Below are 57671 nucleotides of genomic sequence, written 5' to 3'. Positions count from 1 at the left end.
CCGCGCTAGGCGCCACCAGCAACGCCACGCTGAGGACCGTCAGGATCGCGCCGAGCAGGCGGGCAGTGCGCATGAGGCCAATTTAGACCCGTCCTGGCGCGCCGTTCTGCGGCGTCAGGACAAGCCGAACCCCGCCGCGGTTCCCTGGCAGACTGTGCGTCGGTGAGTACGAATCCGCAGGACCCTTACGACGACTTCGACCGTGAACGACGAGTGGTCGAAGCGCCGAAGACTGCGGGCCTGCCCGGTACGGATGGTCAGCACCGCACGGACTTCGCGCGCGACCGTGCTCGCGTTCTGCACAGCGCGGCGCTGCGCCGGCTGGCCGACAAGACGCAGGTCGTCGGGCCACGGGAGGGTGACACCCCCCGCACCCGCTTGACGCACTCCCTGGAAGTGGCCCAGATCGGGCGCGGCATGGCGGGCGGGCTGGGCTGTGACCTCGACCTGGTCGAGTTGGCGGGCCTGGCTCACGACATCGGGCACCCGCCCTACGGGCACAACGGCGAACGCGCGCTCGACGAGGTCGCGGCCATGCACGGCGGCTTCGAGGGCAACGCGCAGAACTTCCGGATACTGACCAGCCTCGAGCCCAAAGTGCTTGATGCCCAGGGCAATAGCGTGGGGCTGAACCTGACGCGCGCGGCGTTGGACGCGGTCACCAAGTACCCGTGGACCCGCGGGCAGGCCCCGGACAACGGGAAAATCGGCGGGCGGGTCAAGTTCGGCTTCTACGATGAGGACCGCGAACCGGCGGACTGGGTCCGCCGCGCCGCGCCCGCGGAGCGGGTCTGCCTGGAGGCGCAGGTGATGGACTGGGCGGACGACGTGGCCTATTCGGTGCACGACGTCGAGGACGGCGTGGTCTCTCAGCGCATCGACCTGCGGGTGCTCGCCGACGACGACGAGGTCGCCGCGCTGGCCAAGCTGGGGGAGAGCGAATTCTCCCGGGTGAGCGCCGACGACTTCATGGCGGCGGCCCGGCGGCTGTCCGGATTGCCGGTGGTGGCCGCCGTCGGCAAGTACGATGCCACGCTGGCGGCCTCGGTGGCCCTCAAGCGGTTGACCAGCGAACTGGTGGGCAGGTTCGCCTCGGCCGCCATCGCGACGACGCGGGCGTCGGCCGGCCCCGGTCCGCTCGTCCGGTACCGCTCCGACCTACAGGTGCCGGATCTCGTGCGTGCCGAGGTCGCCCTGCTGAAGATCCTGGCGCTGCAGTTCATCATGAGCGATCCCCGGCACAAGGAAACCCAGGCCCGGCAGCGCGACCGCATCCACCGGGTGGCGGAGTCGCTGTACGCCGGCGCCCCCGGAACGCTCGACCCGGTCTTTGCCGCGGCGTTCACCGCCGCGGCCGACGATCGGGGCCGGCTGCGGGCCGTCGTCGACCAGATCGCCTCCTACACCGAGGGCCGACTGGAGCGCATCGACACCCGCGAGGCGGGTGCCTAGCGGGCGGCCGGCCGCGAAATCATCACATCGTGAATGCGCCGTCGGGGCCGCGGGATAGGCTGCCCGACATGATGAACTTCAGCGGCTTCGGAAGAATGGCCACCCTCGCGGCGGGGCTTCCCGTCGTTGCCATGACCGCCTGCAGCTCACCGCAGCACGCCAGCACCCAGCCGGGCACCACGCCCTCGGTGAAGAGCGCTACGCCGGCGTCGTCGGAAGCACCCTCGAGCCCGGCGCCCGCCGGCGGATCGCTGTCCGCGCAGCTGAAGGCGCCCGACGGCCGCGACGTCGCCACGGCGACCTTCGATTTCACCGGCGGGTACGTCACCGTCACGGTCAAGACGGTCGCCGCCGGGATCCTGGCACCCGGTTTCCACGGCCTGCACGTTCACCAGATCGGCAAGTGCGAGCCCAACTCGGTCGCGCCCAACGGTGGTCCGCCCGGCAACTTCCTGTCGGCCGGCGGTCACTACCAGGCGCCCGGTCACACCGGCATGCCGGAGAGCGGCGACCTGACCGCACTCGAGGTGCGCCAGGACGGGTCGGCTTACCTGGTCACCACCACCGACGCGTTCACCCGGGATGAGCTGCTGGCGGGCAGCAAGACGGCGTTGATGCTGCATGGCTCCGAAAACACCGAAGCCGCAATGGAACGGGTCGCGTGCGGCGTCATCGGCACCGGCTAGCCGCTCGACGCGATCTAGACTGAGCCGATGTCGAGTCCGGCGGGTGCACGGGATGCCGGCCGTTCTGGCGGCCGGGGCCGGATTCCCGATCGCGACATCGCCGCCATCCGCGAGCAGGTCCGCATCGAGGAAGTGGTCGGCGACTACGTCCAGCTGCGACGCGCCGGCGCAGACTCGCTCAAGGGCCTCTGCCCCTTCCACGACGAGAAGTCACCGTCGTTTCACGTCCGCCCGAACCACGGGCACTTCCATTGCTTCGGCTGCGGCGAAGGCGGCGACGTCTATGCGTTCCTGCAGAAGATCGAGCACGTCAGCTTTGTCGAGGCGGTCGAGCTGCTCGCCGACCGCGTCGGCCACACCATCAGCTACACCGGCCCGGGCACCAGCGTGCAGCGCGACCGCGGGAGCCGCAGCAGGCTCGTCGCTGCCAACGCGGCCGCGGCGGAGTTCTATGCCGCGGCACTGGAATCGGCCGAGGCGGCGCCGGCGCGCCACTACCTGACCGAGCGCAACTTCGACGCCGAGGCCGCCCGCCAGTTCGGCTGCGGGTTCGCGCCGTCGGGCTGGGACTCCCTGACAAAACATCTGCAGCGCAAGGGTTTCGAGTTCAAGGAGCTGGAGGCCGCCGGCCTGTCCCGCGAAGGCCGCCGCGGCCCCATGGACCGGTTCCACCGGCGGCTGCTGTGGCCGATCCGGTCGTCGGCCGGCGAGGTGATCGGTTTCGGGGCGCGGCGGCTGTTCGACGACGACCCGATGGAAGCCAAGTACATCAACACCCCCGAAACCCTGCTGTACAAGAAGTCGTCGGTGCTGTTCGGCATCGACCTGGCCAAGCGCGACATCGCCAAAGGCCACCAGGCCGTCGTCGTCGAGGGCTACACCGACGTGATGGCGATGCACCTGGCCGGGGTCACCACCGCGGTGGCGTCCTGCGGCACCGCCTTCGGTGATGAGCACCTGGCGATGCTGCGGCGGCTGATGATGGACGACAGCTTCTTCCGCGGCGAACTGATCTACGTGTTCGACGGCGACGCGGCCGGCCGCGCCGCCGCGCTCAAGGCGTTCGGCGGCGAACAGCACCTGGCCGGTCAGTCGTTCGTCGCGGTGGCTCCGGACGGCATGGACCCCTGTGACCTGCGGCTGAAGTCGGGCGACGGCGCGCTGCGCGACCTGGTGGCGCGGCGAACCCCGTTGTTCGAGTTCGCGATTCGCACCGCGCTGGCCGAGCTCGACCTGGACAGCGCCGAGGGCCGGGTCGCCGCGCTGCGCCGCTGCGTCCCGATGGTGGGGCAGATCAAGGACCCCACCCTGCGCGACGAGTACGCGCGCCAGCTCGCCGGCTGGGTCGGCTGGGACGACGTCGCGCAGGTCATCGACAGGGCGCGGGAGCATGCCAAGGCCCCCGCGAGGAACGGCGCGGGAGGCACCGCATCCCGCCGTCCCGCACCACAGCGCCGCGGCGGGTCCCCGGCGAATGCCGCCGCCACCCGCCCCGACCCGCGCGACCCGACCCTGTGGCCGCAGCGGGAGGCGCTCAAGTCGGCGCTGCAGTACCCGGCCTTCGCCGGCCCGGTGTTCGACACGCTCACCGTCGAGAGCTTCACGCACCCCGGCTACGCGGCGGTCCGGGTGGCCATCGAGGCGGCCGGCGGGACGTCGACCGGTGTCACCGGGGCGGAGTGGATCGATGCGGTCCGCCAGAGCGCCGGGTCGGACCTGACGGCGGGCCTGATCAGCGAGCTCGGGGTCGAGGCCGTCGCCGTCGAGGACGAGAAGCTGCCGCGCTACATCGGCGGCGTCCTGGCCCGGCTGCAGGAGGTCTGGATGGGTCGGCAGATCGCCGAGGTGAAGTCAAAGCTGCAGCGGATGTCGCCGATCGAGCAGGGCGACGAGTATCACGCGCTGTTCGGCGACCTGGTCGCCATGGAGGCCTACCGGCGCAGCCTGCTCGAGCAGGCTAGCGGCGACGATCTGACGGCGTGAGCGCCGGCTCGGCGGCCCGCTCCCCGTTGCGGTCCATGACCGCCGTCCGGTCGTCGATCTCGGCGACCGTCACGAACCCCGCGTCGGGCGAGATGCGGTTGGCGATCTTGCGGCGGCCCCCCTCGAGGATCGACTTGGCCACGGGACTGCTGGTCAGCGCCCGATAGGTGCCGGCGATCTGCTCGTAGCGGCGCCGCCCGGCCTTCGAGCCCAGCACGTACCCCAGTCCAAGCACCACGACATACCGGATCAAAGCGTTCCTCCCGACGTTCGATGGCTCCATCCTGCCTCACGCCGCGGGGTGTGCGCTCGCCCGCCGCCTCTAGCTGGGCGGAAGGTCCTGGTCCCTACTTGGGTTCGGATATGCCAGTACGCTAGAGTCGTCCCGCGATCGGGTTCATCCCCTGTAGCTCAATTGGCAGAGCGTTCGGCTGTTAACCGATAGGTTCCTGGTTCGAGTCCAGGCGGGGGAGCAAGTACTGTTCAGCGTCCGGCGCTCTGGCCGCCGTCGACGTGCAGCGTCTCCCCGGTGACGAACGTCGCCGCCTCCAGATACCGGATTCCCTCCACGATGCCGGCGATGGTGCCCCTCCCGCCCAGCGGATGCATGGCGGCCAGCGCGGCCGAGGTGTCGTCGGCGTGCATCGGGGTGGCGATTTTCCGGGTGCGATGGCGTTGACGCGGATGTCATCACCTGCGCATTCGATGGCCAGGGACCGTGTCACCGCCGCGAGCCCGCCGTTGGTGAGGGCGGCCAGTCCCGCGGGGATCTGGGAGCTGGCACGCTCGACGAGCGTGGTCGTCACGTTGACGACGTGGCCGCCGCCGCCCCGGGCCAGCATCCTGGCGATCGCGCGCTGCGTGATGTAGAAGAACCCGGCCGCGTTCACCGCGGTTGCGAACTCGAAATCCTGCGCGGTGTATTCGGTGAACGGCTTGGAGATGAAGACGCCGGCGTTGTTGATCAGCGTTGTTGATCGGCGAGTCCACCCGGCCGAACCGTTCGACCGCCGTCGACACGATGCGGTCCGCCCGGAACGCCCAAAAATTAGCCCGCAGCGATCAGTTGACGGTGCCGCGTGTCACTTGCGGGCCACGCATCCCGCGATGTCGCGACAGGAGGCGCGCGGCTTGGCCCGGCGCACCGAGCTGGAGCATCGCGGCCAACGCCGACTCGAGCACCACCTCTTGTTGCACACGACTCCCGCCGATGGACGGAAGCCCGGCAAGCGATTCGAGGAGATAGTCGAGCGCGTGTCGCGGCCGGCCCTCCGTCAGGGCAATGAGACCTTCACCGACGAGACGCAGCGTGGTTGCCTGCTCGTCGGTTGCGCCCGGGACGTTGATCGCGCGGATCGCGGCCGGGTCATTCGCAGCGGCCAGCACGAGTAGCGCGTGGAACGCGATGAACGGCGTTTGCGGCGCGTACGCCAGAGAGCCGACCTCGGCGATCACTTGCATCGGGTCGGGTGGGGTGATCCAGTCCGGATGCAGACGCGCCCGCCACGCGAGCGAACCGGCGTCGACAAGACAGCGCACGTCTTTCGAGTGGGGCGGTGCGAGACACGCGGCGTACCGACGCGCAGCGGAGGCCGCGTCTCCCAAGGCGAGTTCGTGCAGGGCGGCGTGCCACTGAAAGTGCGGGAGGTACCGCTGAGTGCTGCCGGCGCCGGCGATCCAGTCCACCAGCCATTTCAGCCCGGCCCCATGCGCGTCGGTCTCGTAGTGCACGTGTGACAGCGCATGCGCCGCGTTGCCGTTTCCCGGATCGAGCTCGAGCGCCGCGTCAGCCAGGTCGGCCGCGTCGTACCAGAGGCCCTGTTCCGTTCGGCCGTAGGCGCGCAAGCCGAGGTACCAGGGCGCCTCGCCGTGCACGCTGGTGAATTGCTCGACGTACCGCCAGGCGTCCGGCAACGCGTCCCCGGCCCCCGCGAACGCGATCGACGGCGCGAGCACAAGCAATGCGACCGCGTCGTCGGGTACGCGTTCCAAGTGGTCAATCAGCGCGTCGGTGCCTGCCGCGTTTCCCTTTTCGCACCACGTGGCGATGGCCTCGACGTGGCTTCTGTCTTCGTCGCTGCCATGCGCAAGCGCCGCGCGCGCCCGAGCAAGGTGGCCGGTGACCGCGTCGGGGCCGCCCGCACGGTCGGGTCGCTCCGTGGCGATCATCGCGAGCGCGACGTGCGCGCGCGCGTGGTGCGGATCTGTTGCGACCGCGGCAGCGAAGGCTAGGGACGCGCCGTCCTGGACGGCCAGCAGACGACGCACCCCCTCGGCGTATGACGCCGCCGCGCCACGCAGTTCCGGCGCGGCCACGATGAGGCTGGGCGCCGAGACGGGACGGCCCAGCGTGTCGTCGGCGACGAGCTCCGCGACGGCGGCCGCCTGGGCACGGATCTCGGGAATCGCGGTGGTTTCCCACAGCTCACCCTGGCGGATTGAGCCGATACACACGATGCCCGGGACCGTCGCCCCGGCCGCGTCGATCAAGTAGCCGTCCGCATCGAGTCGTACGCCTATGCCGGACGGGTGCATCGACGCGATATCCGTGGCCAGGAGGTTCGTCCAGAGCGGCGAGCGTTGTAAGGACCGCCGATCCCACGTAGTGCCGGTCGCGACGACAACCGCGTCACCGCGTCGACGGATCGATCGCTCGCCCGTTGTCACCACAAGCTCAACGGCGTTGCCGCGCAACGACACATCGGCGACCTCGCCCGCCTCGACGACCAGTTGGCCGTTGTCGATCGCGGCATAGACGGCGTCCGCGATCGTAGGCGGCATCCGGTGGCGGCGAACTTCCCACTGCCGTAGGTCCTCCCGCAGGAATCGGCGCTGGTCCTCCCATCCCAACGCGCGCCACAGCCGCGCCGTCCGCGGTCGCACCGCGTCGATCACTTGCCGCCAGTCACAACCCGATTGACGGGCGTACGCCAGGTCGGCGGCGAGCGCCGTCCGCAACTGCTCGAGTGAAGCCTCGGGACCGAGTGCATCGATGTTGGGTAACTGTGCGGGCGCACCGGTAGCGCGGAATCGACGCGGGAGTTCGCCGTGCCGGGACAGCAATGTGACGGTGGCGCCGCGCGCTATGAGATGCAGTGCGACATCAACCCCGGTGAGCCCCGAACCGACCACCAAGACGTTCGACGGTCGCCTCGCTCCGAGGGCGGCGAGTGCGCCGGGCGCCCATGGATCCACCACAACCTTGCCATGGGTGCCCGATGCCAACACCGGAGCGAAGGCACGTTCCAATGAGTCGGGCATGCCGCCTTCCGGGCGCCCGGTCGCGAGCACGACGGCGTCGGCCGACAACGAACGTCCATCGTTCAACACCGCGCGCACAGTCGGGCCCGGCACCAATTTCACGACCTCGGCCGTCTCGATCCGCACGTCGGCGCCCGCGAGCTGTTCCTGCAGGTAGCGGCCGTACGCGAGACGCGGTGCGAAGCTCTCCGCCGACGTGACCGCCCGTTCGTCGAGCCACCGGCAGAAATGGTCGGGATCGTCCGGCCACGCGGACATGCGCTGCGCGGGAACGTTCAACAGGTGGCTCGGGTCGCTGGTCCCGTACGCCGCACCGGTGCCGGGACGACCGGAAGCGTCGATCAGCGTGATCTGTGCGTCGGGCTTGCTGCGGCGGAGATGTACCGCGGCCAGCACGCCCGCCGCCCCACCACCCACGATCGCGACGCGCATGCGACGGGATTGTATCCCTCGCGGGTGACGGGGGGCAGACATTCAGACACATGGGCCCGCGACCTGCCACCCCGCGCGCCGGAAGCCTAGTCGTACACCGGCCGCCACATGGTGTCGAGCACTGCCTGCCGAACGTCGTCGTGGGTCTTGGTGGCCACCCCGTCGTCGACGGCGGCGTGATAGACGGCCTCGGCGACCGCTGTGGAGATGCCCTGCAGGTTCTGCACGTCGGGCAGCAAGGAGTCCCCGGGGTTCTTCGGGCTGGCCTGCAGCACAACGGCTTTGGCGGCGGCCTGCAGCATCCCCTTGGTCATCAGCCTGGCCCCGGCCACGATGATGCCCAGCCCGATCCCGGGGAACACCAGCACGTTGTTGGCCTGGCCGATGGTATAGGTGGTGCCGTCGTAGTCGATGGGCGCGACGGGGGTGCCGGTGGTGAGCAGCGCCGCCCCCTTCGACCACTCCAGCACGTCACCCGGCATGGCCTCCATGCGCGAGGTGGGATTGGACAGCGGGAAGATCATCGGCCGCTCGCACGACGCCGTCATCGCCTCGATCACCTTCTCGGTGAATGCCCCGAACACCGTGGAGCAGCCGAGCAGGATCGTGGGCGAGGCCAGCTTGATCGTGTCGACCAGGCCGACCCGCTGGTCGGCGGCGACGCCCAGTTTCTGGCGGTTCTTGGCATACGGCACCTGGAAGTCGCGCAGGTCGTCCATGTCGTCGAAGAGCAGACCCTGCTTGTCGATCGGCCAAATCTGCGACGTGGCCTGTTCGTAGCTGGCGCCGTCGGCGACCATCGCGTCACGGATCTGATCTGCCACCCCGATGCCGGCGGTCCCGGCCCCGAACACGACCGTCGTCTGCTCGCGCAGGGGGACTCCGGTCACGTGGCATCCGCCGTACACCGCCGCGACCACCACCGCGCCGGTGCCCTGGATGTCATCGTTGAACACGCAGTAGCGGTCGCCGTAGGTCTGCAGGATCTTCCGCGCGTTGAGCGGCCCGAAGTCCTCGAAATGCAGGATCGCGCGCGGGAACAGCCGGTGCGCCGTCTCGATGTAGCGGTCCACGAACTCGTCGTAGTCGGCGCCGCGGCGCCGGGCATGGCGGTTGCCCAGATAGAACGGGTCCTGCAGCAGCTGTTCGTTGTCGGTTCCGACATCGAGCGACACCGCGATGCAGCGGCGCGGGTCGATGCCGCCGCCCGCGGTGTAGAGCGCCAGCTTGCCCACGGCGATCTGGATTCCACCGACGCCCCAGTCGCCGATGCCCAGGATCGCCTCGGCGTCGGTGCACACGATCAGGTCCACGTCGTCGGGCGCCAGCCCGAACGTCGCGAACGCGTCCTCGATCTCGTCGGGCTCGTCGATGCTGAGGAACAGTCCCCGCTGGCCGCGGTATTCGTCGGAGAACCGCTGGATGGCCTCCCCGACGGTGGGGGTGTAGACGACCGGCATCAGCTCGGGGAGGTGGTCTTCCAGCACCTTGTAATACAGCAGCTCGTGGCGGTAGTGCAGCTGCTCCAGGAGTAGGTTGCGGCCCAGATCGGTTGCCAGGCTCTGCAATTGGCGCCACACGCGGTCGGCCTGTTCGTCGAGGGTGAGCACCGCCGACGGCAGCCGGCCGGTCAGCCCCAGCTGCCGCCGCTGCTCGTGCGTGAAGCCGACCCCACGGTTCAGACTCGGCGACGACAGCGCCGCCGGGATCTTCGGCGCGTGGGGATCGCTCATCGTGAACCTCCGTGTGGGGATGGCTTGTCCGGTCACTTCACGTTAGCGCGATCCACATGAACGCAGCTTGAAGAGAGTTTGACGTCGCAGGGTCCCTACCCGATGGCCGCGGCATCGCGGTGGCGTTCGTCCCACCCGGGCACGGGTGCCAGGCCCAGGTGCTCGCGCAGGGTGTGCCCGCGATATTCGGTGCGGAAGGCGCCGCGCTCCTGCAGCAGCGGCACCACCTTGCCGACGAACTCGTCGAGGCCGTGCGGTGTGAGGTGCGGCACCAGGATGAAGCCGTCGCAGGCGTCCGACTGCACGTAACGGTCGATCTCCTCGGCGACGTGCGCCGGGGTCCCCACGAACTGCTGACGGCTCGTCACCTCGATGATCAGCTCGCGGATCGACAGGTTCTCGGCTTGCGCGCGGGCCCGCCAAGTTTCGGCGACGGCCCTCGGGTCGCCGTGCCGGACACGCCCCCGCGTGATGTCCGGGTTCTCGACGGGATCGACGTCCGGCAGCGGCCCGTCGGGATCGTAGGCCGACAGGTCTGCGCCCCACACCTGTTCGAGGAATGCGATCGCCGTGGGCCCGCTGACCTGCTGTTCGCGGATGTGGCGGGCGTTGTCCAGCGCCTCCTCGGGCGTGTCGCCCAGCGCGAACGTCGCGCCGGGGAGCACCTTGAGTTGGTCGGGATCTCGCCCATACGCGGCGGCGCGGGCCTTCACGTCGGCGTAATAGCGCTGGCCCGCCTCGAGCGATCCGTGCAGCGTGAACAGGGCGTCCGCGTGCCTGGCGCCGAAGTCGCGGCCGTCGCTGGAGTCGCCGGCCTGCAGCAGCACAGGGTGGCCCTGCGGCCCGGCGGGCAGCGACGCGATGCCGCGGACGTCGAACTGGCCGCCGTGGTGCTCGACGACCTGGATCCGCGACGGGTCGACGTAATTGCCCGTCCTCACGTCGGCAACGACGGCGTCGGGCGCCCAGCTGTCCCAGAACCGCCGCGCGACGGTGAGGAATTCCTCCGCCCTCGTGTACCGGTCGGCGTGGTCGAGGAACCCGCCGCGGCGGAAGTTCTCCCCGGTGAACGCGTCGGAGGAGGTGACCATGTTCCAGGCCGCCCGTCCGTCGGAGAGGTGATCGAGGCTCGCGAATTGCCTTGCCACTTCGTAGGGTTCGTTGAACGTCGTGTTGATGGTGCCGGCCAGGCCCAGCCGCTCGGTGACCGCGGCGAGCGCGGCCAGCACCGTGAACGTGTCGGGCCTGCCGACCACGTCCAGGTCGTGGATCTTGCCGCGATGCTCGCGCAGCCGCAGGCCCTCGGCCAGGAAGAAGAAGTCGAACAGGCCGCGCTCGGCCGTCTGGGCAAGGTGCACAAACGATTCGAACTCGATCTGGCTGCCCGCGCTCGGATCCGACCACACCGTCGTGTTGTTCACCCCGGGGAAGTGGGCTCCGAGGATCACGTGCTTGCGCGGGTTTTCGCGTCGAAGGCTCATCTGGTCAGTCCCCATCGTTTCGCGAGCAATTCGTGAGAGCGCAGCCGGTCGGCGTGCCGATGCGTCACCGAGGTAATGACCAGTTCGTCGGCCTCGGTCACGCGGCGCAGCACGTCGAGGCGCTCGGCGACGTCGTCGGCGTCACCGACGAATTGCGTTGCGATCCGGTCGCTTACGAGCGCCAGCTGGTCCTCTGTCAGGGGCTCGCAGAGGTCGGGGTCCGGGTAGGGGACGGCGCCGTCGCCGCTGCGGATCGAATACACCCAGCGGCCGTAGCCGGAGGCGAGGTGGCGGGCGGTGGCGCTGTCCGCGGCGACGACGACGTCGGCCGAGACCACCACGTAAGGCCGTTGCAGGCGGGCCGACGGCCGAAACGCCTCGCGGTAGGCGGCGATCGCGTCGAGCGCGGTGCCCGGAGTGATGTGGTAGCTCGCGACGAACGGGAGCCCGCGGGCACCGGCCACCTCCGCGCTTTGTCCCCTGGTGCTGCCGAAGATCCACGGCGTCAGGCCGGCATGCTCGCCCGGGACGGCGTGCAGCTCGTGGCCGTCGACGGTGTACGTGCCGTCGAGCAGCGCCTCGATGTCGGCGACTTGCCGGGCGAAATCGTCGGGCACCGCCCCGGGTTGGGCGAGTGCGGCCGCCTGCGCGCGGATCCGGCCGCTTCGCATCAGCAGCGTCGGGTCGAAGGGGGGTGGGATGACGAGGCCGTCCACGTCGCGACAAGGCTGCGGCTTGACCGGCGGCTTGGGCTGTGACGTGGCGGCCTCGTTGCGGCGCTGCCCGGATCGGCCCAGGCCCATGTCGATGCGGCCCGGGTGCAGGGCGTCGAGGATGCCGAAGCTCTCCACCACCGCGATCGCGGTCGTGTGGCCGATCTGCACGGCGGCCGACCCGACGCGGATGTGGTCGGTGGCCGCGGCGATCTGACCGATGAGCACCGCGGGCTGCGAGCTGGCCACGGCGACGAAATGGTGTTCCGCCAGCCAGTAGCGCTTGTAGCCCCATCGCTCGGCGTGCTGGGCGAGGTCGATCGTGTCGCGCAGCGCGGTCGTGGCGTCACAACCGGCGCTGACGGGCGCGAGGTCGAGGATCGACAGGGGAGTGATGCTCACGACGACACCGCCAGGCGATTGTCCGCGGGAGCCAGTCCGAGCCGCGCGCGCAGCGTCTCGCCCCCGCGGTAGCCGGTGCGGAACCGGCCGGCGCGCTGCAGCAGCGGCACCAGGTCGTCCACGATTGCGGGCAGGTCGATCGCGTTGACCGCGGGCCGCAGCCGCACCCCGTCCGCCCCCGCGTCGTGCCAGGCCAGCGCGAGTTCGGCCAGCGCGCTCGCGCTGCCCACGAATACGTGCGCGTCGGAGGAGATCTCCGCCGCCGGTGCCAGTTGATCTTGGGCGAGCGAGACGACCACGTCCGCGTACACCTTCAGGTCGCGGCCGGTGGCGCGCCGCGCCTCGGCGACCTCTCCCAGGATCGCCCGCAGCGACGCCTCGTCGTGCGGGGTGACGAACACGACGTCGGCGCTGCCGGCGGCGAACTCGTATATGCGCGGCGCGTGCGCCAGCGCCGCGACCACCGGCTGCCCTTGGGGCGGCCGCGGGGTGATCGACGGGCCCTTGACCGAGAAGTACTTGCCGGCGAAGTCGATGTAGTGCAGCTTGTCGCGGTCGACGTAGCGCCCGGTGGACACATCGCGGATGATCGCGTCGTCCTCCCAGCTGTCCCAGAGCAGCCGAACCACCGCTACGGCGTCCGCGGCTTCGTCGAACAACTCGTCGACGCCCAGGACGGGGCGGCGCCCGAACAGGGCCGCCTCGTGCGCGGTGGCGCTCACACGCGCCTGCCAGCCGGCCCGGCCGTGCGAGACATAGTCAAGCGTTGCAATGGATTTCGAGACGTGAAATGGTTCGGTATGGGTGACCGTCGCGACCGGAATCAGGCCGATGTGCTCGGTGGCCGGCGCGATGCGCGCGGCCACCAGAACCGCGTCGGCGCGGCCCGCCAGCCGGCGCGGCGAGATCTCGGCCCGCCGGCCCGGCTGGGCGCCCATGCTGTCGTCGATGGTCAGGAAATCCAGCAAGCCGCGCTCGGCTTCCCTGGCCAGCGCCGCCCAGTATCGACCACCGAGCTGCCCGCCTTGGGTCGCGTTGCGCGCGAAGGCGTATCGCCACGCGTGAGGGTGCCAGCCGTAGCCGTCCAGTGCCACCGCAAGATGGAGGTCGGTCATCGGAGGACCCGGAAGGTCGACACGGTGGCGAGCCGACTTTCGAGCCGAAGACAAGCGCCCAGGGCGGTGGTGCGGCGCAACGCGCCGCCCACAGCCGCGGCCGGCGGCCCGGCGAGCGACCGGGCGAAGAATCGCGCCTGGTGCACGGCAATATCAGACATCGGCTCACCCAATTTCCGTCGGTAACTTGCGGTGCAACGCATAAGCGCGACAACGAATTCCGCAGAAGGGTTAAGTTCAGCCTGAGTATTACTTCACCGAGCTCACGCGGCCCGGGCCAAGAGCGCCGGGAGCAGTGACCGCGTCACAGCAAGTAAGACAGGCCCCATTCACGTTCGGCGGCCACCCGAGCGGCACTGTTGGCGGTCCGGGCACTGACGCCCCCGCCGGCCAGGGACACCAGGGCCGAGGCCATGGCGAAAACCCCCACGCCATGCCGCTCGGCGACGGTGATCAGTTCCTGGAAGGCGGCATCCGTGCTGCATCGGCGCCATCCGACCAGTATCCCCACCGCGGTGTCGAGAACTCGCGTGGTTTCCCGACGGCCATGGCCGAGCGGCGACCGGCTTGCGCGACCTTCAATCATTCGTCGTCGACCTCCTGATTCGAATCACTCGTTTGGTCACCCCTACTCACCGAGATGGATTAGGAGGGGGCCTCGTGTCACTGATCGCCCTGCGAGGCTGTTGTCCGGGGGACCGCCTGTGGGGTTGGCTAGCGCGCAACGCCGAGCAGAGGCGAATAACGACGGCGTCACAAACCGTCAGGTAATCAGCGGCAACAGTTCCCGGGAAGAAGGACCGGAAGCGCGAAGTCCGGCTGGATGGCCTGTTGCATGCGCCCACTATACGGCACGGCCATTCCGGTGCGTGTATTCAATTCGTTTGGCTCACAAGCAATTTAACCGTTGGCGCCCGAACGGACGTCGCGTAGGTGGCGTGGCCGATCAACGCGGCTCCGGTTCCCGAGCCATGGGCAGGGCGACTCAGATGGAGAAGTCCTCGCCGTACCACACCCCGGCCTTCGGCGGCCGGATGACGCGGTCGCTCTCTGAGCCGTTGGCCTGCGCCTCCAGTCTGGCCACCCTGGTCAGTAGCGATTGCAGGCTGACGCCGACGAGGTCGGGCATCATCGAGTCGTCCGGACCGCCGGGACCGGGGTGGCTGCGTCCGATGACCTGCCCGGGCACCCCGACGACCACCGCGTCGGACGGTACGTCTTTCACCACGACAGCGTTAGCGCCGATCCGGCTGTCGTCGCCGATCTTGATCGCGCCGAGGACCTTCGCCCCGGCGCCGACGATCACCCGGTCGCCGATGGTCGGGTGGCGCTTTCCGGTTTCCTTGCCGCTTCCGCCGAGCGTGACACCGTGGTAGATCGTGACATCCTCGCCGACCTCCGCCGTCTCTCCAATCACCACGCCGGTCGCGTGGTCGATGAAGAGGCCGGGGCCGAGCACCGCGCCGGGGTGGATGTCGACGCCGGTCAGGGCTCGGGTGAGCTCCCCCAGTGTTCGCGCGACCAACCTTGCACCTCGGTTCCACAACCAATGGGTGACCCGATGCCCCCAGATGGCGTGCACGCCCGGGTAGGCGAAGACCACCTGGAGCGTGCTGGGAACGGCCGGGTCCCGTTCCTTGGCTGCCCTGATGTCACGCCGGATGGCCGCGAGCATGACTATTCCGCCACGTCGGCGAACAGCGGAGTGCTCAGATAGCGTTCGCCAAAGTCCGGCAGGACAACGACGACGAGCTTGCCGGCGTTTTCGGGGCGCCGGGCCACCTGCAGGGCCGCGACCACAGCCGCGCCCGAAGAGATGCCGACGAGCAGCCCCTCCTCGCGGGCGAGCCGGCGGGCGAGGTTGACCGCGTCCTCGTTGCCGACGGTGACAACCTCGTCGACCAGATCCAGGTCAAGCACCGCCGGGACGAACCCTGCGCCGATGCCCTGGATCGGGTGAGGTCCCTTCTGACCGCCGGACAGCACCGGCGAGGCGGCCGGCTCCACGGCAATGAACTGGGCCGACGGCTTACGTTCCTTGATGACCTGGGCAACGCCGGTGATAGTGCCGCCGGTGCCGACACCGGCCACGAAGATGTCGACCTTCCCGTCGGTGTCGCGCCACACCTCCTCCGCGGTGGTCTTGCGGTGGATCGCCGGGTTGGCCGGATTCTCGAACTGCTGCGGCACCCAGTAGCGTTGATCGCTCTTGGCCAGTTCCTCGGCCTTGGCGATGGCACCCGGCATCCCCTCGGCACCCGGTGTCAGGACGAGCTCGGCCCCCAGCGCGAGCAACAGCTTTCGTCGCTCGGTGCTCATCGTCTCCGGCATGGTCAGGACGCAGCGATAGCCGCGTGCCGCGGCCACCACCGCCAGCGCGATGCCGGTGTTTCCGCTCGTCGGTTCGAGAATGATCGTGTCCGGCGTGATCAGGCCGGCCTCTTCCGCCGCGTCGATCATCGCAACCCCGATGCGGTCCTTCACGCTATTGGCCGGGTTGAAAAACTCCAGCTTGGCGACAACGTCGGCGACCGCTCCCTCGGTGACCCGGTTCAGCCGGACCAGCGGCGTGTTCCCAATCAGTTGTGTGACGTTCTCAGCGATGCTCATGAATTTCCCTTAGGCGATGTCGGAACAGGATTCGTCGGGCTGCCAAGTGATGTCGAATTCGATGGCCACGTCGGCGGGGACCGTAAGGGCGATCGGCGTCAGCCGCTGCGGCGCTCCATCTGATGCCACACCGGTCAGCACGCGCCCGGTGAGGCTGTGCGGCGAAGTCGCGATGATCGTTGCTGCCGATGTGCCCGACGCCGGACGGAGGTAGAAATCGGTGCCCGGTTCGACGATGTCGCGGACGGCCATACCGTCGGCGTCGACGAGTGTGTGTCCGGCAGAGACGCTGAGCGTCAATGGGATTGGCACCTGGAACGGTCCTACGAGTTCCGATTCGGCGGTTGCTTGATCATCGACTAGTCGCAGTTCCTCAGTGTTCTCCAAAGCGTTGCATGCGCCACTCAATAGATAATTGTAGAGGTGCACGACCCGATCGGCGTTGCGATAGTGGCGGGAACCGGTCAACCAGAAGTCGACATGCCCGACGCTCGCCGTGCTGGAGTGCGCGGTGGTGACTAGACGGTAGTACCGGTAGCCGCGCCCCGCGCGGCCGTGGCGGCTGGCCGAGACGGTGCTGCCCACTCCCAGCGCCCGTTGGTAGCGGCCCCGCCCGGCGTCCGCCATCAGCTGTGAGCCCGAAACATCCTGCCAGGAAACACCATTCGCCGACTTCTGCAGCTTGAAGCCCACGACCGTGTCGGAGTCCGTCCACACCGAGTAGCCGCCCAGCTGTGGTTCGCCGTCGAACTCGAAGGTGATCGCCCCCGCCCTGCGACGCGTCGAGACGGGGACGTTCAGCGGACGAGTGTGCAGGACCAGCCCGTTGGTGAAATGCCAGATCGCGGCCTGGGTCGCCGCGATGGCCTCGTGTTCGCTGATGTTCGCCTTTCCCAGCGGGTGACCGGCCGCCCGCAGCTGCTGGCTGAGCGCGGCGGTCGAGCGCATTGGGAACGAATGACGGAGGATCCAGTCCACCTGCGCTTCGTAACCGCGGGTACTCAGGTGGGGAAGTGCCGCCCAAGTACCCAGCGCGTAACGGGACGGGTGACTCGGTGCGACGCCGGTGAAGTCCAGAGAGTAGGCGTGCAGGTTGGGATTGAGGCGGATGAGGTCCGTGCGAGCGCGGCTGCCGTCAGCGAACACGACGGTGTCGACGGTGTGGGAGTAAGTGCCGCCGCGGTAGCGCGTCATCTGCGGGACTTGGGTCGCCGGCCGGACGAGTACGCGCCGGTGGGTCGCCACGCGCGACAAGCGACGGCCGGATATGGACAGTACGGTCATGGGTTGCTGTGCTTCCTGAAAGACTTGGGATTGGTGCGCGCTTCGGGTCGTCCGGCACGGACAAGTCGTCCTGCTCGTGGCGAAAGGCGCGGGGATTTCTTGGGCGTCAGAGGGCTCAGGAAATCAACAACAGCAACAACAACGGGCGTCGGCAGTGCAGCGCGAAGGAGCGAAGCGCAGCGGTGCGGCCTGATGCATGGGCCCAACTATAGGGCATCGGCGCATTTCTCCTTCGGATCACTCCCGGTGTAAACCCTTCGCGGGGGTCTTACACTTGCCTAGGCTCGGCGCGCGGATGCGATGAGAGTGGGGCCACCTTGGCCCCGCCGAACCCCGCTGCACTATTGGACCAAGCACGGAAGGACCTCCGATGACATCGGCTCAAAGCGAGTCTCAGGCACTTGGCGACCTTGCTGCCCGGCAACTCGCCAACGCGACGAAGACCGTCCCGCAGCTCTCCACCATCACGCCGCGCTGGTTGCTGCACCTGCTCAGCTGGGTCCCAGTGGAAGCCGGCATCTATCGGGTGAACCGCGTGGTCAACCCGGAGAACGTCGCGATCAAATCCGAGGCCGGCGCCGGCACCGAAGAGCCGCTCCCCGAGACCTATGTGGACTACGAGACCAGCCCGCGCGAATACACGCTGCGCAGCATTTCGACCCTGGTCGACATCCACACCCGGGTGTCGGACCTGTACTCCAGCCCGCACGACCAGGTCGCCCAGCAGCTGCGGCTGACCATCGAGACCATCAAGGAGCGCCAGGACTACGAGCTGGTCAACAACGCGGAGTACGGCCTGCTGGCGCAGGCTACGCCCGAGCAGACGATCCAGACGCTCGCCGGTGCGCCTACTCCCGACGACCTGGACGCCCTGATCACCAAGGTCTGGAAGACGCCGAGCTTCTTCCTCACCCACCCGCTCGGCATTGCCGCGTTCGGCCGCGAGGCCACCTACCGCGGCGTACCACCCGTGGTCGTGAGCCTGTTCGGCGCGCAGTTCATCACGTGGCGCGGCATCCCGCTCATTCCGTCGGACAAGGTCCCGGTCGAGGACGGCAAGACCAAATTCATCCTGGTGCGCACGGGCGAGGAACGGCAGGGTGTGGTGGGCCTGTTCCAGCCCGGGTTGGTCGGTGAGCAGGCGCCGGGTCTGTCGGTGCGCTTCACCGGCATCAACCAGTCGGCCATCGCCACCTACCTGGTCACCCTCTACACATCGCTAGCCGTGCTCACCGACGACGCGCTCGCCGTGCTCGACGGTGTCGCTGTGGACCAGTTCCATGAGTACAAGTGAGTACCGAGCGGTAGACGCCGAAAGCGAGCTGCCGATCAGCGCCGCGGAGATCGCGGCGCTGGCCACCCAGCTGTATGCGGCCAGCATCAGGCCGGGACCCGACACCCCGCCGCAGGCTGCGCCCGTCGCGCCGCGCGGCGGCGTGCCGGACGTCACCGCCGCCACATCCGCCGGGCAGGCCGCGACCGGATACGCCGACGTTTACCCGACCCCGGTCCCGGTGATCGGCGCCCGCGACATCTACCTTCCGGCGCCGACGTCGCCCGAGCCCGCCGAAGGGCCGCCGCAGACGGTGCCGGTGGCCCCGCGGGGCAGCGTCCCGGACACGACGGCCGCGACGTCGACCGGGCTGACGGCCGCCGGCCTGTCCGATTTCCATCCCGGGGTGGTGCCGGCCGTCGGGAGCACCGACATCTACCTCCCCGCGCCCCCGTCTCCCGAGCCCTCCGAGGGCCCGCCGAACGCGGTGCCCGTCGCCCCGCGCGGCACCGTGCCCGATACGACGGCGGTCCCGTCGGCCGCCGAGGCGACGGGCGGCGTCGCGGACCCCTATCTGTCACCCTTCGGCCTCGGCGCCTTGGCGGCACCCGGGCAGGACGCCGTCCCGGCCGTGCCGGTGGTGGGGACACCTTCGTGGCTGCCTCTGGCGCCGACGGTCGCCGACCTGGGCTGGTCAGACGCCCCCTTCGTCGCGCCGACCGCGGTGGTCGGGAACGAGTCCGACTACTCGTTTCTGACCGGTTCCGTTCCCCAGTTCCCGGACGGGCACGAGGTGTTCGACGTGAACGCGGTGCGGGCCGACTTCCCGATCCTGAAGGAGACCATCCACGGGAAGCCGCTGATCTGGTTCGACAACGCCGCCACCACGCAGAAGCCGCAGGTGGTGATCGACCGGCTGGCCTACTTCTACGCGCACGAGAACTCCAACATCCATCGCGCCGCGCACGAGCTGGCGGCCCGCGCGACCGATGCCTACGAGGAGGCCCGCGACACGGTGCGGCGCTTCATCGGCGCGTCGAAGGTGGAGGAGATCGTCTTCGCGCGCGGCACTACCGAGGCCATCAACCTGGTGGCCTACGCCTGGGGCGGTAAGCACTTGCTGCCCGGTGACGAGATCCTCATCACGCACCTGGAGCACCACGCCAATATCGTTCCGTGGCAATTGCTTTCGCAGCAGACCGGCGCGGTCCTCAAAGTCGCGCCGGTCGACGACGCCGGCAACCTGCTGATGTCGGAATTCGAGGACCTGCTCGGGCCGAAGACGAAGCTGGTGGCGGCCACCCAGGTGTCGAACGCGCTGGGCACGGTGACCCCGGTCGAGCAGATCGTGGAGCTGGGTCACCGCTACGGGGCGCGAGTACTGATCGACGGCGCCCAGTCAATCCAGCACATCCCGGTCAACGTAGCCGAGCTCGGCGTCGACTTCTTCGTGTTCTCCGGCCATAAGATCTACGGCCCCACGGGGATTGGTGTGCTGTACGGGCGCGAGGACGCGCTGGCGGAGACGCCGCCATGGCAGGGCGGCGGCAACATGATCGCCGACGTCACCCTGGAGCGGTCGCTGTATCAGGGGCCGCCGAGCAAGTTCGAGGCCGGCACCGGAAACATCGCCGACGCCGTCGGGCTGGGCGAGGCCCTGCGCTACGTGCAGCGACTCGGGGTCGACCGGATCGCCGCCTACGAGCACGAGCTGCTCGAGTACGCCACCCCGCGGCTGGCCGCCATCCCCGGCGTCCGCCTGGTGGGCACCGCCACCGAGAAGGCCAGCGTGCTGTCGTTCGTGCTGGCCGGGCACGACCCGCTGGACGTCGGCAAGGCGCTCAACGCCGAGGGCATCGCGGTGCGCGCCGGGCATCACTGCGCGCAGCCCATCCTGCGCCGCCTGGGGCTCGAGGCGACCGTTCGCCCGTCGTTCGCCTTCTACAACACGTTCGAGGAGATCGACGTCTTTCTCGACGCGGTGCGCCGGATCGCCGAGGGCGGCACCAACGCCGGCTGAGTTTCACTCTCGGCGGGCAATTGGGTGCGTGAATTGCGCTCATCCTGAACCCAAGGCTTGTATTTCACTCGAGCAATCCGAACTCTTGCTAGCGGCGGTGACAGCCGACTCAGGGTCCGGCGGCCCCGAATACTCGAGCAGGTTTCGGGATGGGTGACATATATCCGCGGCGCGGCGAATTGCGACGCGGCTTCGCTGCTGGCGAACTGCGCGTCCGCGCGATCCGTACCGGCCCCGGGAAGTCGCCCGTGCGCTGGCCGGCACTGCTGCGCGCACCGCCCTGATCGGCGTGCCCTTTGGTCCGGTCGGCATCCACTTTGCCCGGGTCAACGAGTGCCGATCGCACGTGGACACTGCCGACACAGCAAATTCTCGCCTGGGCAGATTTCTTCTGGGTGATTGCAACCCTGACGCCGGGCATCGTTTTGCCAATAAATTCCTCGCGTGGTCTATGCGCGCAACGAGACATCGCGGTCGTTTGTAAGCAGCGCTGCTCACCTCCGGACCAGCAAATTACAAACGGATTAATGGTGTTACGAAATTGGGGAACGCTTTGAGGCATGCGGTCGTGCGTCGGTTTGAGCGCGCGCTATGAACGGCGCGACCATCGCCAAGCCCATGAACGCGCTGGGCGAATTCTTCCTCTTCACCGCCGAATCGCTGACCGCCATGGTTCGGCGCCCGTGGGCCTGGCGCGAGATCCTCGAGCAGATCTGGTTCGTCGCCCGCGTGTCGATCTTCCCGACCATCATGTTGTCGATCCCGTACACGGTGCTCATCGTCTTCGTCCTGAACATCCTCCTCGTCGAGATCGGGGCCGGCGATCTCTCGGGTGCCGGCGCGGGGCTGGCATCGGTGACCCAGGTCGGGCCCGTCGTCACGGCGATGGTCGTCTCGGGCGCCGGGTCGACGGCGATGTGCGCGGACCTGGGAGCGCGGACCATTCGCGAGGAAATCGACGCGATGAAGGTGATCGGTGTCGATCCGATCCAGGCGCTGGTGGTGCCCCGCATCATCGCCGCGATCTTCGTTGCGGTGCTGTTGTATTCGGTGGTTGCCGTCACCGGCCTGGCCGGCAGCTACGTGTTCGTGGTCTTCGTCCAGCACGTCACGCCCGGCGCCTTCATCGCCGGGATGACGCTGGTCACCGGGTTGCCGCAGGTCGTGATCTCGCTGATCAAGGCGACCCTGTTCGGGCTGTCGGCCGGCCTGATCGCCTGCTACAAGGGCCTGTCGGTGGGCGGTGGTCCCACCGGCGTCGGCAACGCGGTGAACGAGACCGTGGTGTTCTCCTTCATGGCCTTGTTCTTCATCAACATCTTGAGCACCGCGCTCGGAGTGAAGGTGACGGCCAAATGAGCGATGCGGCGCGCGAGCCGTCGTGGTTCGCCCTGGTCGGCCCCAGGCTGGTGGCTTCCACCCGCAAGCTCGGTGAACAGACCGCGTTCTACGGGCAGTCCCTGGCCAACATCGGCGACGCGGTGCGGCGCTATCCAGGCGAACTGCTGCGGCTGATCGCCGAGATGGGCATGGGCACCGGTGCGCTGGCGGTGATCGGGGGCACCGTGGGCATCATCGGCTTCCTGACCCTGACCACGGGCGCGCTGGTCGCGGTACAGGGCTACGACACGTTGTCCAACATCGGTGTCGAGGCGCTCACCGGCTTTCTGTCGGCGTTCTTGAACGTCCGCATGATCGCGCCCTGCACGGCCGGCCTGGCCTTGTCGGCCACGATCGGCGCCGGTGCGACCGCTCAGCTGGGCGCGATGCGGATCAACGAGGAGATCGACGCGCTCGAGGTCATGGGCATCCGCGCGATCACCTACCTGGCGTCGACCCGGATCATCGCCGGCGTACTGGTCGTGATCCCGCTCTACGCCGTCGCGGTGCTGATGTCGTTCATCGCGGCAAAGTCGCTCACCATCTACGTTTACGGCCAGTCCCGCGGCGTCTACGAGCACTACTTCTCGACGTTCCTGCGTCCCAACGACCTGCTCTGGTCGTTCGTGGCGGCGCTGAGCATGGCGACCGGTGTGATGGTCGTGCACACCTATTACGGGTTCAACGCGACCGGTGGTCCTGCCGGGGTGGGGGAGGCCGTGGGCCGCTCGGTGCGGACGTCGATGATCATCACCGCGTTTGTCTGCCTGATGATTTCGCTGTCCGTCTACGGCCAGTCCGGCAACTTCAACCTGTCGGGATGATCGCATGAGCAACCACCGCAGCAGTGAACCCGGCAGGAGAAACAGGGTCCGCGCGAACAAGATAGATCCGATCTGGTTGGCGCCGACGTTGTTCATCCTGATCGGCGGCCTGGTCGCGCTGACCGCCGCGTCGTTCTCCGGCAAATTCCAAGATTTCGTCCCGCTCACGCTGGTGTCGAACCGGGCGGGCCTGGTTATGGAAACCGGTGCCAAGGTCAAGCTGCGCGGCGTGGAGGTGGGACAGGTCGCTGCCATCGGCACCGACGTGAAAGCGGCTGAGCTGCAATTGAAGTTGCAACCCAACGCATTCAAGTACCTGCCGAGCAACCTCGAGGCCGAGATCAAGTCGACCACCGCTTTCGGATCCAAATACGTCGACCTGATCCTTCCCGAGCACCCGAGTCCCACACCGTTGAAGCCCGGCGCGGTGCTGCATTCCCGCAACGTCACCGTCGAGGTGAACACGGTCTTCGAGAATCTGCAGGCCGTGGTCCAGGCCATCGACCCGGCCAAGCTGAACGCGATCCTCTCGGCGTTCGCGCAGTCGGTGCGGGGCAAGGGTGAACGGATCGGGCAGGCGATCACCGATGCGAACGACGTCCTGCTGACCGTCAACCCCCGGATGGACACGATCCACCGGGACTGGCGGATGTTCGGCAAGACGGCGGACATCTATTCCGGTGCGGCGCAGGACATTCTGTCGATCCTCGACTCGGCGGCGACCACCAGCTCCACGCTCACCGAAAACCAGCGGTCCCTCGACACGCTGTTGTTGTCTGCGGCGGGCCTCAGTCAGGCCGGAATCAACGTCATCGGCCGCAACGAAGCCAACATCGTGCAGTCGGTCAACCTGCTCGATCCGACCATGGCGCTGCTCGACAAGTACTCACCGACGTTCACGTGCTTGTTCCAGGGTGCGCAGTGGTACGTGGACCATGGTGGCCGGGACATGTTGGGCGGCAACGGTTATTCGTTCATCATGGATGCCGGCCTGCTGTTCGGCGACGACCCGTATCGGTACCCGAAACACCTGCCCAAGGTGAACGCGACCGGCGGTCCGGGCGGCCACCCCAGCTGCGGTTCGCTGCCGGACCCGAGCGCCAACTTCCCGGTGCGCGCGCTGGTCACCGACACGGGGTGGGGCGGCGCCCCGAACGAGATCCGCACCAACGTCGCGGCCGGCAACCCCTGGTGGTCGAACTACTTCCCGACCACCAAGAATCCGCCCGAGGCGCCGCGCTACTTCTTCCGCGGGGGGCAGCCACCCCCATGAGACGAAAGATGTCCGGCATCGTCGCACGCGTCGCGCTGTTCACGGCGATCTGCCTGGTCTTCACGTTCACGCTGATCGCGGTGTTCGGGCAGCTGCGCTTCGAGGACCGCACCGGCTATCAGGCGGTCTTCACCAACATCTCCGGTCTGAAGTCCGGCAACTTCGTCCGCATCGCCGGGGTGGAGGTCGGCAAGGTCGGCGACCTGACGCTGCACCGCGACGGCACGGTCACCGTCGGCTTCTCGGTTGACAAGGGCGTCCGCCTCACCGAGGGCACCAAAGCGGTTGTGCGCTATGAGAACCTGATCGGCGATCGTTATCTCGCGCTCGAGGAGGGGCCCGGGTCGCCGCACCGGCTGGCGCCCGGCGCGACGATTCCGCTGGCGCGGACGTCACCCGCGCTGGACATCGATGCGCTGATCGGGGGCTTCCGCCCGCTGTTCCGCGCGCTGGATCCCGACCAGGTCAACGCGTTGTCCGGGGAGCTGCTGCGGATCTTCCAGGGGCAGGGGGGGACGCTCGCCTCGGTGCTGGCGCAGACCTCGACGCTGACGTCCACCCTGGCGGGGCGCAGCGAGTTGATCGGCGAGCTGATCAAGAACCTGAACACCGTGCTGCACACCTTCGCCGCGCGCGACCACGAGTTCTCCGACGGACTGGACAAGCTGTCCGCGCTTGTCGACGGCCTGGCGCAGCGCAAGGAGGACATCTCGACCGGGCTGGCATACATCAACGCGGCCGCGGGCTCGGTGACCGACCTGCTGGTGCAGGCGCGGCAGCCGATCAAGGACGTCGTGCACGAGACCGACCGGATGTCGGGCCAGGTGCTGGCCGACCGGGAGTATGTGGACAACCTGCTCAAGCAGCTTCCCGATACCTACCAGGTACTCGCCCGGCAGGGGCTCAACGGCGACTACTTCGGCTTCTACTTCTGCGAGGTGTTGCTGAAGCTGAACGGCAAGGGGGGCAACCCGATTTACGTCAAGCTGCTCGGTCAGCCGAGCGGGCGGTGCACGCCGAAATGAGGTTACCGAAGCTATCGTTCGGCTCGCGAAGCCCCGTGACGATCGGCGTGATGGGCACCGCGATCCTGATCTGCGTGACCGTCGCCGCCTTCCAGTACGACAAGCTGCCGTTCGTCAAGAACACCAACGACTACGCCGCGTACTTCTCCGAGGCCGGTGGCATCAAGGCGGGCAACACGGTGCGGGTGTCCGGCCTGGGCGTCGGCCGGGTCTCGACGATCCGCCTGGAAGGCACCAAGGTTCGCATCGGCTTCACCGTCCGCAGGGGGATAGAGCTGGGCGACCGCACGGAGGCGGCGATCAAGACCGAGACGATCCTGGGCAGCAAGATGCTGGAGCTCACGTCCCGGGGCGGAGGCAAGCTGACGGGCGTCATCCCGCTGGAGCGCACCAGCTCGCCCTACGACCTCCCGGTTGCGCTGGGCGACCTCACCACCACCGTCAGCGGCCTCGACACCAACCAATTGTCCTCGGCGCTCACCACATTGGCCGAGACCTTCAAGGAGACGCCGGCCGATCTCAAGCCCGCGCTGCAGGGCGTGGCCCGGTTCTCGCAGACCCTTAACAACCGCGACGAACAACTCCGCAGCCTGTTGGGCAACGCCAACAAGGTCTCCGGTGTGCTGGGCCGGCGCAGTCAGCAGATCGCGAGCCTGGTGGCGAACTCCAACGCGTTGCTGGCGGCACTGCTCGACGAACGGGATTCGCTCGACGCGCTGATGAACAACCTGACCGCGGTGTCGCATCAAATCTCAGGGCTGGTCAACGACAACCGGACGCAGCTCAAGCCCGCCCTCGACAAGCTCAACGGCGTGCTCGAGATCCTCGACAACCGCAAGGAAGACCTGCAGCGGACGTTGCCGAAATTCAAGCGGTACGCGATGTCCTTCGGTGAAGTGCTGGGCTCCGGGCCGTTTTTCAAGGCGTACGTCGCCAACCTGATCCCGGGTCAGCTTGGCGGCCCGACCCTCGACGCCCGGATGTACGACCGGCCGCTGGACCCCGACCAGAAGCTGCCGTCCGAGGCAGTGGACCCGCCGACCGGTACGCCGCCCGTGCCGCCGGAGAGCGCGCCACACCCGATCTGGTCCCAGCCGCCCTCACCCACGCCGGCGCCGGGACCGCCGCCCGAGCCGAGCCCGGCGCCCGCCGGGCCCGGGGGGCAATGATGAGCCGACGCACCCTGCGCCGGGCGACCGCCGTCACCCTGGCCGTGACGCTGGCCGCGGCGTCCTTCCTGGTCGGCAAGAAATTCTGGAACGACGTCGAAAAGAACACCTACTCGGCGTACTTCACGGAGGCCAACGGATTGTTCGTCGGTGACGAGATCCGGATCCTCGGCGTCCCCGTCGGCGTGGTGGACAAGATCGAACCGCAGCCGGCGAGTTCCAAGGTGACGTTCTCCGTCGAGAAGCAATATTCGGTGCCGGCCGATGCGCGCGCCGCGATCCTGTCGCCGTCGTTGGTGACACCCCGCGCGATCCAGCTCGTCCCGGCCTACTCCAACGGCCCCAAGCTGAGCCCCGGGGCGTCGATCCCCCTGGGCCGCACCGCGGTTCCCGTCGAATGGGACGACTTCCGCAAGCAGCTGGAGAAGCTGACCGACGCCCTACAGCCGACGGCGCCCGGCGGCGTGAACTCGGCCGGCGAATTCATCAATTCGGCGGCGGACAACCTGCGCGGCCAGGGAGACACCGCGCGGGACACGGTGATCAAACTGTCCCAGGCCATTTCGGCGCTCGGCGACCACGCGGACGACATCTTCAGCACGGTGCGCAATCTCCAGTTGCTGGTGTCGGCGCTGTATTCGAGCAGCGACCTGCTGGCCTCCTTCAACCAGAACCTGGCCAGCGTGACGACGATCCTGTCGAACAGCCCCAACGAAGTCGCCAACGCGGTAAAGGGCCTCGACGGGGCCCTGGCAGATCTGCGCGACTTCCTCGCCGAAAACCGGGAATCCGTGGGCGTCACGTTCGACCGGCTGAGTTCCATCACGACCGCCCTCAACGACAGCCGCGCGGACATCAAGCAGATCCTGCACGTCGTCCCGACGGTGTTCCAGAACTTCATGAACATCTATCAACCCGCGCAGAGCGCGATGAGCGGCATCCTCGCGCTGAACAACTTCGCCGACATACCGCAGTGGATCTGCAGCTCGATCGAGGCGGCCGCCCGGGCCCGGTTGGACCGGGTGTCGAAGCTGTGCCTGCAGTACGTCAACCCGATCATCAAAAACCGCATCTACAACTACATCCCGGTGGGAATCAACCCGTTCGTCGGCACTCAGGCCCGGCCGAACGAGATCACCTACAGCGAGGATTCGCTGCGCCCCGGGTACACGCCGCCCCCGCCGCCCGAGGCGCCGCAGCCTTCACAGGCGCCCCCGCCGGCGGTCCTCGACAACCAGCCGCAACCCGGTCAGGCGCCGCCGGATACCAACGTGAGCTCGACCCAGGTCCTGCAGAACCTGATGCTGCCGACGGGGACGCCGTGAGACGCGCGTTAGCCGCCGCGCTCGGCGTCGTCTGCGTCGCCGCGCTGCCCGGATGCGAGTGGCGGGGCCTGAACTCGTTCAAGCTCCCGGGCACCGCGGGTGGGGGACCGGGCGCGTACACGATCCAGGCGCAGCTGCCCGACGTCGTCACGATCCAGCAGAACACCCGCGTTCGGGTCGACGACGTCAACGTCGGCAACGTCACCAGGATCGAGCTTCAGGACTGGCATGCGCTGGTGACCATGCGCATCGACGGCGATGTGCGCCTGCCGGCCAATTCCACGGCCAAGCTCGGGCAGACCAGCCTGCTCGGCTCGATGCACATCGAACTCGCGCCCCCCAAGGACGAGCCGCCGGTCGGGCGACTGCAGAACGGGTCGGTGATCCCGTTGTCGCGCGCGAGCATGTATCCGACCACCGAGCAGACCCTGGCATCGGTGTCAATCCTGTTGAACGGCGGTGGGATCGGGCAGCTGCAGGAGATCAACCAGGCGATCGCCAAAGCGTTCGGCGGCCGGGAGAACGACATGCGCAGCCTGCTCGGCCAGCTCGACGAGTTCATCAAAGGCACCAACGCGCAGACCGACGACATCATCGCCGCCGCCGAGAGCCTCGACTCGCTGGCCGGACAGTTCGCCGACAAGGACCCCGTGGTCGACAAGGCGCTCATGACGGTGCCCAAGGCGCTGGCGATCCTGGCCCAGGAGCGCACCAAGATCGCCGATGCGATCGACCAGCTGGGCAAGTTCAGCGCCATCGCGGCCGACACCATCCACCAGAGCAAGGAATCGCTGGTCAACAACCTGCGCAACATCGCACCGGTGCTGCGGTCACTCGCCGACTCCGGGCCGGCGCTCACCAAGGGGCTCGATGGCCTGGCCACCTATCCATGGCCGACGTCCACGGTGACCAATTGGTTCCGCGGCGACTACGCCAACCTCACGATGATCGTCGATTTGACCCTGAGCCGCATCGACACCTCACTGTTCACGGGTTCACGCTGGGAGGGGAACCTCACCGAACTCGAGCTGCAGTGGGGACGCACGATCGGCATGCAGCCGAGCCCGGTCACGGGGGGCAACCCGCTGACGTTCCCCTATCACAACGGGGGTTACTGAATGCTGCGCCTGAACCGCCGGACGTGGATCCAGCTGGCCGTTCTGTCCCTGGTCACCGTGGTGTCCTGTGGCGCAATGGCGTTCAACTTCATGAAGTTGCCCGAGACCTTGTTCGGCATCGGGGAGTACAACGTCACGGTGGACCTGCCCGCGTCGGGCGGGCTCTACAAGACCTCGGTCGTCACCTACCGCGGCACCGACATCGGCCAGGTCAAGTCGGTCGACGTCACCGCGACGGGGGTGCGTGCGGTGCTCGCCCTGCGGTCGGGCGTCAAGGTCCCCTCCGACGTGCAGGCGTCGGTGCACAGCCGCTCGGCGATCGGTGAGCAGTACATCGAGCTGACTCCCCAGCCGAGCAAGGACGGGGGACAGTCCCGGCCGCTGCGCGCCGGCGACGTCATCCCGGCCGGCCGGGTCGACGTTCCCGTCGACATCGGACACCTGCTCGACCTGACCAATAAGGCGCTGCAGGCGATTCCGCGCGACAACCTGCGCACGGTGATCGACGAGGCCGACCGCGCCGTCAGTGGACTCGGCCCCGAGCTGTCCCGCATCGTCGACGGGTCCACGGCGCTGGCCATCGCGGGGGGACGCACCGCCGACCCGCTCGCCGCCCTGATCGATCAGTCGCCCGCGGTCCTGAAGTCCCAGGTGCAGACGTCGGACGCAATCGGCACGTGGTCCAATCGCACCGCGGCCATCATGGCGCAGTTCAAGGCTCAGGACGCTGCGGTGCGAGACCTGTTGACCCAGGGCGGTTCCGGGCTCGAAGAGGGTCGCGCGCTGTTCGATCGGGTGGCGCCGGCCGTCCCGGTGTTGATGGCCAACCTGGTGAGCCTCGGCGACATCGCGGTGGTCTACCGCCACGACATCGAGCAGATCCTGGTGCTGCTCCCGCAGGGTATCGCGGTGATGTCTGCGGCGCTGGTGCCCAACCTGAACAGCAAGCAGGAATATCGCGGCTTCTACCTGGATTTCAACCTCAACCTGAACTCGCCCCCACCCTGCACCACCGGTTTCCTGCCGCCCCCGCAGCGTCGCTCCCCGGCCGACGTCGACGCCCCGGACCGGCCGGCGGCCGACTTGTATTGCCGTGTTCCGCAGGATTCCGAGCTCAATGTGCGGGGGGCGCGCAACATTCCCTGCGAGACGAAGCCGTGGAAGCGGGCCCCCACCGTCGAACTCTGCGAGAGTGACGAGGAGTACGTGCCACTCAACGACGGCTACAACTGGAAGGGCGACCCGAACGCCACCTACAGCGGCCAAGGCGTGCCCCAGTACCCGCCCGGCCAGGATCCGCGGCTGCCGCCGCCGCGCGGCACCGCGCCGCCACCCGCGCCGCTGGCGGTCGCGACCTATGACCCGGCCAATGGTGACTACATCGGGCCGGACGGGCACCGCTACACCGAGTCAGACCTGGCGCACCCGCGCGCCAAGGACTGGCAGTCACTTCTTGTCCCGCAACCGTGAGTCGTCCCGGCCCGCTACCGGGCCGGGCCAGTGAGGAGCAGCATGGCCGACGAACCCGAATACCCCGATATCGATGAAAAGGTCGGTGAGACAACGGAGATAACGGCGGACGACACCGACCCCGAGGGGGACGAATCCGCGGCGCCGCCGGCCCGGTGGCGGGATCGGCTGACCCGTCGGCGGCTTTCCGACGTCGGGCCGGCGTTGGTGGCCGGCGCGGTCGTCGTCGCGGCGCTGGCCGGACTGACCGGCTGGCTCGGCTACCACGCCTACCAGAAGCACGAGGCCCAGGCCCGGCGTGATTCGTTCGTCCGGACCGCCCGCCAGGCCGCGGTGAACCTGACGACGATCAATTACACCGAGGCCGACGCCGACGTGCAGCGCATCCTCGATGGAGCCACCGGGGCGTTCCGCGACGACTTCGAGCAGCGGTCCAAGCCGTTCGTCGAGGTAGTCAAGGCGGCCCAGTCCAAATCGGAGGGCACGGTCACCGATGCGGGGCTGGAATCCCAGCACGGCGACGCCGCGCAGGTGTTGGTCGCGGTCGCGGTGAAGTCGCGGACCGCCGGCGGGGAAGAGGCGCCGCGGGAGTGGCGGATGCGCATCGAGGTGCGCTCGGTCGGGGATGACACCAAGGTGTCGAACGTGGTGTTCGTGCCATGACGACTCTTACCGACAACACCGACGCCGCGCTCGACAGCGACGCGGACGATGTCGAACTGACGCCCGAAGACGAAGCAACCCAGACGGATTCGGAGGCAGGCGACGCGGGGGAGACCTCCCCCGAGGACACCCGCGCGCGACGCCGCATCAACTGGAAGCGGATCTTCGCCTTCGGGGTGTTGCCCGGACTAACCCTGGTGCTGGCGCTGGCGTCCGGGTACCTACGGTGGGTGGACGGCTCGGCCGACGACTTGGCGCAGGCGCGCGCCGACGCCGTCCGGATCGCCGGCGAAGACACCGTCGCCCTGTTGTCGTACAAACCGGACTCGGTGGACAAAGACCTCGGCGCGGCGCGGGACCGGCTGACGGGCGACTTCAAGGACGCCTACACCACCCTGACCCGCGAGGTCGTCATCCCGGGCGCGAAAGAGAAGCGCATCACGGCGGTGGCCAAAGTGATTGCGGCGGCGCCAGTCTCGGCGACCGCGAACCACGCGGTGGTGCTGCTGTTCGTCAACCAGACGGTGACCATCGGCGAAGGCAACCCCACCGACACCCAGCCCGTCATCCGGACGACGCTGGACAAGGTCAACGGCCACTGGCTCGTCTCGCGTTTCGACCCGGTGTGATGACGACCCGCATTTGCGCCGGCGCGTTGCCCGCCGGCGTGTTCCTGTGGGGCGCGGCCGCTGTGGCCGCGCCCGCGGCGCACGCCGACAACAAGCGGCTGAACAGCGCCGTCGTCTCCGCCGTCTACACCATGCAGCACCAGGTGGGCTGCACGAACGACGTCATCCGGAACAACGCGCTCACGCTGGCCGCCGAATGGCACGCGGAAGACATGATCAACAACCGAAACATCAACGACGACATCGGGTCGGACGGGTCGACGCCGCAGGACCGGGCCAACGCCGCCGGCTTTGCCGGGAAGGCCGCCGAGACGGTGGCAATCAACCCTGCCATCGCCATCAGCAGCCTCGAACTGGTCAACCAGTGGTATTACAACCCCGACGACATGGCGATCATCCGCGACTGCGCCAACACCAACATCGGGGTGTGGTCGGACAACAGCCTGGACCGAACCGTCGTCGTGGCCGTGTACGGGCAGCCCGCCGCACGTCCCCGCTGAGGCGCTTCACTGAGCGCCGAGTCGCGCCAGGGTCGACTCGGGATCCGGCGTCGCGCCCCGGTTGTACGGCAACTTGGCCAACGCCGTCGCCATCGCGCACGTGTTGGTCAGGGCCGCAAAGGTCAGCCCGCCGCCTATCGCAGCGGCCACCCATTTGAGCCGCGGCACGGCCACGCTGCCCAGAACCGAGGACAGCACAACCGATCCCGCGACGAGGCGCACCTGACGTTCGAGGTCCCAGCGCTGCACGCCGCGGTCGAGCACGAAACCCCGGCCCTCCCAATCGGTGACGCCGCCTTCAAGGATGCGTCCGCCGGTCACTCCCGCATTCCGCAACAGCGTTTGCGCCCGGGTCGAACGTTGTCCCGAGCGACACACCAGGACGACGTCGCGGTACTCGAGGCGCGCGGCGGTTTCGGCGGTGTGCTTGTCCAGCACGTCGAGTGGCACGTTGTGGGACCCGGGGATGTGTGCGGTCTCGAATTCCGCGGGGGTACGCACATCGACGATGCGCGGGGCGTCGCGGTGCGACTCGAGCAGCTCGCGAAGCTCGATCGACGTAATCACGTCGGCGGTGGGTGCATTCATGGTGTCCTCCGTTCCTTCTCTAGTGGTTTCCCGGGTCGGTCGGCAACCGGCCAGTTTTGCTCACGCTGAATCGGACGTGATGTCCAGCTTTTCGGCGTTGTCGTAGTTGTCGTCGATCAGGACGACACGGCGACGCTGCCGGTCCAGCAGCGCGGCCGCGATCGACGCGCGGTAACCGCTGGCGCAATGGATCCACAGCTCGCGGTCCTCGGGAAGCTCGTCGATGCGCTCGGGCAGTTCGTGCAGGGCGACGTTGACCGCGCCGCGCACGTGGCCGGCGTCGAATTCGCCCGGCTGGCGCACGTCGAGTACGACCGCCCCGTCTGCGAGGACCTCGTCGCCGAGCACGTCGACGAGGTCCTCGAACGCGGCGACCCGGTAAGCCCGCAGCTCCTCACCGCTGGCCAGCGCGCGGATGTCGCCGGTGGCGCTGCCGGTGAGCCGGTCGATGCCGATGCGGGCCAGTTCGCGCTGGGCCTCGGCGACCTGTCGGGCATCGTCTCCGATGAGGGTCAGCGGTGCGCCCCACGCGTACAGCCAGCCGAGGTAGTTGACGAAGGATCCGGACAGCTCGAATCCGTAAGTGCCGGCGAGGTGCCCGGCCGCGAACGCCGTTCGCCCGCGCAGGTCGACCACCCATTCGCCGCCGTCGATCCGCCCGCGGAGCTCATCGGGGTCGACGGGTTCGGGCGCGGACAAATCCGGTGCCTGCGGGCCGGCCCTGTTGATGACGCCCATGTGCGCGTAGTAGGCGGGGTAGGCCGACAGGTTGGCCAACAGCTCGTCGACGTACTCCTGCTCGCCCCGGGTCAGCGCCGGGTTCTTCCGGCGCTGATCACCGATGGTCGAGGCGTCACCGTCGGTGGGCGCGGCCGAACAGAAGCTGCCGAACCCGTGGGTGGGATACACCGCCGTCGCCGCGGGCAGCTCGTCGGCCAGGCGCCGGACCGAATGGTATTGCAGCCGGGTCAGTTCGCCGGTGTGCTCGTCGCCGACCAGGTCGGTTCTGCCCGTACTGCCGAACAACATCGATCCCCCGGTGAAGACACCGACGGTTTCCCCGGCATCGTCGCGGAGCACGTAGCTCACATGGTGGTGGGTGTGTCCCGGTGTCAGCAGCACGTCGAGGTGGATGCCGCCGCTGTCGATGCGGTCGCCGTCGCCGACCGCCCGGCGTGCGAACTCGACGTCTTCGCCCGCGGGAAGGACGTATTCGGCGCCGACCGCGAGGGCAAGCGCCAAGCCCCCGGTCACGTAGTCGTTGTGGATGTGCGTTTCCAGCACGTGGGTGATGCGGAGGTCGCCGGCCGACTCCAGCACTCGATCGATGTCGCGCTGCGGGTCGATGGCGACGGCCACCACGCCGTCGCTCACCAGGTAGCTGCGATCGCCCAGCCCCGAGGTCTCGATCACCGACACGTCAACGAGACGTTTGCCGCGGTCCGCCCCCCTCATAGGGGAAACCTACGCGCCGGCAAAGGGATCGGCGGGTTGCCTCGACGCACCGTGAGCGGTGGGCATTGACAAAAACGCCGACCCGGCGCTAGAGATGGTGGGCTAAAAGCCCCGGTCAGATGCCTCGGGCGAACATGGGCGACCCGATTCGTCGACGAACGGTCGGTTCACCGAAACTCCGCGGCAATTCCGACCGCCGTGATTTCTTTCCGCCTGGCGGCGCAGCCTAACGACTCGACACGGAATCGACGGCGTCGCGGACGGCTTGCCCGTCGGCGGCGAGTTCGCAGGCGCAGCGTTGGGTGCCGTTTGGCAGCCACCGCCACAGCTGGGTGCCGCGTCTGAGCCTCAGGTACTGGCCGTAAACCTTGTCGCGCTGCTGCTGGGAGAAGACCAGGTCCAGGTTGACGGGCAACCCCGCCCAGTCGACTTCGTCGGCCACCGACCCCTGAGAGGCAGTGTCGGCCCCGGCCGCTTGCCGCAACCGGCATTGCAGCGGGCAACCAGAGTGGACGGCGCCGCTATCCTGTGCACCACGCTCCCCAGCCACGCCCACGTCCCTCCTCGAATGCGGAACAGCTCTTCAGGCGAATGGTGCGCCGGGCATGTTTCGACCGAGGATGCGCGACGTTTCCGCCGCATTACGGGTTTGCCGGGCTGGGCTCAGTACACGTCGCGGTGGTAGCGCTTATCGGCGCTCAACGACTGGACGTAGGCTTTCGCGGCATCCGGGTCGAGCTTGCCGTGCTCGGCCGCGATGTCGCAGAGCGCGCGGTCGACGTCTTTGGCCATCGGGTCGGCGCTGCCGCAGACATACAGCTGGGCGCCGTCCTGCAGCCAGCTCCACAGCTGGGCTCCGCGCTTGCGCATCAGGTGCTGGACGTAGACCTTCTCGTGTTGGTCCCGGGAGAACGCGAGGTCCATCTCGGTGAGGAGTCCATCGGCGTGCATCGCCTGGATCTCTTCGCGGTAGTAGAAGTCGGTCGCGGCGTGCTGCTCGCCGAAGAACAGCCAGTTGGGACCGGTGTGGCCGAGCGCACGGCGTTCCTGCAGGAAGCCGCGGAACGGCGCGATACCTGTTCCCGGACCGATCATGATCATCGGCGTCTGCGAATCGCTGGGTATCCGAAAATTGCTCGACGGCTGCAGATAGACGGCGACTCGGTCGCCGGGGCGGCGGTCGGCGAGGTAGGTCGAACACACGCCGCGACGTGGGACGCCCTGGAAGTTGTAGCGCACCGGCGAAACTGTCAGGTGAACTTCCCCGGGGCACTCTTTGGGGCTCGACGAGATCGAGTACAGCCGCGGTTGAAGGCGTTTGAGGACCCTTAGCCACTCGTGGGCGGATGCGGAGACGGGCAGCTGAGCCAACAGGTCGATCGACTGGCGCCCCCATGACCAATCCGACAGTGCACGCTTGTTTTCCGGCTTCAACAACTCTGCGAGTTCCAGGTCGCCGGTGCGCTCCTGCACGAACCGCACCAGGTCCCGGCTGAGGTGCGCGATTTCGATTCGTTCGGTGAGCGCCGACCGCAACGACATCAGACCATGCTCACCGACCTCGACAGGGGTCTGCCCGTCCAGCCCGGTGACGGACAGCCATTCGTCGACCAGCTGATCGCTGTTGCGCGGCCACACCCCGAGCGCGTCACCGGCCTCGTAGCTGATCGTGTCTTCGGGCACCCGAAGCACCAACTGCCGCACGTCCTTCGCCGATTGCGGGCGGCCCAGCTTGATGTTCTGGGCCATGTCGGTGATCAGCGGATGCTTCTTGGTGTAGCCGGACGCTCCGGCGCCCTTGGTCGGCCGCGGCGGCTCGGAAACCGGAGCGGTGGCGGCGGGTGCCGCACCGTCCCGGCTTACCGGCGCGGGCGTGCGGGTCAGCGCCTCGATCACGCCGCTCAACCACGTGCCTACGGCCTCGTCGTAGTCGGGTTCGCAGTCGACCCGGTCGACGATGCGGGTCGCCCCGAGCTCGGCGAGGCGCGCGTCGAGCTTGCGCCCGTGACCGCAGAAGTCGTCGTAGCTCGAGTCACCCAGGGCCAGGACGGCGTAACGGGTGTCGGTGAGTCGCGGCGCGCCGTCGGCGGCCAGCGCCCGCCACAGGGCGACGCCGTTGTCCGGCGCGTCGCCGTCCCCGGTGGTGCTGGTGATCAGCAGCAACTCGCGGACCGCGGGCAGCTGCGCCGCGTCGAAGTCGTCCATGCTGTGCAACGCGATCGGCAGGCCGGCCTCGCCCAGTTTCGCGGCGATATCGGCGGCCAGCTGTTCCGCGTTCCCGGTCTGAGAGGCCCACAGCAGCACGATCGATGCGCGCCCGGCGGGCGTCTCGGTCGTCGGCTCTTCCCGCACGGCGGGCGTCGTTTCGGTGTGGCCGAACAGCCCGGCGAGCAAGCCGTCCACCCACAGCCGGGTCGCCGGATCGAACGGCGCGCTCTGCGGGAGAGTCGGCACGCCGACGGCGCCTCGGCCGGCCTCCGCGCGCAGCCCGGTGACCAGGCCCGCGAGATAGGAGCGGCCGAGCGGACCGAACTGAGGCGCCGGTTCGTCCGTGACGCCGAGGAGGGTGGCCAGGGTGTCCACCTTGCCGGGGTCGATCGCATTGGCGGGCGCCGGAAGGCCGGAGTCGGACGCATCGGGAGCCGAATCCGGCTCGGCCACACCGACTTTGGTCAGGGTGACCGCGCAGGCCTTGAACTCCAGCTGGTAGGAGATAGGGTCGGCCGCGTCGTTGGTGACGGCGTTGATCGACAGGTACTCGCCGAAGGCGTCGTTCCAGTGAAAGGGCGCGAAGCAGTCGCCCGGCCGTACGCGGTCGGTGACGACGGCGGGCAGGACGGCTCGCCCACGGCGCGAGGCGATTTCGACGAGGTCGCCCTCGGCGATGGTGAGCCGGGCGGCGTCGTCTGGGTGGATCTCGACGAGCGGCTTGGGGTTGAGCTTGTTGAGCTTGGCGACCTTGCCCGTCTTGGTCATTGTGTGCCACTGATGCGGCAGGCGACCGGTATTGAGCACGAACGGGAAGTCGTCGTCGGGCATCTCTTCGGGCAGCAGGTGGGGGCGGGGCAAGAACACCGCCCGGCCGGTGGGGGTGGGAAACGCCAGCCGCGGCACCCGGCCGTCCGCACGGGCCAGCCGTGTCTGGCTGACGCCGTCGTTGAGGTAGCGGATCGGGTTGCGGTCGCTTTCGGCGTCGGGCGGGCACGGCCACTGCAGCGGCGTCCGCCGCAGGCGGTCGTAGCTGGCGCCGCGCAGGTCGTAGCCCGTGGCCGGGTTGGAGAACCGCCGGATCTCCTCGAAGACCTCTTCCGCGGAGTGGTAGTCGAACGCGGCCGAATAGCCCATCGCGCAGGCGATCCGGGAGATGAGCTGCCAGTCCGGCAGCGCTTGGCCCGGCGCCTCGACCGCCGGCTGGAAGAGCGTCAGGTTGCGCTCGGAATTGACCATCACCCCCTCGGACTCCGTCCACAGCGCGGCCGGCAGCAACACGTCGGCGTACGCGTTGGTCTCGGTCTCGGCGAAGGCGTCCTGGCTGATGACCAGCTCGGCGCTCTCCAGTCCTTCCAGCACGGTCCTCCGATTCGCCACGGTGGCAACGGGATTCGTGCAGATGATCCAGCAGGCCTTGATCTGGCCGTCGGCCATGCGGGAGAACATGTCGACCGTGCCGGTGCCGAGGTCGGTGCGCAGCGACCCGCGGGGGATGCCCCACTGGTCTTCGACGAAGGCCCGGTCGTCGGCCGAGGCGACGGAGCGCTGTCCCGGCAGACCCGGCCCCATGTAACCCATTTCGCGGCCGCCCATGGCGTTGGGCTGCCCGGTCAGCGAGAACGGTCCGCTGCCGGGCTTGCAGATCGCGCCGGTGGCCAGGTGCAGGTTGCACAGGGCGTTGGTGTTCCAGGTGCCGTGGGTGCTCTGGTTGAGGCCCATCGTCCAGCAGCTCGTCCAGTTCGCGGCCTCACCGATCCAGCGCGCGGCCGTGCGGATGTCGTCTGCCGGAATACCGGTGATCTTGCTGACGTGGTCCGGGGTGAACTGCTCGAGGAAGCTGGGCATCAACTCCCAGCCCTCGGTGAATTCGGCGATGAATTCGTCGTCGGTGTGCCCGTTTTCGACGATCAGGTGCAGCAGCCCGTTGAGCAGGGCGAGATCGGTGCCGGGGGCGACTTGTAAGAACAGGTCGGCCTTGTCCGCGGTCGCCGTCCGGCGCGGGTCGACGACGATGAGCTTCGCGCCCGCCTTGACGCGATCCATCATCCGCAGGAACAGGATTGGGTGGCAGTCGGCCATGTTGGCGCCGATGACGAAGAAGACGTCGGCGTGCTCGAAGTCCTGGTAGGACCCGGGCGGCCCGTCCGCCCCCAGTGACAGCTTGTAGCCGGACGCCGCGCTGGCCATGCACAGACGCGAGTTGGCCTCGATCTGGTTGGTGCCGATGAAGCCTTTGGTCAGCTTGTTCGCCAGGTACTGCGCCTCAATGGACATCTGCCCGGACACGTACATCGCGAACGCGTCCGGACCGTGCTCGTCGATGATGGACCGTAACCGATTGGCGCACTCCACGATCGCGCGGTCGATGTCCACTGGCTCCGGGGGGTCGCCGCGCTCGGGGCGCAGGTGCGCCGCATCCAGCCGGCCCGGCGCGGCGAGCAGGTCCGCCGTGGTGGCGCCCTTGGTGCACAGTCGGCCGAAGTTGGCCGGATGTTCTTTGTTGCCAACCGACTTGACGACGTGACGACGGTCGCTTTGGCCCTCTGTTGCGATCTGCAGCACCATGCCGCAGCCCACACCGCAATAACCGCACATGGTGTTCACGGCGTCGGCGGACACCATGGACTCCGGGGCCACGATTGCGTCCTCCTCGTTTGCCGTCGTTTGCGGACAGAGCTCTATCGCGATTGTGGGGCAAGCATGTTTCGCACCGGATGCTCGATGTTTCCGAGCGTTTACGGTGACCTCTCACCGGGCTCGGCGGGGCGGTGATGTGACCGTGATGGCTTTACGATCAGTGGGGTGTTATCGCAGGTCATCGTCGACGAGCGGACCAGCCCGAGGCTACCCGCGGCGTTGGCGCGCGTCGGCCCCGCAGCCCGTTCTATGACGAAACGGATGGGACATTCACAGCCTTCGCTAAGCTCACAACGTGCGCCGGCTGACCGTGATCCTCCTGATTTTGCTGGCCGCCGGTTGCGGTGGCAAACCATCGAACTCGCCGTCGGCGCCTCCCGACAAATGTAAAGACTCCGACGGGCCGACGCCGGACACCGTGCGGCAGGCCATCGCCTCGGTGCCCATCACCGATCCGGGAACCGCATGGGTCGAGATCGCGCGCGGGCACACCAGGAACTGCCGCCTGTACTGGGTGCAGGTCATCCCCACCATCGCCAGCGAGTCGACGGGCCAGCAGCTGCTGTTCTTCGACCACAACGTTTCGCTGGGCACGCCAACGCCCAACCCCAAGCCGTACATCACTGTGCTAGCACCGTCGGATGACACGGTGACGGTGCAGTACCAATGGCAGGTCGGGAAGGACCAGCCGTGCTGCCCCACTGGCATCGGCACCGTGAAGTTCAAGATCGGGTCGGGCGGCAAACTGCAGGCGCTCGGCAAGATCCCGCATCAGTAAGGTTGGCGCTCAACGTTGATGGCTTTGGTTGAAATACAAGGTGATTGAGTGTGCGTTCTGGGCGTCGAGTGTGCTTCTGGGGCGGGTTCTCGGCGGAATTCCCGCCCTGGCTTCACAATCGACGGCCTGGATTCACACTCGATGCCCGCAGCCGCGCGAGGCATTTTCGCGACGGCGGGGCGGCCGGCACGCAGTTGAGTGTGCATTCTGGGCGTCGAGTGTGCTTCTGGGGCGGGTTCTCGGCGGAATTCCCGCCCCGGCTTCACAATCGACGGCCTGGATTCACACTCGATGCCCGCAGCCGCGCGAGGGCCAGCGGCCGCCAAGCAATTGGAGTGGATCCTGGGCGTCGAGCGTGAGCACAGGGCGGGATCTCGGCGGCAGATTCATACGGTCAGTGCAACATCCCTAGTTTTGGAGGTTGCAATGCCGACTGGATATCGGGCTCCGCGGGAGTTGCGCTGGCTGTTTTTTGATCTCGTCTGCTCGGGAACGTCGGTGTGGGAGGCCGAACGGCAGCTGGGCGTGTCGCGCAACGTCGGGGCAGCGTGGTGGCGCAAGGCTGGGGCAATGAAGGTGCAGATTGGCGGACGGGGTCGACGTGGTCTACTCCAACCGGGCAACATGTCGTTGCCCGGTGGCCGAGGTCATCGGCTCAGTGTCGAAGAACGTGTCGAGATCATGCGTGCGCGCGATGCCGGCCTCAGTGACGCCGAGATCGCTGAGCGGCTCGACCGCGACCGATCCACGATCTACCGCGAGACGCGGCGTAATCGCAACGCCGACGGGGATTACCACGCCCTGATGGCTCATGCGCGGGCCGCTGAGAAGGCTCGCCGGCCGAAGAATTTCAAGCTCATTGACAACCCGTTATGCGCAGCGATCGAGGCCTGGATGGACCAGGGGTGGAGCCCGAAACTGATCGCTGATGTGTTGGCCCGCGATCATCGCGATGACAAGCTGGCAACAGTGAGCCACGAAACCATCTACCAATGCCTGTATGTGCAGACCCGTGGCAGTCTGCGCGCTGATCTGCACCGGTGTTTGTCCACTAAGCGGTCGGCCCGCAAGTCGCGCGGTCACGTCGATAGCCGCAGCGGGGTCTACAGCAGCGGTGAGGAGTTCACCATCGCCGAGCGGTCGCCGAAGCCGAAGACCGGGCGGTTCCCGGGCATTGGGAAGGTGATCTGATCGTCGGCCCGAACAACAGCGCTATTGGCACCCTGGTCGAACGCACGACCCGGTTCACCTTGCTGCTGCACCTGCCTGGCGACCACACCGCCGAGACCGTATCTACCGCGATGATCGCCGCGATGAGCCAATTGCCCGAGCATCTACGCCGTTCGATCACCTGGGATCGCGGCTCGGAGATGGCCCGCTGGAAAGACATCCACCTCCAGCTAAAACTCCGGTGTATTTCTGCAATCCGCATTCGCCCTGGCAGCGCGGCACCAACGAGAACACCAACCGGCTGCTGCGGTTCTGGTTCGAAAAGGGCAGCGATCTCAGCGGCTACACCCCAGCCGACCTCAAACGCATCCAAGACACCCTTAACCGACGACCTCGACCCACCCTCGACCTCGACACGCCAGCTCAGCGGCTGGCAGCCCTCCTCGAGCAGGCAGCCTGAACACCCTGTTGCACTAACCACTTGACTTTGAGCGCGGAATCCCCGCCCTGGCTTCACGCTCGACGGGCAGCGACAGCCCCAAAGCCCCCAAGCCGCAACCGCGTCACACCGTCAAGTTCTCCGGATGCAGCATCTCGGCGTAACGCAGCTGCTCGGGAATCCCGAACCCGTCGACGAGGGTCTTCGCGTGCGGCCGCAGCGCGCGGCACCGATCGTTGATGCCCCGGGTGACGGCCTTGGCCCGCTCGGTGGACAGGTACCGGTGTTCGATGTACCAGGCCTTGTCGTCCTCGATCACCGACAACGCGTAGAGGTCGCACACGATCCCCAGCAGCTCACGGGCCTCCGCGTCCTCACAGGCGTCGATGCCGGCGACGAACGCCTCGAGCACCACGCGGTCGATGTGCGCGGACGCGGCGTGCAGCACGTGGTCTTGGACGGCGTTGAACGCATCGAACGCCGACATCTCCTTGGACTTGCCCTGCAGCCGGCGCGCGACGGACGCCAGCAGGTACTCCTCGCGGTCGGAGAACATCTGGATCTGGGTGCCGCGGTTGAACAGGCTCCCCTCCTCCTCGTTGTCCTGGCGGGCGTCCACGATCGTCTGGATGATCGCCTCGGCGGCGGTGCGTTTGACGACGCGCTCGCTGACCGTGCTGGCCGCGAAGCGCACCCACTCGACCGGGCTCATGCTGCGGATGTCGTCGCGGTAGGCGGTGAGCAACTCCTTGGCCACCAGCTGGGTGAGCACATGGTTGTCGCCCTCGAAGGTGGTGAACACGTCGGTGTCGCCGCGGAGCGCGACCAGCCGGTTCTCGGCCATGTAGCCCGCACCGCCGCAGGCCTCGCGGGCCTCCTGGATGGCGCGACTCGCGTGCCACGTGTTGGACGCCTTCAGGCCCGCGGCGCGGGACTCCAGTTCGCGCTGTTCCTCGGCGTCGACGGCGTCCGCGGTCTGGATGTCGTGGCACTTGCTCACCAGCTCGTTCTGGGCGAACTGCAGGGCATAGGACTTGGCGATCAACGGGAACAGCCGGCGCTGGTGCACCAGGTAGTCCATGATCACCACCTCGTCGTCGCCGTCGGGCGCGCTGAATTGCTTGCGCTGCAACGCATATCTGGTGGCGATGTCCAGCGCGACGCGGGCGGCGGCACCCGCGCTGCCGCCCACCGTGATCCGGCCGCGCACCAGCGTGCCCAGCATGGTGAAGAATCGGCGGTTGGGATTCTCGATCGGCGAGCTGTACGTGCCGTCTGCCGCGACGTCGCCGTACTTGTTCAAAAGGTTCACCCTGGGCACGCGGACGTGGTCGAACACGATGCGGCCGTTGTCCACCCCGGGCAGGCCGCCCTTGTACTCGCAGTCCGACGTCGTCACGCCGGGGAGGTCGTTGCCGTCGGCGTCGCGGATCGGGACCATGAAACAGTGCACGCCGTGGTTGACCGGCTCGCCATTCTCGGTGGTGATCAGCTGCGCGAAAACCGCTGCCATCGTGGCGGTTTCGGCGGCTCCGCCGATGTAGTCCTTGCGCGCCGTCGGGGTGGGGGAGTCGATGACGAACTCCTCCGTCTCGGGGTCGTACGTCGCGGTCGTCTCCAGCGACTGCACGTCGCTGCCGTGGCCGGTCTCCGTCATCGCGAAACAGCCCCGCAGCTCGAGGCTGATGATGTCCTTGACGTAGGCCTCGTGGTGGCGCTCGGTGCCCAGGTTCTCGACGGCGCCGCCGAACAGCCCCCACTGGACGCCGGCCTTGACCATCAGCGACAGGTCCGACATCGCGAGCATCTCGATCATGGTGATCGCCGCGCCGATGTCACCGGTGCCGCCGTGCTCCTTGCGGAAGTTGTCGGCGGCGGCGCCGAAGGCGGCCATGATCCGCATCTGCTCGGCCACCTTGGTCCGGGCGATCACCGTGTTCGGAGTGTAGTGCGGGCGGAACAGGTCCTCGCTCATCGTGGCCCGCAGCTGGTTCTTCACGTCGCGCCAACGCCCGTCCAACGCGTCGCGCAGATGTTCGGCAGTGCTCTTCGTCTCTGGCGCCATAATTCGACCGTAACCCGCCGTCGGTGTCGCCGGGAACAACGCCGATGAAATCGCCAGAGCCGCCCGATAACGTTCGGGTATGGGTCGGTGGCGACGCGGCGGCCAAATGGCGGGCCGCCTGGTGGCGGCCGGCTGGCTGTTCCTCGCGGCCGCATGCTCCCCGGCGCGCCATCGCCCCGTTCCGCCCCCGCTGCTGGCCTATCTCGGTCAGTCGCAGGTGCCGTTCGGCGCCACCTTCGAGAATACGATCGTCGGCGGGCTGTCGGCGATCAGCTACGACGCCGGCAGCCAGCTCTACTACGTGATCAGCGACGACCGCTCCCAGAAGAGCCCGGCCCGCTTCTACACCGTGCAGCTGTCGTTGTCCCTCAAGGGAATCGACAAGGTCACGTTCACAAGCACCCGTCCGCTGCTGGATCAGTCCGGTCAGCCCTTCCGGCCGCTGGAGCTGAACGCCACGCCGCCCGTCATTCCGCCGGACCCGGAAGGCATCGCCTTCGACCCGGGGCGCCAGCGCCTGTATTGGTCCTCGGAGGGCGAACGGATCACCGCGGGACCGGTCCTGCAGGACCCGTGGGTCAGGATCGCCGGGCTCGACGGCGCCTACCTGGGCCAGTTCGCGCTGCCGCCGAACCTCGCCATGTCGGCGCAGCCCACCGGGCCGCGCCGCAACCGGGCGTTGGAGGGGCTGACGCTGACGCCCGACGGGCGGTGGGTGTTCGCCGCGATGGAGGACCCCGGCTACAACGACGGCCCGGCCACCGACGACGGCCACCAGGTGCTGACCAGGGTCACGAAGTTCGACGCCGCCACCGGCATGGAGACCGCGCAGTACGCCTACCCGATGGCGCCCCCGCCGCCGCCCGCCGACCTCAACGGGGTCTCCGATCTCGTCGCGTTGTCCGACACGACGTTCCTGGTGCTGGAGCGGTCCGACTCGGTGCCCCCGTACGTCCGGATCTACCGCGCCGACCTCGGCGCGGCGACCGACGTCTCGGCCGTGCCGTCGCTGCAGCACGCGGTGCTGACCCCGATGAGCAAATCGTTGGCTGCCGACCTCGGCGCGACGCCCGGGCTGGGGACGCCCGGCAACCCCACCGACAACGTCGAGGGCATCACCCTGGGCCCCAAACTGCCCGACGGCCGCCAGTCGGTGGTGCTGGTCACCGACAACAACTTCTCACCCGCTCAGATCACTCAGTTTCTGCTGTTCGCGATGCAGTGACGGGGAGCCGGTCGCGCGTCTGGGCGGCCGCAGCCGGTACAGCACCACGCCGGACGCGACCGCGCCGAAGAGCACCAGCATGATCATGTCGAACACCCACCAACCGCTGTAGTGCGCCCACATCTCGGCGTTGGCGGCCAGCGCGTCGACCCGGCGCAGGTCGACCGTGGACGCCGAGGCGGCGAAGCCCCACTGGGCCGGGACGAACCACGAGACCTGCTGGAACCCCCACTTGCTCACCAGCGGGACCAGGCAGCCGTCGAACAACAGCGACGCCAGCACGACGGGCACGGACAGCGGCAGCACCTCCCGCAGCGACTTGCCGAGCGTCGACAGCGCGAGCCCCACCATGGCCGAGACTATGGCCGTGACGGCCGCGCTCACGTACAGCTCGAAGGTCGCGTTGTGCAGCAGGACCGCGCCGTGCACCGGGCCGCCTTTGACCGCGACCAGCACGACGAACACGATCGCCGTCAGGATCGCGGCGGCGACGCTGAACACGGCGGCCTTCGCCGCCAGGTAGGCGGAGGCCGACAGCCCGACGGCCTGCTCGCGGCGGAACACGTGCCGCTCGGCGACCACGACACGGATGGTCAGCGCCGTGCCGAGAATGACCGCGGCGATGTTGAGGGCGGCCAGGATCTCGACGGCTTCGTGGGGGTTGTCGCTGCTCGGCGTGGGCCGGTCCAGGCCGGAATCCCCGGGGATGAGCACGGCCAGCGCCGCGAGGAGGAACGGCAGGACCGCCCAGAACAGAAAATAGACCCGGTCCACGAAAAGCAGGCGGATCTGCCGGCGGGTCAGCATGGCGATCTGTCGCTTGATCGGCAGCGCGGTAGGCGGCGGCCACGGTTCGGCGGCCTCTGGAGGCTCGGCGGGGGCTTGCTGCCCTGCGAGGTACGCGCGGTGGGCGCCACCGGGATCGACGCTGACCCGCGCGAGGATCTCCGCCCAGTCATTGGTGCCCATCGCGGATTCGACCTGCAGCGGTGTCCCGAGGAAGGCCGGGGCGCCGGCGGCGGTCAGGACCAAGACCTGGTCGCACATGTTGAGGTCACCCAGCGCCGACTGCGGCGACAAGGACACCACGACGACGCAGCCGATGTCGGCCTGGCGGCGCAGGACGCTCATCACGTGGTTCTGCTGTGCGGCGTCCAACCCGGCGCCCGGGTCGTCGACGACGAGCAGCGTCGGCCTGGTGATGAGCTCGACCGCCATCGACGCACACCGGCGCACCTCCGGCGGCAGCTTGGTGATCCGCGTGGCCCGGTGTTCCGTCAGGTCAAGCTCCTCGAGCACCTGGTTGACCACGCGCTTCCGGTGCTCCGGCGATGTTTCCGGCGGCAGGCGCAGCTCGGCGGCATAACTGAGGGCCCGCTCGACGGTAAGCCGGGCGTGAACGCACTCGTCACGCGTCACGATCCCGATCCGCGTGCGCATGGACTCCGGTTCGGCGTGCACGTCGTGGCCGTCGACGGTGACCTGGCCGGTGCCGTCGGACCGGGCGCCGGACAGCAGCGCCAGCAGCGCCGAGTTCCGCGCCGCCGACGGTCCGGTCACCGCCGTGAAGCTGGCGGGGCGTGCGGTGAACGAGATGTTCGAGAGGACCTCGTGGCCGTCCAGCGTGAGCCCCAGCCCGTGCGCGGCGACCCCGAGGGTCCGCGCTCCCGGCCGCAGCGGCAGGCGGTAGGTGGAGCTGCCCTCCTCGGTGCGGAAGGACGGCCGCGCGACGCGGAACTTCCGCGTGACCATCCGTTCGATCAGGCCCTGCCCCTTCGGCTCATCGACGGCGGCCGCGGGCGGCTCTTCGGGCGGGGCGGCGGGCTGCGGATCGGGTGGCGCAGGCGCAACGGGTGGGGCTCCCGCCGGTGCCGGTTGGGCGGCGCGCTGGGACGGCGGCGGGGGAACCCGGATGTGCTCGGTGCCGCGCTCCGTCGGGGCCCGAAGGTCCGGGCCGTCGGGAGCGTCCGGGCGGCCCCGCGGCGCCTGGCCGGGAACCGGCGGGGGAGGCGGGGGAGGATACCGCGGCGGTTGCCGCGGGGGTGCCGGGGGCGGCGGCGCGACGCGCGGTGGCGGCGGGTACGGGGGGCGCTGCGGGGGCGCCGGGGGCCGCCCCGGTGGGGCCGCCGCGGCGCCGAGCTGGAAGACCAGCCGCGGGCCGCGCTGCGGATCACCGATGCTGACCACCTGCCCGTGGGCGATGTCGACGGTCGGCACCCGTGCGCCGTTGACGAACATGCCGAGGGGACCCCGGTCGACGGCCACCCAGTGGCTTCCGGTGAACCGCAGCACCATCTCGACGCGGGGCGCCGGCGGCCGCATGCCCGCGTAGCCCAGCCGCTCCAACGGGATGTCGCACGGCGGGCCATAACCCACGAGCACGTCGCGGCCGGGCACAAAGACGTACCGCGCCGACCCGACCAGCACCGTCAACGGGGAGGCCGGAAGGGCAGACGCCTCGCTCCGCATGCCGCCACCTCTCGTCATCGGTCGGCTCGATCGCGCCGGAAAAGTCGAATCCGCCCCAACACCCTAGAGGTCAATTGTCTACCCGCCCACCGGGATCTATCCACCGGGGCGAGCGCCGCTCACACGGCGCCGCGACGTCCCATGGTCGAGGCGTTGTCGAGGAGCCGGCGCAAGATCTGGACCGCCTCGGTCAGCACCTCGCGGTCTGCCGGCTCGAGCTGAGCCAACTGCGGCGCAATCGCGGCCGCGCGGTCGGCGCGGACGGCGTTGAGGGTGCGTTTCCCCTCCGGGGTGATCCGGATCCGCACGGCCCGGGCGTCGCCGGGGTCGACCATCCGGGTGACCAGGCCGGCGTCTTCGAGCCGGCGCACCTGGGTGGTCATCGTCGGCTGGGAGCAGTGGTCGACGCCGGCCAGGTCGCCGATGCGGGCCTCCCCTTGGACCTCGATGGTCGCCAGGAGCCTGGCCTGGGCCGCGGGCAGCGGCATCTGGATGCGTTGGGTGGCCAGCCGGTTGAGCCGCGCCACCACGGCGAGCAAATCCGCTCCCAGCCCGGTCTCCTGCCGGGCGTTCGCGGCGTCGACGACCTCGGTGCGGTTGGTAGCGGATGCGTTCATGCCTCCATCGTTGCATAGCTTTGCTATGGGAGACGAGCGGCGCGTCGCGCTCGGTCGAAACGGTGTGCTGCGGGGACAAGGCGCTGCGGCCTGGCAGAATCGGTGAAGTGATCGCGTCCGCCCCCTCGTCTTCGCACCGCCGGCGCGGGGCCCTGCAGCCGGGCGAACTGGCCCACGCGTCGGTCATGGCGGCGCTGTGTGCCGTCACCGCGATCATCTCCATCGTCGTCCCCTTCGCGGCCGGCCTGGCGTTGCTGGGCACGGTGCCCATGGGCCTGCTCGCGTACCGCTACCGCTTCCGCGTGCTGATCGCCGCGACCGTCGCCGCCGGCGTGATCGCCTTCCTGATCACCGGGATGGGCGGCTTCATGGCGGTGTTCAACAGCGCCTACATCGGGGGGCTGACCGGGACGGTCAAACGCAAGCGCCGCGGCACACCGACGGTGGTCGTCACCGGCCTCATCGCCGGCCTGCTGTTCGGTGGCCTGATGGTGGGCGCGCTGGCCGTCCTCACCCGGCTTCGGCACCTGATCTTCAAGGCGATGACGTCGAACGTGGAGGGTCTCGTCACCGCGATGAATCACGTGCATCTGCGGGGTGCCGGCGCCGGTTTCAAGCACCATTTCGATGCCGGGCTCAACCACTGGCCGTGGGTCTTCCTCGTGTATTTCGTCGTCTCGGTGCTGGTCGTCTCCCTGATCGGCTGGTGGGCGCTGTCCCGCGTGCTCGATCGGATGCAGGGCGTGCCCGACGTCCACAAACTGGACGCGCCGGTCACGGACGCGGACCGCCCCGTGGGCCCGGTCCCCGTGCGGCTGGACCACGTCCGCTTCCGCTACCCCGGCGCCGGTCAGGACGCGCTGCGCGAGCTCAGCCTCGAGCTGCGGGTCGGCGAGCACGTGGCGATCACCGGGGCCAACGGCTCCGGCAAGTCCACGCTGATGCTGATCCTGGCCGGCCGCGAGCCCACGTCGGGCACCGTCGAGCGTCCGGGCGCGGTGGGTCTGGGCAAGCTGGGGGGCACCGCCGTCGTCCTGCAGCACCCGGAAAGCCAGGTCCTGGGCACCCGGGTCGCCGACGACGTCGTCTGGGGCCTGCCGCCGGGCACCAACGTCGATGTGCCGCAGCTGCTTCAGGAGGTCGGCCTGGGGGGGCTCGGCGAACGCGAGACCGGCAGCCTGTCCGGCGGTGAACTGCAGCGGCTCGCGCTCGCGGCGGCGCTGGCCCGGGAACCGTCGCTGCTGATCGCCGACGAGGTCACCAGCATGGTGGACCAGCAGGGCCGCGACGCCCTGCTCGGCGTGCTGTCCGGTCTCACCAGACGCCACCGGACCGCCCTGGTGCACATCACGCACTACAACAACGAGGCGAACTCCGCGGACCGTACGGTCAACCTCAGCGACTCACCGGACAACACGGACATGGTCGAGACGGCGAGCCCACCGATGGCGGCCCCCGCCGTCGAGCGCGGCTCGAACGCGCCGGTGCTGGAGCTCATCAACGTCGGGCACGAGTACGGCAGCGGAACCCCGTGGGCCAAGACCGCCCTGCGCGACATCAGCTTCGTGGTCGAACAGGGCGACGGCGTCTTGATCCACGGCGGCAACGGCTCCGGAAAGTCGACCCTGGCGTGGATCCTGGCCGGCCTCACCGTTCCCACGACCGGCGCCTGCCTCCTGGACGGCCGGCCCACGCATGAACAGGTCGGCGCGGTGGCGCTGTCATTCCAGGCGGCCCGGCTGCAGCTCATGCGCGGCCGCGTCGACGAGGAAGTGGCCTCCGCGGCGGGCTTTTCGCCGCGCGACGAGGACCGGGTGGCAGCCGCGCTCGGTGTCGTCGGGCTGGATCCCACCTTGGCCAAGCGGCGGATCGACCAGCTCAGCGGCGGGCAGATGCGCAGGGTGGTGCTGGCCGGGCTGTTGGCGTGCTCGCCGCGGGCGTTGATCCTCGACGAGCCGCTGGCCGGGCTCGACGCGGCCAGCCAACGCGGGCTGCTGCGCCTGCTGGAGGACCTGCGTCGCGACCGCGAGTTGACCGTCGTCGTCATTTCCCACGACTTCGCCGGGCTCGAAGACCTGTGCCCGCGCACGCTGCACCTGAGCAACGGCGTGCTGGTGCCGGTCTCGGCGGCCACGGGTGGCATGGCATGACCACAGCGTCGTCGACCTCATCGCCGTCGCACGGCCAGACCCGGCGCAATCCGCGTCCGGTGGTGGTGCTGGTTCCGATACCCGGGACCTCGCCCATTCACGACCTGTGGGCGGGCACCAAATTGCTTGCCGTCTTCGGCTTTTCGGTGTTGTTGACGTTCTACCCCGGATGGGTTGCGATCGGGCTGGTGGCTGCGCTGGTCTTAGCCGCGGCCAGGATCGCGCACATTCCGCGCGGCGCGCTCCCGTCGGTACCGCGGTGGTTGTGGGTCATTCTCGCGCTGGGCGGCATCACGGCCGCGCTGGCCGGCGGCACCCCGAAGGTTTCGGTCGGCGGTTTCGAGCTCGGACTCGGGGGAGGGCTGAACTTCCTGCGCATCACCGCGCTGTCGATCGTGCTGCTCGGGCTCGGGGCGATGGTGTCGTGGACCACCAATGTCGCCGAGATAGGCCCGGCGATGGCCTCATTGGGGCGGCCGCTGCGCCGCTTGCGGATTCCGGTGGACGAGTGGGCGGTGGCGCTGGCGCTGGCGCTGCGGGCCTTCCCGATGCTGATCGACGAATTCCAGGTGCTTTCGGCCGCCCGCCGGTTGCGGCCCAAGCGGATTCCGCGGGGCCGCAAGGCCCGCCGCCGCCGGCACGCGCTGGAGCTCATCGACCTCCTGTCGGCCGCGATCACCGTGACGCTGCGGCGCGCCGACGAGATGGGCGACGCGATCACCGCCAGGGGCGGCACCGGTCAGATCTCGGCCAACCCGGCGCGACCGAGGCTGGCCGACTGGGTGGCCCTGGCGATCGTGCTCGCGGTCAGCGGCGCGGCGGTGGCACTCGAAACGCTATTGCGCACGACTCAGTAAAACCATCCTGGGAAGGTGACCGGTCGCGTAGCTTGAGCGCGTGGCCGACATTCAGCGCACGCGGGGCATCGCGGCTCGCCCGCAGGAAGTCTGGGACGTCCTCGCTGACTTCGGGTCGATCAGCTCGTGGGCCGACAACGTCGACCACTCGTGCATCCTGTTCTGCGGCCCGGGCGGCGGCCCCGTCGGCACCGCCCGCCGGGTGCAGGTCGGCCGCGACGCCCTCGTCGAGCGCATCACCGAGTTCGACGCGCCCCGCGCGCTGGCCTACGACATCGAAGGATTGCCCCGCCGCCTGCGCCGCGTGACGAACCGCTGGACGGTCGATCCGGGCGCCGGGGACTCGGCCGTCGTGACCCTGACGAGCACGGTCGGGATCGGCCCGCACCCGCTCCAGCGGCTGGCCGAACGCGCGCTGTGCCGCTACCTCGCCCGACAGTCCGGCGTGATGCTCGCCGGGCTCGCGAACCGATTGGAGCAGGCCCGTGTCTGACCGGCCCGATGTCATCATCGTCATGACCGACGAGGAACGCGCGGTGCCGCCGTACGAGGCGCCCGAAGTGCGCGCGTGGCGGGATCGGATCCTGGCCGGCCGCAAGTGGTTCGACGATCATGGCATCAGCTTCGCCCGGCATTACACGGGTTCACTGGCCTGCGTGCCCAGCCGCCCGACGATCTTCACCGGGCACTACCCGGACCTGCACGGCGTCACCCAGACCGACGGGCTCGGCAAGACGGCCGACGACTCGCGGATGCGCTGGCTGCGGCAGGGCGAGGTGCCCACGCTCGGCAACTGGTTCCGCGCGGCGGGCTACGACACCCACTACGACGGCAAGTGGCACATTTCGCACGCCGACCTCATCGACCCGGCGACCGGCCGGCCGCTGGGGACCAACGACGACGGCGGCGTCGTCGACCACGCCGCGGTGCGGCGCTACCTGGACGCCGATCCGTTGCGGCCCTTCGGCTTTTCGGGATGGGTGGGGCCGGAGCCGCACGGGGCGCTGCTGGCCGACGCCGGCGTCCGCCGCGACCCCCTGATCGCCGACCGGGTGGTCGACTGGCTCACCGACCGCTATGCGCGCCGCCGTGCCGGTGACGCGGACGCGCTGCGCCCCTTCCTACTGGTGGCCAGCTTTGTGAATCCCCATGACATTGTGCTGTTTCCGACGTGGTCGCGGCGCGGACCGTTGGGGCCCTCGCCCGTGGATCCGCCCCCGGTGCCCCCGGCGCCCACCGCTGACGAGGACCTGTCGACCAAGCCGGCCGCGCAGATCGCGTTCCGGGAGGCCTACTACTCCGGCTACGGCCCGGCGCCGGCGATCCACCGGGCCTACGACCGCAACGCGCAGCGCTACCGGGACCTCTACTACCGGCTGCACGCCGAGGTCGACGGGCCGATCGACCGGGTCAGGCGTGCCGTCACCGAGAGCGGGTCGGACGACGCGCTGCTGGTCCGCACGGCCGACCACGGCGATCTGCTGGGCGCGCACGGCGGCCTGCATCAGAAGTGGTTCAACCTGTACGACGAGGCCACCCGCGTTCCGTTCGTCATCGCCCGCATCGGTTCGCGCGCCACCAAGGCGCGGGTCGTGACGGCGCCGACGTCGCACGTGGACCTGGTCCCGACCCTGCTGGGAGCCGCCGGTATCGACGTCGACGCGGTCGCGGCGACGCTGGCCGAGTCATTCTCGGAAGTGCACGAGCTGCCGGGCCGCAATCTCATGCCGATCGTCGATGGCGGGGCGGCCGACGAGGCGCGGCCCGTCTACCTGATGACTCGCGACAACGTGCTCGAGGGCGACACCGGCGCCTCCGGCCTGGCGCGCCGCCTCAAGCGAACGGTCAATCCGCCCGCGCCGCTGCGCATCCGGATCCCGGCCTACACGGCCTCTAACTTCGAGGGCCTGGTCCTCCGCGTCGACGACGTCCCAGGCGGTAGCGGGCATCTGTGGAAGCTGGTGCGCACCTTCGACGACCCCAGCACGTGGACCGAGCCGGGCGTCCGGCAACTGGCGGCTAATGGCCTTGGGGGAGAGGCGTATCGGACCTCCCCGCTCGACGACCAGTGGGAGCTCTACGACCTCACCGCGGATCCCGTCGAGGCCGTCAACCGGTGGACGGACGCAGACCTGCACGAGCTGCGGCAGCACCTGCGCATGCAGCTGAAGCAGGCCCGGGCCGCCGCGGTCCCGGAGCGAAACCGGCCGTGGGCCTACGCATTCCGGCGGCCACCGACGCGCGAGCCGGGGCGAATGCGGCGCTGGCTGCGTGCGCTGCGCGGCTAGGGGCGTGCGCGGTCGATCAGGTTCGACAGCACGACGATGCTCTCGCTGCGTTCGACGTCGGCGCTCGACCGGATCCGCTCCAGGGCGATCTCCAGGTGCCGCATGTCGCGGGCCAGCACGTGCAGGATCGCATCCGGTGTGCCGGTCACCGTCGCGGCGCTGATCACCTCGGGGATGTCTACCCAGGCCGCGCGCAGCGCGTCCGGGGCGATCCTGCCGTGGCAGAACACCTGCACGTACGCCTCGGTGTTCCAGCCGAGGGCGTTGCGGTCGACAACGGTGGTGAAGCCCTTGATCACGCCGTCGTCGACCATCCGGTCGACGCGCCGCTTCACCGCCGACGCGGACAGGTTGACCTTCTGGCCGATCTCCGCGAAGGTGGCGCGCGCGTGCTTGGCCAGCTCCGCGAGGATGCGTTCGTCGGTCTCGTCCAGCCGGTCCACGAGCCCTCCCGCTCTCGCGCAATAAATCGACGTTTTGCCGAGTTTAACGCAATGAATCGACCATAGACACGCAATACCCGTAGTTTCATTGTGTTGAGCGGCTCAAATATTGTTGACGTATGACGAGCCATGTCGCCGCGGCCGCGGTTCCGGAACGGCAGTGCGCCGGGCGGACACCACGCGCCCGCCGCTTCGCGATGACCCCGCCCCTCTTCTTCGCGGTCGAATACGCCATCAACCCGTGGATGGACACCACGACACCCGTCGACGTCGACCTCGCCACCGCGCAGTGGCAACACCTGCACGAGACCTACGTGGAGCTGGGCCATGCCGTCGACGTCGTCGAGCCCGTGCCCGGCCTGCCCGACATGGTCTACGCCGCCAACGGCGGCTTCATCGCCAACGACGTCGCGGTGGTCGCCCGGTTCCGGTTCGCCGAGCGGTCGGGCGAGTCGGCGGCCTACGCGCGGTGGATGTCGTCGGTCGGCTACCGGCCCGTGTCCACCCGCCACGTCAACGAGGGCCAAGGCGACCTGCTGCTGGTGGGCTCAACGGTGTTGGCCGGCTACGGGTTTCGCACCGATCCGCGGGCGCACGCCGAGATCGCGGCGGCGCTGGGGATGCCGGTGGTGTCGCTGGAGTTGGTTGACCCGCGGTTCTACCACCTCGACACCGTCCTGGCCGTCCTCGACGACCGCACGGTCGCCTACTACCCGCCCGCGTTCAGCCGGGCGGCACAGCGTCAGTTGCAGCTGCTGTTCCCGGACGCCATCGTGGTCGCCAGCGCCGATGCGTACGCGTTCGGGCTGAACGCGGTCTCCGACGGCCTGCATGTCGTGCACCCTTCCGCGGCAACGGGTTTCGCCGCGCAGCTGCGGGAAGCCGGATTCGAGCCGGTCGGCGTCGACCTGTCCGAACTGCTCAAGGGCGGCGGGTCCGTAAAGTGCTGCACGTTGGAGGTGCATTCATGACGATCCTTGCCGACACCGCGACCGAGGCCGCCATCGCGTTGGCCGACAGGTATGCCGCACATAACTATTCGCCACTTCCGGTGGTCGCTGCCAGCGCCGAGGGCGCGTGGATCACCGACGTCGACGGGCGCCGGTACCTGGACTGCCTGGCCGCGTACTCGGCGGTGAACTTCGGCCACCGCAACCCCGAGATCACCGCGACGGCCCACGCCCAGCTGGACACGGTCACCCTGGTGAGCCGCGCGTTCCACTCCGACAAGCTCGGGCCGTTCTGCGCCGCGCTCGCCCGACTGTGCGGCAAAGACATGGTGCTGCCGATGAACTCCGGCGCCGAGGCTGTCGAAAGCGCTTTGAAGGTGGCGCGCAAGTGGGGCGCCGAGGTCAAGGGCGTCCCCGCGGGACGGGCCAACATCATCGTGGCGGACAACAACTTCCACGGCCGCACGATCAGCATCGTCAGCTTTTCCTCGGATCCGGTCGCCCGCAACGGATTCGGCCCGTTCACACCGGGCTTTCGGTCGGTACCGTTCGGCGACGCCGCCGGCCTGGCCCGGGCGATCGACGGTGACACGGTGGCGGTGCTGCTCGAGCCCATTCAGGGCGAGGCGGGCATCATCGTCCCGCCCGACGACTACCTGCCGGCCGTGCGGGCGCTGTGCAGCGAGCACGACGTGCTGCTGATCGCGGACGAGATTCAGTCGGGCCTGGCCCGCACCGGCCACACGCTCGCCTGTGACCGGTGGGGCGTCGTCCCCGACGTGTACCTGCTCGGCAAGGCACTCGGCGGCGGGGTGGTCCCGCTGTCGGCAGTGGTCGCCGACCGTGACATCCTCGGCGTGTTGCGGCCCGGCGAGCACGGCTCGACGTTCGGCGGCAACCCGTTGGCCGCGGCGATCGGCAGCACCGTGGTTTCGATTTTGGAGCGTGGGGAATTCCAGGCTCGTTCTGCTGAATTGGGTGCGCACCTGCACGGGCGGCTGGAGGACATGATCGGCGACGGCGTGGTGGCGGTCCGCGGTATGGGCCTGTGGGCGGGCGTCGACGTCGATCCGTCGCTGGGCACCGGCAAGGAGATGAGCCTGCGGCTAGCCGACCGTGGTGTGTTGGTCAAGGACACGCACGGTTCGACGCTGCGGTTCGCTCCGCCGCTGGTGGTCACCCGGGAGGAAATCGACTGGGCGGTTCGTCAGTTCGCTGCGGCGTTGCGGGAGGCTGGCCCATAATCAGCTGGTCCAGCACCAGGAGGGGTACTTGCCAGCGACGTCGATCGGCCTGACCGAGCAGATGCTGCGGCGCCGTCCGGTTTCCGGTGCCGACGAGGGCGGCCAGCTCAAGCGCAGCATCGGCGTTTTCCAGCTGACCATGTTCGGGGTCGGCTCGACCATCGGCACCGGCATCTTCTTCGTCATGTCCCAGGCCGTGCCGGAAGCCGGGCCGGGCGTGATCCTGTCGTTCGTGATCGCCGGCGTCGCGGCCGGGCTGGCGGCCATCTGCTACGCCGAATTGGCCTCGGCCGTGCCCGTTTCGGGGTCTTCGTACTCCTACGCGTACACGACCATGGGCGAGGTGGTCGCCGTGGGCGTCGCGGCCTGCCTGCTGTTGGAGTACGGGGTATCGTGCGCGGCGGTCGCGGTCAGCTGGAGCGGGTACCTCAACAAACTGCTGACCAATCTCTTCGGATTCGCGCTGCCGCACGCGTTGTCGGCCGCGCCGTGGGATTCCGATCCCGGCTACGTGAATTTGCCGGCGATCCTGCTGATCTGGATGTGCGCGCTGCTGCTGATCCGCGGCGCCAGCGAATCGGCCAGGATCAACGCGATCATGGTGCTCATCAAGCTCGCCGTCCTGGTGATGTTCGTGATCATCGCGTCGACCGCCTTCGACGCGCATCGCCTGCAGGACTTCGCGCCGATGGGCGCCGCGGGCATCGGTTCGGCGGCCGGCACCATCTTCTTCTCCTACATCGGCCTGGACGCGGTGTCGACCGCGGGCGACGAGGTGAAGGATCCGCAAAAGACCATGCCGCGCGCGATCATTGCGGCCCTGGTGACCGTCACCACCGTTTACATCCTGGTCGCGCTCGCCGCCCTCGGCACGCAGCCGTGGCAGGCTTTTGCCGGGCAGGAGGAGGCCGGGTTGTCCACCATTCTGGAGAACGTCACTCACGGCCGGTGGGCCCCCACAGTATTGGCCGCGGGGGCAGTGATCTCGATCTTCAGCGTCACGCTCGTGAGCATGTACGGCCAGACCCGCATCCTGTTCGCGATGGGCTGCGACGGGCTGCTGCCGCCGCGCTTCGCCCGGGTGAACGCGCAGACGATGACGCCGGTGAACAACACCGTCATCGTCGGCATCGCGGCGTCGGGGCTGGCGGCGCTGATCCCGCTCGAGAAGCTGACGGACATGGTGTCCATCGGCACGCTGACCGCGTTCACCGTGGTGTCCATCGGGGTGATCGTCCTTCGCGTGCGCCAGCCCGATCTGCCGCGCGGCTTCCGGGTGCCGGGTTACCCGGTGACGCCGATCCTTTCGGTGCTGGCGTGCGGGTACATCCTCGCCAGCCTGCACTGGTACACCTGGATCGCGTTCAGCGGCTGGGTGTTTGCCGCGCTGGTCTTCTATTTCCTGTGGGGGCGCCACCACAGCGCGCTCAACGGTGTCGACGACACGAAGGAAGCACCGTGACCGTCGTCGTCGGTTACCGGGCCGGCAACGTCGGGTTGTCGGGATTGCACCTGGCCCTGCGCGTCGCGCGGACGCTGGGCACGTCGCTGACGGTGGCGACCATCGTGCCCAAGCCGTGGCTCACACCGCCGCGCGGGCGGGGCGACACGCAGTACGAGCGGTGGACAGAGACCCTGGCCGCCGAGTCGGCCAAGGAGGCGGCGGGCCACCTGCACGGCGTGGCCGAGGGGATCGACGTCGTCTACGTCAGCCGGGCGCACCGGTCGGTCTCGGGGGGATTGATCGAGATCGTCGCCGACGTCGGCGCCGACGCGCTGGTGCTCGGCGCCTTGCCCAGCGGTGGGCGCGGGCAGGTGGTGATCGGATCTACCGCCGACTGGCTGTTGCACGCATCCACCGTGCCGGTGGCGATCAGTCCCGGCGAATACCCTCCGGGCGTCGGCAAATTGACGCGGCTCACCTGCGCCTACTCGGCCACTCCTGACACGCTCGACGTGGTGCGGCGCTGCGTCGAGTTCTGCCGGCGATTCGCGGTGCCGATGCGGGTGATCACTTTCGCCGTGCGCGGCAAGACCATGTATCCGCCCGAGGTGGGGCTCGACGCCGAGGATGCGGTCCTCGAGGCGTGGGCGTCGCAGGCGCGAGAGATCTTGCAGCGCCTCACGGCCGACAGCGTCGTCGGCGACGATGTCGAGCTGCAGGTGGTTACCGGCCGCAGCTGGCAAGAGGCGCTCGAGTCGGCCGGGTGGCAGGAGGGCGAGATCCTGGCCCTGGGGACCCGGCCGCGCGGCGATATCCGCAG

At 68.7% G+C, this 57671-nt stretch carries 48 protein-coding genes, 1 tRNA gene and 2 pseudogenes (2 of these 51 only partly in view); 29 read left to right on the top strand and 22 right to left on the bottom strand.

Translation table 11 applies throughout. From position 1 onward, the window contains the following. Positions 1 to 73, bottom strand: partial view of a TPM domain-containing protein gene (locus tag G6N56_RS07415; RefSeq protein ID WP_085258832.1) — the 5' end (the start) only. Its footprint begins 1904 nt before the window's first position; only the first 73 of its 1977 coding nucleotides appear in the window; its start codon is at positions 71 to 73; the stop codon falls past the left edge of the window. An 89-nt stretch (positions 74 to 162) separates the two neighbouring features. Between G6N56_RS07415 and G6N56_RS07410 the strand changes: the two genes are divergently transcribed. The 3 genes from G6N56_RS07410 to dnaG all read left to right on the top strand — a co-directional run bounded on the left by G6N56_RS07410 (position 163) and on the right by dnaG (position 4121). Then, positions 163 to 1452 carry a deoxyguanosinetriphosphate triphosphohydrolase gene (locus tag G6N56_RS07410; RefSeq protein WP_085258831.1) on the top strand — a complete coding sequence of 430 codons (1290 nt, stop codon included), beginning with the start codon at positions 163 to 165 and terminating at the stop codon, positions 1450 to 1452. Positions 1453 to 1520: 68 nt separating this feature from the next. Further along, complete coding sequence (gene sodC / locus G6N56_RS07405) at positions 1521 to 2138, top strand: superoxide dismutase[Cu-Zn] (protein ID WP_142280887.1); 618 nt, start codon at positions 1521 to 1523, stop codon at positions 2136 to 2138. 27 nt (positions 2139 to 2165) lie between these two features. Then, positions 2166 to 4121: a DNA primase gene (gene dnaG / locus G6N56_RS07400; protein WP_085258829.1), complete on the top strand. Its 1956-nt coding sequence runs from the start codon at positions 2166 to 2168 to the stop codon at positions 4119 to 4121. Here the strand turns inward: dnaG and G6N56_RS07395 are convergent. Then, complete coding sequence (locus G6N56_RS07395) at positions 4096 to 4374, bottom strand: hypothetical protein (RefSeq protein ID WP_085258828.1); 279 nt, start codon at positions 4372 to 4374, stop codon at positions 4096 to 4098. The two genes, dnaG and G6N56_RS07395, sit on opposite strands and share 26 nt — an antisense overlap. 147 nt (positions 4375 to 4521) lie before the next feature. Here G6N56_RS07395 and G6N56_RS07390 point away from each other — a divergent pair. Then, positions 4522 to 4594: transfer RNA gene (locus tag G6N56_RS07390), tRNA-Asn, on the top strand. A 10-nt stretch (positions 4595 to 4604) separates the two neighbouring features. Here the strand turns inward: G6N56_RS07390 and G6N56_RS28930 are convergent. From G6N56_RS28930 to G6N56_RS07335, 12 genes and pseudogenes are all read right to left on the bottom strand, one after another. Next, positions 4605 to 4766 carry an SDR family oxidoreductase gene (locus tag G6N56_RS28930; protein ID WP_232069243.1) on the bottom strand — a complete coding sequence of 54 codons (162 nt, stop codon included), beginning with the start codon at positions 4764 to 4766 and terminating at the stop codon, positions 4605 to 4607. 74 nt (positions 4767 to 4840) lie between these two features. Further along, positions 4841 to 5065: pseudogene (locus G6N56_RS28925) on the bottom strand (SDR family oxidoreductase); the annotation flags it as partial. A 118-nt stretch (positions 5066 to 5183) separates the two neighbouring features. Beyond that, positions 5184 to 7856, bottom strand: a complete 2673-nt coding sequence (locus G6N56_RS07380) for an FAD/NAD(P)-binding protein (protein ID WP_085258827.1) — start codon at positions 7854 to 7856, stop codon at positions 5184 to 5186. A gap of 44 nt (positions 7857 to 7900) precedes the next feature. After that, a complete protein-coding gene (locus tag G6N56_RS07375; protein WP_085258826.1) occupies positions 7901 to 9547 on the bottom strand; it encodes an NAD-dependent malic enzyme in 1647 nt (548 codons plus the stop codon). 95 nt (positions 9548 to 9642) lie between these two features. After that, entirely contained in the window at positions 9643 to 11043 is a 1401-nt protein-coding gene (locus tag G6N56_RS07370; protein ID WP_408632670.1) for an NtaA/DmoA family FMN-dependent monooxygenase, read from the bottom strand. Then, positions 11025 to 12143: an LLM class flavin-dependent oxidoreductase gene (locus G6N56_RS07365; RefSeq protein ID WP_085258824.1), complete on the bottom strand. Its 1119-nt coding sequence runs from the start codon at positions 12141 to 12143 to the stop codon at positions 11025 to 11027. The genes G6N56_RS07370 and G6N56_RS07365 overlap by 19 nt, the downstream gene beginning before the upstream one ends. Next, positions 12140 to 13258 carry an LLM class flavin-dependent oxidoreductase gene (locus G6N56_RS07360; RefSeq protein ID WP_085258823.1) on the bottom strand — a complete coding sequence of 373 codons (1119 nt, stop codon included), beginning with the start codon at positions 13256 to 13258 and terminating at the stop codon, positions 12140 to 12142. The genes G6N56_RS07365 and G6N56_RS07360 overlap by 4 nt, the downstream gene beginning before the upstream one ends. Then, a complete protein-coding gene (locus G6N56_RS07355; protein ID WP_158090777.1) occupies positions 13255 to 13419 on the bottom strand; it encodes a hypothetical protein in 165 nt (54 codons plus the stop codon). The genes G6N56_RS07360 and G6N56_RS07355 overlap by 4 nt, the downstream gene beginning before the upstream one ends. 143 nt (positions 13420 to 13562) lie before the next feature. Next, positions 13563 to 13844 (bottom strand): ANTAR domain-containing protein, encoded by a 282-nt coding sequence (locus G6N56_RS07350; RefSeq protein WP_085258822.1) that lies wholly within the window; start codon positions 13842 to 13844, stop codon positions 13563 to 13565. A 399-nt stretch (positions 13845 to 14243) separates the two neighbouring features. Then, the gene (cysE, locus tag G6N56_RS07345; RefSeq protein WP_085258821.1) at positions 14244 to 14933 is read right to left on the bottom strand and encodes a serine O-acetyltransferase; all 690 of its coding nucleotides are present in this window, start codon (positions 14931 to 14933) and stop codon (positions 14244 to 14246) included. 2 nt (positions 14934 to 14935) lie between these two features. Then, complete coding sequence (cysK, locus tag G6N56_RS07340; protein WP_085258820.1) at positions 14936 to 15868, bottom strand: cysteine synthase A; 933 nt, start codon at positions 15866 to 15868, stop codon at positions 14936 to 14938. A gap of 9 nt (positions 15869 to 15877) precedes the next feature. Continuing rightward, complete coding sequence (locus tag G6N56_RS07335) at positions 15878 to 17152, bottom strand: thioester domain-containing protein (RefSeq protein WP_085258819.1); 1275 nt, start codon at positions 17150 to 17152, stop codon at positions 15878 to 15880. A gap of 370 nt (positions 17153 to 17522) precedes the next feature. On the opposite strand from G6N56_RS07335, the gene G6N56_RS07330 reads away from it, so the two are divergent. From G6N56_RS07330 to G6N56_RS07270, 14 genes are all read left to right on the top strand, one after another. Next, positions 17523 to 18446, top strand: a complete 924-nt coding sequence (locus tag G6N56_RS07330) for a family 2A encapsulin nanocompartment shell protein (protein WP_085258818.1) — start codon at positions 17523 to 17525, stop codon at positions 18444 to 18446. Beyond that, positions 18433 to 20445, top strand: a complete 2013-nt coding sequence (locus G6N56_RS07325) for a family 2A encapsulin nanocompartment cargo protein cysteine desulfurase (protein ID WP_142280886.1) — start codon at positions 18433 to 18435, stop codon at positions 20443 to 20445. The genes G6N56_RS07330 and G6N56_RS07325 overlap by 14 nt, the downstream gene beginning before the upstream one ends. 149 nt (positions 20446 to 20594) lie before the next feature. After that, a complete protein-coding gene (locus G6N56_RS29430) occupies positions 20595 to 20729 on the top strand; it encodes a hypothetical protein (protein WP_264019947.1) in 135 nt (44 codons plus the stop codon). 307 nt (positions 20730 to 21036) lie between these two features. After that, positions 21037 to 21804 (top strand): MlaE family ABC transporter permease, encoded by a 768-nt coding sequence (locus G6N56_RS07320; RefSeq protein WP_085258817.1) that lies wholly within the window; start codon positions 21037 to 21039, stop codon positions 21802 to 21804. Further along, positions 21801 to 22649, top strand: coding sequence for an ABC transporter permease (locus G6N56_RS07315; protein WP_085258816.1), 849 nt, complete (start codon positions 21801 to 21803; stop codon positions 22647 to 22649). The genes G6N56_RS07320 and G6N56_RS07315 overlap by 4 nt, the downstream gene beginning before the upstream one ends. A 4-nt stretch (positions 22650 to 22653) precedes the next feature. After that, positions 22654 to 23922 carry an MCE family protein gene (locus G6N56_RS07310; RefSeq protein WP_085258815.1) on the top strand — a complete coding sequence of 423 codons (1269 nt, stop codon included), beginning with the start codon at positions 22654 to 22656 and terminating at the stop codon, positions 23920 to 23922. Next, positions 23919 to 24947, top strand: a complete 1029-nt coding sequence (locus G6N56_RS07305; protein ID WP_085258814.1) for an MCE family protein — start codon at positions 23919 to 23921, stop codon at positions 24945 to 24947. Before G6N56_RS07310 ends, G6N56_RS07305 begins: the two co-directional genes overlap by 4 nt. A gap of 50 nt (positions 24948 to 24997) precedes the next feature. Further along, positions 24998 to 26116: an MCE family protein gene (locus tag G6N56_RS07300; RefSeq protein WP_264019948.1), complete on the top strand. Its 1119-nt coding sequence runs from the start codon at positions 24998 to 25000 to the stop codon at positions 26114 to 26116. After that, a complete protein-coding gene (locus G6N56_RS07295) occupies positions 26116 to 27441 on the top strand; it encodes an MCE family protein (RefSeq protein WP_408632669.1) in 1326 nt (441 codons plus the stop codon). The genes G6N56_RS07300 and G6N56_RS07295 overlap by 1 nt, the downstream gene beginning before the upstream one ends. After that, positions 27438 to 28559, top strand: a complete 1122-nt coding sequence (locus tag G6N56_RS07290; RefSeq protein ID WP_085258812.1) for an MCE family protein — start codon at positions 27438 to 27440, stop codon at positions 28557 to 28559. The genes G6N56_RS07295 and G6N56_RS07290 overlap by 4 nt, the downstream gene beginning before the upstream one ends. After that, positions 28560 to 30029, top strand: coding sequence for an MCE family protein (locus G6N56_RS07285; RefSeq protein WP_085258811.1), 1470 nt, complete (start codon positions 28560 to 28562; stop codon positions 30027 to 30029). It abuts the gene before it with no gap. 42 nt (positions 30030 to 30071) lie between these two features. Further along, positions 30072 to 30692, top strand: coding sequence for an Rv1363c family protein (locus G6N56_RS07280; protein ID WP_085258810.1), 621 nt, complete (start codon positions 30072 to 30074; stop codon positions 30690 to 30692). Then, positions 30689 to 31321, top strand: a complete 633-nt coding sequence (locus tag G6N56_RS07275) for a hypothetical protein (protein ID WP_232069242.1) — start codon at positions 30689 to 30691, stop codon at positions 31319 to 31321. Before G6N56_RS07280 ends, G6N56_RS07275 begins: the two co-directional genes overlap by 4 nt. Beyond that, on the top strand, positions 31321 to 31821 hold the full coding sequence (locus G6N56_RS07270) for a CAP domain-containing protein (protein WP_085258809.1): 501 nt from the start codon (positions 31321 to 31323) through the stop codon (positions 31819 to 31821). Before G6N56_RS07275 ends, G6N56_RS07270 begins: the two co-directional genes overlap by 1 nt. A 6-nt stretch (positions 31822 to 31827) precedes the next feature. On the opposite strand, the gene G6N56_RS07265 is transcribed toward G6N56_RS07270, so the two are convergent. The 4 genes from G6N56_RS07265 to G6N56_RS07250 form a co-directional block, all read right to left on the bottom strand. Continuing rightward, positions 31828 to 32409 (bottom strand): rhodanese-like domain-containing protein, encoded by a 582-nt coding sequence (locus G6N56_RS07265; protein WP_085258808.1) that lies wholly within the window; start codon positions 32407 to 32409, stop codon positions 31828 to 31830. Positions 32410 to 32469: 60 nt separating this feature from the next. Beyond that, positions 32470 to 33864: an MBL fold metallo-hydrolase gene (locus G6N56_RS07260; RefSeq protein ID WP_085258807.1), complete on the bottom strand. Its 1395-nt coding sequence runs from the start codon at positions 33862 to 33864 to the stop codon at positions 32470 to 32472. A 226-nt stretch (positions 33865 to 34090) separates the two neighbouring features. Further along, positions 34091 to 34306 carry a hypothetical protein gene (locus G6N56_RS07255; protein ID WP_142280885.1) on the bottom strand — a complete coding sequence of 72 codons (216 nt, stop codon included), beginning with the start codon at positions 34304 to 34306 and terminating at the stop codon, positions 34091 to 34093. 221 nt (positions 34307 to 34527) lie between these two features. After that, a complete protein-coding gene (locus G6N56_RS07250) occupies positions 34528 to 38697 on the bottom strand; it encodes a bifunctional nitrate reductase/sulfite reductase flavoprotein subunit alpha (RefSeq protein ID WP_085258834.1) in 4170 nt (1389 codons plus the stop codon). A 325-nt stretch (positions 38698 to 39022) separates the two neighbouring features. Between G6N56_RS07250 and G6N56_RS07245 the strand changes: the two genes are divergently transcribed. Both G6N56_RS07245 and G6N56_RS07240 read left to right on the top strand, forming a co-directional pair. Further along, on the top strand, positions 39023 to 39490 hold the full coding sequence (locus G6N56_RS07245; protein ID WP_085258833.1) for an LppP/LprE family lipoprotein: 468 nt from the start codon (positions 39023 to 39025) through the stop codon (positions 39488 to 39490). A gap of 426 nt (positions 39491 to 39916) precedes the next feature. Further along, a pseudogene (locus G6N56_RS07240) lies at positions 39917 to 41120 on the top strand (IS30 family transposase). Positions 41121 to 41223: 103 nt separating this feature from the next. Here the strand turns inward: G6N56_RS07240 and G6N56_RS07235 are convergent. Next, complete coding sequence (locus tag G6N56_RS07235; protein ID WP_085257907.1) at positions 41224 to 43164, bottom strand: acyl-CoA dehydrogenase family protein; 1941 nt, start codon at positions 43162 to 43164, stop codon at positions 41224 to 41226. 106 nt (positions 43165 to 43270) lie between these two features. Between G6N56_RS07235 and G6N56_RS07230 the strand changes: the two genes are divergently transcribed. Next, a complete protein-coding gene (locus tag G6N56_RS07230) occupies positions 43271 to 44389 on the top strand; it encodes an esterase-like activity of phytase family protein (protein ID WP_085257908.1) in 1119 nt (372 codons plus the stop codon). Here the strand turns inward: G6N56_RS07230 and G6N56_RS07225 are convergent. Continuing rightward, positions 44345 to 46858 carry an ABC transporter permease gene (locus G6N56_RS07225; RefSeq protein WP_163645093.1) on the bottom strand — a complete coding sequence of 838 codons (2514 nt, stop codon included), beginning with the start codon at positions 46856 to 46858 and terminating at the stop codon, positions 44345 to 44347. The genes G6N56_RS07230 and G6N56_RS07225 overlap by 45 nt on opposite strands. A 119-nt stretch (positions 46859 to 46977) precedes the next feature. Further along, positions 46978 to 47475 (bottom strand): MarR family winged helix-turn-helix transcriptional regulator, encoded by a 498-nt coding sequence (locus G6N56_RS07220; RefSeq protein WP_085257406.1) that lies wholly within the window; start codon positions 47473 to 47475, stop codon positions 46978 to 46980. 107 nt (positions 47476 to 47582) lie between these two features. On the opposite strand from G6N56_RS07220, the gene G6N56_RS07215 reads away from it, so the two are divergent. The 4 genes from G6N56_RS07215 to G6N56_RS07200 are packed head-to-tail and all read left to right on the top strand — an operon-like array spanning position 47583 to position 52770. Further along, entirely contained in the window at positions 47583 to 49625 is a 2043-nt protein-coding gene (locus G6N56_RS07215) for an ABC transporter ATP-binding protein (RefSeq protein ID WP_232069240.1), read from the top strand. Next, positions 49622 to 50482 carry a CbiQ family ECF transporter T component gene (locus G6N56_RS07210; RefSeq protein WP_085257408.1) on the top strand — a complete coding sequence of 287 codons (861 nt, stop codon included), beginning with the start codon at positions 49622 to 49624 and terminating at the stop codon, positions 50480 to 50482. Before G6N56_RS07215 ends, G6N56_RS07210 begins: the two co-directional genes overlap by 4 nt. Before the next feature lie 40 nt (positions 50483 to 50522). Continuing rightward, complete coding sequence (locus G6N56_RS07205; RefSeq protein ID WP_085257409.1) at positions 50523 to 50975, top strand: SRPBCC family protein; 453 nt, start codon at positions 50523 to 50525, stop codon at positions 50973 to 50975. Beyond that, positions 50968 to 52770 (top strand): sulfatase-like hydrolase/transferase, encoded by a 1803-nt coding sequence (locus tag G6N56_RS07200; RefSeq protein ID WP_085257410.1) that lies wholly within the window; start codon positions 50968 to 50970, stop codon positions 52768 to 52770. The genes G6N56_RS07205 and G6N56_RS07200 overlap by 8 nt, the downstream gene beginning before the upstream one ends. Here the strand turns inward: G6N56_RS07200 and G6N56_RS07195 are convergent. Continuing rightward, complete coding sequence (locus G6N56_RS07195) at positions 52767 to 53213, bottom strand: Rv2324 family transcriptional regulator (RefSeq protein ID WP_085257411.1); 447 nt, start codon at positions 53211 to 53213, stop codon at positions 52767 to 52769. The two genes, G6N56_RS07200 and G6N56_RS07195, sit on opposite strands and share 4 nt — an antisense overlap. Before the next feature lie 119 nt (positions 53214 to 53332). Here G6N56_RS07195 and ddaH point away from each other — a divergent pair, with 119 nt between their 5' ends. The 4 genes in view from ddaH to G6N56_RS07175 are tightly spaced (at most 28 nt apart) and all read left to right on the top strand, a layout consistent with a single transcriptional unit that may run on beyond the window. Continuing rightward, the gene (ddaH, locus tag G6N56_RS07190) at positions 53333 to 54184 is read left to right on the top strand and encodes a dimethylargininase (RefSeq protein ID WP_085257412.1); all 852 of its coding nucleotides are present in this window, start codon (positions 53333 to 53335) and stop codon (positions 54182 to 54184) included. Further along, the gene (rocD, locus tag G6N56_RS07185) at positions 54181 to 55407 is read left to right on the top strand and encodes an ornithine--oxo-acid transaminase (RefSeq protein ID WP_085257413.1); all 1227 of its coding nucleotides are present in this window, start codon (positions 54181 to 54183) and stop codon (positions 55405 to 55407) included. The genes ddaH and rocD overlap by 4 nt, the downstream gene beginning before the upstream one ends. Before the next feature lie 28 nt (positions 55408 to 55435). Then, positions 55436 to 56869, top strand: a complete 1434-nt coding sequence (locus tag G6N56_RS07180) for an APC family permease (RefSeq protein WP_085257414.1) — start codon at positions 55436 to 55438, stop codon at positions 56867 to 56869. Continuing rightward, on the top strand, positions 56866 to 57671 hold the 5' portion of the coding sequence (locus G6N56_RS07175) for a universal stress protein (RefSeq protein WP_085257415.1). Its footprint extends 73 nt past the window's final position; only the first 806 of its 879 coding nucleotides appear in the window; the start codon lies at positions 56866 to 56868; the stop codon falls past the right edge of the window. Before G6N56_RS07180 ends, G6N56_RS07175 begins: the two co-directional genes overlap by 4 nt.

This window comes from Mycobacterium saskatchewanense (assembly GCF_010729105.1).
In the GTDB taxonomy this organism is placed as follows: domain Bacteria; phylum Actinomycetota; class Actinomycetes; order Mycobacteriales; family Mycobacteriaceae; genus Mycobacterium; species Mycobacterium saskatchewanense.
This window is presented reverse-complemented; position numbering and strand designations above follow the sequence as displayed.

Coding starts and splice junctions, on each gene's coding strand:
- G6N56_RS07315 (WP_085258816.1), top strand. CDS start 21,801: ATGAGCGATGCGGCGCGCGAGCCGTCGTGGTTCGCCCTGGTCGGCCCC.
- G6N56_RS07335 (WP_085258819.1), bottom strand. CDS start 17,152: ATGACCGTACTGTCCATATCCGGCCGTCGCTTGTCGCGCGTGGCGACC.
- cysK (WP_085258820.1), bottom strand. CDS start 15,868: ATGAGCATCGCTGAGAACGTCACACAACTGATTGGGAACACGCCGCTG.
- G6N56_RS29430 (WP_264019947.1), top strand. CDS start 20,595: ATGGGTGACATATATCCGCGGCGCGGCGAATTGCGACGCGGCTTCGCT.
- G6N56_RS07320 (WP_085258817.1), top strand. CDS start 21,037: ATGAACGGCGCGACCATCGCCAAGCCCATGAACGCGCTGGGCGAATTC.
- G6N56_RS07235 (WP_085257907.1), bottom strand. CDS start 43,164: ATGGCGCCAGAGACGAAGAGCACTGCCGAACATCTGCGCGACGCGTTG.
- G6N56_RS28930 (WP_232069243.1), bottom strand. CDS start 4,766: ATGCACGCCGACGACACCTCGGCCGCGCTGGCCGCCATGCATCCGCTG.
- G6N56_RS07295 (WP_408632669.1), top strand. CDS start 26,116: ATGAGCCGACGCACCCTGCGCCGGGCGACCGCCGTCACCCTGGCCGTG.
- G6N56_RS07310 (WP_085258815.1), top strand. CDS start 22,654: ATGAGCAACCACCGCAGCAGTGAACCCGGCAGGAGAAACAGGGTCCGC.
- rocD (WP_085257413.1), top strand. CDS start 54,181: ATGACGATCCTTGCCGACACCGCGACCGAGGCCGCCATCGCGTTGGCC.
- G6N56_RS07370 (WP_408632670.1), bottom strand. CDS start 11,043: ATGGGGACTGACCAGATGAGCCTTCGACGCGAAAACCCGCGCAAGCAC.
- G6N56_RS07355 (WP_158090777.1), bottom strand. CDS start 13,419: ATGTCTGATATTGCCGTGCACCAGGCGCGATTCTTCGCCCGGTCGCTC.
- G6N56_RS07250 (WP_085258834.1), bottom strand. CDS start 38,697: ATGGTGTCCGCCGACGCCGTGAACACCATGTGCGGTTATTGCGGTGTG.
- G6N56_RS07270 (WP_085258809.1), top strand. CDS start 31,321: ATGACGACCCGCATTTGCGCCGGCGCGTTGCCCGCCGGCGTGTTCCTG.
- G6N56_RS07305 (WP_085258814.1), top strand. CDS start 23,919: ATGAGACGAAAGATGTCCGGCATCGTCGCACGCGTCGCGCTGTTCACG.
- cysE (WP_085258821.1), bottom strand. CDS start 14,933: ATGCTCGCGGCCATCCGGCGTGACATCAGGGCAGCCAAGGAACGGGAC.
- G6N56_RS07375 (WP_085258826.1), bottom strand. CDS start 9,547: ATGAGCGATCCCCACGCGCCGAAGATCCCGGCGGCGCTGTCGTCGCCG.
- G6N56_RS07275 (WP_232069242.1), top strand. CDS start 30,689: ATGACGACTCTTACCGACAACACCGACGCCGCGCTCGACAGCGACGCG.
- G6N56_RS07210 (WP_085257408.1), top strand. CDS start 49,622: ATGACCACAGCGTCGTCGACCTCATCGCCGTCGCACGGCCAGACCCGG.
- G6N56_RS07265 (WP_085258808.1), bottom strand. CDS start 32,409: ATGAATGCACCCACCGCCGACGTGATTACGTCGATCGAGCTTCGCGAG.
- G6N56_RS07285 (WP_085258811.1), top strand. CDS start 28,560: ATGCTGCGCCTGAACCGCCGGACGTGGATCCAGCTGGCCGTTCTGTCC.
- G6N56_RS07350 (WP_085258822.1), bottom strand. CDS start 13,844: ATGATTGAAGGTCGCGCAAGCCGGTCGCCGCTCGGCCATGGCCGTCGG.
- sodC (WP_142280887.1), top strand. CDS start 1,521: ATGATGAACTTCAGCGGCTTCGGAAGAATGGCCACCCTCGCGGCGGGG.
- dnaG (WP_085258829.1), top strand. CDS start 2,166: ATGTCGAGTCCGGCGGGTGCACGGGATGCCGGCCGTTCTGGCGGCCGG.
- G6N56_RS07325 (WP_142280886.1), top strand. CDS start 18,433: ATGAGTACAAGTGAGTACCGAGCGGTAGACGCCGAAAGCGAGCTGCCG.
- ddaH (WP_085257412.1), top strand. CDS start 53,333: ATGACGAGCCATGTCGCCGCGGCCGCGGTTCCGGAACGGCAGTGCGCC.
- G6N56_RS07360 (WP_085258823.1), bottom strand. CDS start 13,258: ATGACCGACCTCCATCTTGCGGTGGCACTGGACGGCTACGGCTGGCAC.
- G6N56_RS07220 (WP_085257406.1), bottom strand. CDS start 47,475: ATGAACGCATCCGCTACCAACCGCACCGAGGTCGTCGACGCCGCGAAC.
- G6N56_RS07230 (WP_085257908.1), top strand. CDS start 43,271: ATGGCGGGCCGCCTGGTGGCGGCCGGCTGGCTGTTCCTCGCGGCCGCA.
- G6N56_RS07260 (WP_085258807.1), bottom strand. CDS start 33,864: ATGAGGGGGGCGGACCGCGGCAAACGTCTCGTTGACGTGTCGGTGATC.
- G6N56_RS07280 (WP_085258810.1), top strand. CDS start 30,072: ATGGCCGACGAACCCGAATACCCCGATATCGATGAAAAGGTCGGTGAG.
- G6N56_RS07380 (WP_085258827.1), bottom strand. CDS start 7,856: ATGTCTGCCCCCCGTCACCCGCGAGGGATACAATCCCGTCGCATGCGC.
- G6N56_RS07330 (WP_085258818.1), top strand. CDS start 17,523: ATGACATCGGCTCAAAGCGAGTCTCAGGCACTTGGCGACCTTGCTGCC.
- G6N56_RS07225 (WP_163645093.1), bottom strand. CDS start 46,858: ATGCGGAGCGAGGCGTCTGCCCTTCCGGCCTCCCCGTTGACGGTGCTG.
- G6N56_RS07300 (WP_264019948.1), top strand. CDS start 24,998: ATGGGCACCGCGATCCTGATCTGCGTGACCGTCGCCGCCTTCCAGTAC.